This is a genomic window from Nocardia sp. NPDC052254 (genome assembly GCF_040679495.1).
Lineage (GTDB): Bacteria > Actinomycetota > Actinomycetes > Mycobacteriales > Mycobacteriaceae > Nocardia.
Window position 1 is genome coordinate 1 of the sequence record NZ_JBFAUW010000017.1, and the last position, 57671, is coordinate 57671.

At 68.1% G+C, this 57671-nt stretch carries 21 protein-coding genes (1 of these 21 running past the window's edge); 7 read left to right on the plus strand and 14 right to left on the minus strand.

The genetic code is table 11. The annotated features are described in order from the left end of the window. From AB0L57_RS28765 to AB0L57_RS28785, 5 genes are all read right to left on the minus strand, one after another. Positions 1-37232: non-ribosomal peptide synthase/polyketide synthase (locus AB0L57_RS28765; RefSeq protein WP_364968639.1), on the minus strand; the 37232-nt coding region annotated here is incomplete at its 3' end. A gap of 348 nt (positions 37233-37580) precedes the next feature. Beyond that, a complete protein-coding gene (gene cobM / locus AB0L57_RS28770; protein WP_364968642.1) occupies positions 37581-38348 on the minus strand; it encodes a precorrin-4 C(11)-methyltransferase in 768 nt (255 codons plus the stop codon). A gap of 20 nt (positions 38349-38368) precedes the next feature. After that, positions 38369-38794: a PPOX class F420-dependent oxidoreductase gene (locus tag AB0L57_RS28775; protein WP_364968644.1), complete on the minus strand. Its 426-nt coding sequence runs from the start codon at positions 38792-38794 to the stop codon at positions 38369-38371. 154 nt (positions 38795-38948) lie between these two features. After that, complete coding sequence (locus tag AB0L57_RS28780) at positions 38949-39566, minus strand: response regulator transcription factor (protein WP_364968647.1); 618 nt, start codon at positions 39564-39566, stop codon at positions 38949-38951. Beyond that, complete coding sequence (locus AB0L57_RS28785) at positions 39563-40822, minus strand: sensor histidine kinase (RefSeq protein WP_364968650.1); 1260 nt, start codon at positions 40820-40822, stop codon at positions 39563-39565. Before AB0L57_RS28785 ends, AB0L57_RS28780 begins: the two co-directional genes overlap by 4 nt. Positions 40823-40991: 169 nt before the next feature. On the opposite strand from AB0L57_RS28785, the gene AB0L57_RS28790 reads away from it, so the two are divergent. The 5 genes from AB0L57_RS28790 (at position 40992) to AB0L57_RS28810 (ending at position 45336) form a co-directional block, all read left to right on the plus strand. Further along, entirely contained in the window at positions 40992-41834 is an 843-nt protein-coding gene (locus AB0L57_RS28790) for an NAD(P)H-binding protein (RefSeq protein WP_364968652.1), read from the plus strand. 31 nt (positions 41835-41865) lie between these two features. Then, complete coding sequence (locus tag AB0L57_RS28795; protein ID WP_364968655.1) at positions 41866-42450, plus strand: hemerythrin domain-containing protein; 585 nt, start codon at positions 41866-41868, stop codon at positions 42448-42450. Next, positions 42450-43385 (plus strand): alpha/beta hydrolase, encoded by a 936-nt coding sequence (locus tag AB0L57_RS28800; RefSeq protein WP_364968658.1) that lies wholly within the window; start codon positions 42450-42452, stop codon positions 43383-43385. Before AB0L57_RS28795 ends, AB0L57_RS28800 begins: the two co-directional genes overlap by 1 nt. A gap of 131 nt (positions 43386-43516) precedes the next feature. Next, positions 43517-44566: an ABC transporter permease gene (locus tag AB0L57_RS28805; protein ID WP_364968661.1), complete on the plus strand. Its 1050-nt coding sequence runs from the start codon at positions 43517-43519 to the stop codon at positions 44564-44566. Positions 44567-44592: 26 nt separating this feature from the next. Further along, the gene (locus AB0L57_RS28810; RefSeq protein ID WP_364968663.1) at positions 44593-45336 is read left to right on the plus strand and encodes an ABC transporter ATP-binding protein; all 744 of its coding nucleotides are present in this window, start codon (positions 44593-44595) and stop codon (positions 45334-45336) included. A gap of 302 nt (positions 45337-45638) precedes the next feature. Here the strand turns inward: AB0L57_RS28810 and AB0L57_RS28815 are convergent, their stop codons facing one another. From AB0L57_RS28815 to AB0L57_RS28840, 6 genes are all read right to left on the minus strand, one after another. Beyond that, positions 45639-47585, minus strand: a complete 1947-nt coding sequence (locus tag AB0L57_RS28815) for an acetoacetate--CoA ligase (protein ID WP_364968666.1) — start codon at positions 47583-47585, stop codon at positions 45639-45641. 191 nt (positions 47586-47776) lie between these two features. Continuing rightward, complete coding sequence (locus AB0L57_RS28820; protein WP_364968668.1) at positions 47777-48589, minus strand: CoA ester lyase; 813 nt, start codon at positions 48587-48589, stop codon at positions 47777-47779. Further along, complete coding sequence (locus AB0L57_RS28825; RefSeq protein ID WP_364968670.1) at positions 48586-49095, minus strand: MaoC family dehydratase; 510 nt, start codon at positions 49093-49095, stop codon at positions 48586-48588. Before AB0L57_RS28825 ends, AB0L57_RS28820 begins: the two co-directional genes overlap by 4 nt. After that, positions 49092-50252 (minus strand): acyl-CoA dehydrogenase family protein, encoded by a 1161-nt coding sequence (locus AB0L57_RS28830; protein WP_364968672.1) that lies wholly within the window; start codon positions 50250-50252, stop codon positions 49092-49094. Before AB0L57_RS28830 ends, AB0L57_RS28825 begins: the two co-directional genes overlap by 4 nt. Beyond that, positions 50249-52288: an acetyl/propionyl/methylcrotonyl-CoA carboxylase subunit alpha gene (locus tag AB0L57_RS28835; RefSeq protein WP_364968674.1), complete on the minus strand. Its 2040-nt coding sequence runs from the start codon at positions 52286-52288 to the stop codon at positions 50249-50251. The genes AB0L57_RS28830 and AB0L57_RS28835 overlap by 4 nt, the downstream gene beginning before the upstream one ends. A gap of 5 nt (positions 52289-52293) precedes the next feature. Next, a complete protein-coding gene (locus tag AB0L57_RS28840) occupies positions 52294-53871 on the minus strand; it encodes a carboxyl transferase domain-containing protein (RefSeq protein ID WP_364968677.1) in 1578 nt (525 codons plus the stop codon). A 94-nt stretch (positions 53872-53965) separates the two neighbouring features. Here AB0L57_RS28840 and AB0L57_RS28845 point away from each other — a divergent pair, with 94 nt between their 5' ends. Next, positions 53966-54559: a TetR/AcrR family transcriptional regulator gene (locus tag AB0L57_RS28845; RefSeq protein WP_364968679.1), complete on the plus strand. Its 594-nt coding sequence runs from the start codon at positions 53966-53968 to the stop codon at positions 54557-54559. A 10-nt stretch (positions 54560-54569) separates the two neighbouring features. Here AB0L57_RS28845 and AB0L57_RS28850 read toward each other — a convergent pair whose 3' ends face one another. After that, the gene (locus AB0L57_RS28850; RefSeq protein ID WP_364968682.1) at positions 54570-55013 is read right to left on the minus strand and encodes an SRPBCC family protein; all 444 of its coding nucleotides are present in this window, start codon (positions 55011-55013) and stop codon (positions 54570-54572) included. Positions 55014-55490: 477 nt separating this feature from the next. Here AB0L57_RS28850 and AB0L57_RS28855 point away from each other — a divergent pair, with 477 nt between their 5' ends. Next, positions 55491-56744, plus strand: coding sequence for a TetR/AcrR family transcriptional regulator (locus AB0L57_RS28855; protein ID WP_364968686.1), 1254 nt, complete (start codon positions 55491-55493; stop codon positions 56742-56744). Position 56745: 1 nt separating this feature from the next. On the opposite strand, the gene AB0L57_RS28860 is transcribed toward AB0L57_RS28855, so the two are convergent. Together AB0L57_RS28860 and AB0L57_RS28865 are read right to left on the minus strand one after the other, a co-directional pair. Continuing rightward, positions 56746-57405: a hypothetical protein gene (locus AB0L57_RS28860; protein ID WP_364968689.1), complete on the minus strand. Its 660-nt coding sequence runs from the start codon at positions 57403-57405 to the stop codon at positions 56746-56748. Between the two features lie 44 nt (positions 57406-57449). Next, positions 57450-57671, minus strand: the final stretch of a protein-coding gene (locus AB0L57_RS28865) for an NUDIX domain-containing protein (protein ID WP_364968691.1). Its footprint extends 489 nt past the window's final position; 222 of the gene's 711 nt are visible here — the last part of the coding sequence; the start codon falls outside the window, past its right edge; it ends in the stop codon at positions 57450-57452.

The window sequence follows — 57671 nt, forward strand, 5'->3', positions numbered from 1 at the left end:
GTCGCAGCCGTCTTCAGCAACACCGCATCCGACGAATCCAAACCGAATTCCGCCGTCTTCCACTGCAACTGATTCGCAATCGCAGCATGCGACACCGCCACACCCTTCGGGCGACCCGTCGAACCCGACGTGAAGATCACATACGCCGTATTCGAAACCCGCAGCGGCGCAACCCGATCCACATCGGTGACCGGACTGCCGGACAGCGCCGACAGATCCAGTGCGTCCATCCGGACGATCGGCGCGACCGCCGTCTCGAAGTCCGCACCCTCGTTCGTCAGCACGCAGACCGGTGCCGCCGTCTCCAGGATGTAGTTCGTCCGCTCGGCCGGCTGATCCGGATCCAGCGGCACATAGACACCACCCGCCGTCGCGACGGCGTACATCGCCACCACCAGATCCGTGGACCGGCGCAGGGCGAGACCGACCGACGACTCCGGGCCCACGCCCAGTGAGATCAGATGCCGGGCAAGACGATTGACCGCATCGCCGAGTTCGGCGTATGTCATGACGTCGCCGTCGGGGTCGACGATCGCCTCGGCGCGCGCGTGGCCGGCCGCGGTCGACGCCAGCAGCGAAGCCAGCGTCGCGTCCTCGTCGACCGCGTGCCCGGTCGTATTGCGAACGGCCACGAGGGCGTGTCGCTCGGCGGCATCGAGCAGGGCGAAATCACCGACCGTCGCCCGCGGCGCGGCGACGATCTCACCGAGCAAGCGCACGAAACGGTCGACGAAGCCCTCCACCGTGGCCCGCTCGAACAGATCGGTGGCGTAGGTGAAGAAACCGTCGATCCCTTCCGGCGCACCGGAATCGGCGTAGGTGTCCGCGACGATCAGATGCAGATCGAACTGCGACAGCTGGGTGTCGAAATCGACGCCCGAGACCTTGAGGCCGGGTAGCTCCAGACTGGTCTGCGCCAGGTTCTGGAACGACAGACCCACCTGGAACAGCGGATGCCGGGCCGTCGAGCGCACCGGGTTGAGCACCTCGACCAGGCGCTCGAAGGGCACATCCGCATTGGCGAAGGCCTGGATGTCGGTCTCGCGCTGGCGGGCGAGCAGATCGGTGAACGACGCGCCCGCATCGATCTCGGTCCGGAAGACGAGGGTGTTGACGAACATGCCGACCATGTCGTCGAGCGCCGCCTCGCCACGACCCGCGATCGGGGTACCGATCGCGATGTCGTCGGTACCGGACAACCGCGCCAGCAGCATCGCCAGCGCCGTGTGCACCACCATGAACAGCGTCGCGCCCTCGGCACGCGCGAGATCCGCCAGCGCACGGTGGATTTCGGCGTCGATGTGCACCGGAACCTTGGCACCGGCGAAGGTCTGCACGGCCGGACGCGGGTGATCGGCCGGGAGATCCAGCTGATCGGGCAGCTCCGCGAGCCGGTTGCGCCAGTAGACGACCTGCTTGGCCGCCGGCGATTCCGGATCGTCCTCGCTACCGAGCACCTCGCGCTGCCAGATGCTGTAGTCGGCGTACTGGACCGCCAGCGGCGCCCAGTCCGGCGCGGTACCGGTGGAACGAGCCGCGTAGGCCGTCATCAGATCCCGGGTCAGCGGCCCCATCGAGGAGCCGTCACCGGAGATGTGGTGCACCGTCATCGCCAGGACGTAATCGGCACCTGCCGCATCGGTATCCGACGGATGCTCCGCAGGCTCCGCATCGGTATCCGACGGATGCTCCGCAGGCTCCGCATCGGCGATCTCGAACAGGGCCACCGCCACCGGCACCGCGGTGGTGACATCGAAGACCGTGGCGGTCAATTCCACGACGGCACTCTGGATCTCATCGGCGGAGATGGTGCGCACCGTCAGTTCCGGCAGCGCCTGCTGCACCGGCAGAATCACCTGTACCGGACCGGTATCGGTCTGCGGGTACACCGTGCGCAGCACCTCGTGGCGGGCCACCAGATCGGCGATGGATTCGCGCAGCGCGTCCACATCCAGCACACCGGTCAGGCGAACCACGACCGGCACGTTGTAGGCCGCGGACTGGGTGTCGAACCGGTTCAGGAACCACATCCGCTGCTGTGCCAGCGACAGCGGAATCCGTTCCGGCCGTGGTCCGGCCGACAGTTCACGACGACCCGAACCCGCCTGACGTTCGATCCGGCGGGCCAGCAGGCCCACACTGGGCACCTCGAACAGCAACCGGACCGGGATCCGGGTGTCGAGTGCGGCGCCCAGCCGCGCGACGACCTGGGTGGCGATCAGCGAGTTACCACCCAGCTCGAAGAAGTCGTCATCCACGCCGACCCTGGCGTCGGCTCCGGTCAATCCGAGTACATCGGCGAAGGTCGCCGCCACGATCTCCTCGATCGGCGTGGACGGCGCCCGGAATTCCCGGGTCTCGAAGGCCGGCTCGGGCAACGCCCGGCGGTCCAATTTGCCGTTCGGGCTCAGCGGCAGCTCCGCCAGCACCACGAACGCCGAGGGCACCATGTACGACGGCAGCAGCGCGGCCAGATGCTCACGCAGCACATCGATGTCGACCTCGTCGCCACCGGGGACGACGTATCCGACGAGACGATCGCCCGTCGTGGGATCGGTGTGGACGAGTGCGACGGCCGCGTCCACCGAATCGTGCCGGGTGAGCGCGGATTCGATCTCGCCCAGCTCGATCCGCAGACCGCGCAGCTTCACCTGGAAGTCGGTGCGGCCCAGGTACACGATGGCACCGTCGGCATTGCGCCGGACCAGGTCACCGGTGCGGTACATGCGGGAACCGTCGGCCGAGAACAGATTCGCGACGAACCGGTCGGCGGTCAGATCGACCCGGCCGAAGTATCCCCGCGCGAGCTGATCGCCGGCCAGATACAGCTCACCGGCGACACCGGCGGGAACCGGATGCAACCGCGAATCCAGCACATAGGCCTGGGCATTCCACACCGGAAGGCCGATGGGCACCGCTCCGAGAGCGTCCTCGGTGACCGCCGCGTGCGTGGCGTGCACCGTGAATTCGGTCGGGCCGTAGAGGTTGTGCAGCTCGGCCGAACCGATCCGGCGGAACGCGGCAACGGTATCGGAGGTGAACGCCTCACCGGCCACGAGCAGGGCTCGCAGCGAGGTCACCGTCGCGCTGTCGGCACCGGCGGAGAACATCCGCAGCATCGAGGGCACGAACGAGGTGATGGTCACCTGTTCCGCGGTGATCACGTCGGCCAGATACTGCGGATCGCGATGACCGTCGGGACTCGCGACGACCATGCGGCCGCCGGAAGCCAACGGAGCGAACAGCTCCCACACCGACACGTCGAAGGTCGCCGGGGTCTTGAACAGTACGACATCGTCGCTGCCCAGACCGTATTCGCTGACGATCCAGCGAATCTGGTTCAGCACCGCGGCATGCGGCACCGCCACACCCTTAGGCCGGCCGGTCGAACCCGAGGTGAAGATCACGTACGCGGGGTTGGACGGACGCAGCGGGCCACGACGCTCGGCATCGGTCGGCGCGGTGGTGGCGTATCCGGACAGATCCAGTTCGTCGACGCGCACGGTCGCGCGCACACCCGGCGAATGCCGGGAGTCGTCGTCCCGAGTCAGCGTGTCGAGGGCGTCGGCGTCGCGGGAGGTGGTCAGGACACACACCGGGTCGGCCTGCTCGAGGACATAGGCGATGCGGTCGGCGGGCTGATCGAGATCCAGCGGCACATAACCGCCACCGGCCTCGAGGACCGCGTAGATCGGGACGACCAGATCCAGCGAACGCCGGATACCCAGCGCCACCAGGGTTTCCGGACCGACTCCGAGCTCGATCAGGTGCCGTGCGAGGCGGTGCACACGATCGGCGAACTCGGCATAGTCGAGCTCCTCGCCCGCCACGCGGTCGACAACCGCGATCGCGTCGGGCGTGACGCGAGCCCGGGTCTCGAACAGATCGGTCAGCGAGCCCTCCGCGCCGATCTCGACCTCGGTGCTGTTCCAGCCGCGCACCTGCTGCGCGGCTTCGCGCGCGTCCAGGATCGGCAGATCTCCGACGGCGCGATCCGGTGCGGCGGCAACGGCTTTCAGCAGCCGCAGGAAGCGCTGTGCCAGATGGGTGATGGTATCGGCGCAGAACAGATCGGTGGCGTAGACGAACTTCGCGGTGATACCACCGGGTACGGTGCCCTCCCCCTCGGGATCCACGACCCGAGGACGCTCGCTGAGTTCCAGCTGCAGATCGAATTTCGCCGTCTCGATCGGCAATTCGACACCGTTCACGGTCAGCCCCGGAAGTTCCAGGGTGATCTGGTCGGTGTTCTGCAGCGACAGCATCACCTGGAACAGCGGGTGCCGGGCCTGGGACCGCTGCGGATTCAGGATCTCGACGAGCCGCTCGAACGGCAGATCGGCGTGTCCGAAGGCGGCGACGTCCCCGACCCGCACGGCCTGCAGTAGATCGGCGAAGGTCATGTCGGCGTCGATGCGTGTCCGCAACACCAGCGTATTGACGAACATGCCGATGACGTCGTCGAGCTCCCGCTCACCACGGCCGGCGACCGGCGTGCCGATCGCGATGTCCTGTTCGCCGGACATTCTCGACAGCAGGACGGCCAGTGCGGCATGCATCACCATGAAGGTGGTCGCGCCGCGGGTGCGTGCCAGATCGGCCAGCTGAGCCTGGGTCTCCGGATCGATCTCGAAGCCGTGGATCGAACCGCGCCCCGATGCCACCGCCGGGCGTGCCCGGTCGGCCGGCAGGTCCAGTTGCTCGGGCAGCCCGCGCAGCGTCTCGGTCCAGTACGAAACCTGCTGGGCGATGACCGATTCCGGATCCTCCTCGGATCCCAGCACCGCACGCTGCCACAGCGCGAAATCGGCGTATTGCACGGCCAGTGGCTGCCACGCGGGTTCGCCGCCCTCGACCCGGGCGCTGTAGGCGATCATCACATCGCGCGCGAGCGGTCCCATCGAGAAACCGTCGGCGGAGATGTGATGTACGACGATCGCGAGCACATGCTCGGTGGGGCTGACCTCGTACAGTCGTGCCCGGAACGGCACACCGGTGGTGACGTCGAAGCCACGCAGCACCAGCTCGGCGAGCTGTTGCGCCAGTTCGGCATCGGTGACGTTGATCGGGGTCAGATCGGGTATCACCCGGCCGGTGGGAGCGATCTCCTGGTACGCCTCACCGTTGTCGTCCGGATACAGCGTGCGCAACGACTCGTGGCGCGCGAGGACATCGGCCACCGCGATCTGCAGTGCCTGCCGGTCCAGCAGACCGGAAAGACGCACCACCACCGGGATGTTGTCCACCGCGGACGCGGAGTCGAACCGGTTGAGGAACCACATCCGTTGCTGAGCCAGCGACAGCGGCAGCCGTTCGGGCCGGGCCTGCGGCACCAGCGGCTTGCGAATGCTGGTGCCCGAAGCCGACTCCGCGCGGGCAGCGAGAGCGGCGACCGTGGACGCCTCGAAGATCTCACGTACTCCGAGCTGGGTCTCGAGCGCCGTGGACAGCCGGGCGGCGACCCGGGTCGCGATCAGCGAGTTACCACCGAGAGCGAAGAAGTCGTCGTCCAGACCGACCCGGTCGAGTCCGAGTACCTCGGCGAAGGTGCCGGCCACGATCTCCTCCACCGGCGTGGTGGGAGCGCGGAAGACCACCGCCTCGAAGACGGGGGCGGGCAATGCCCGGCGATCGAGTTTGCCGGAGGCGTTGAGCGGCAGCGCGTCCAGCGGCATCACGATCGACGGCAGCATGTAGCTCGGCAACTGCCTGCCCAGCTGCTCGCGAACGATCTCGATGCTCGTCGAGAAGCCCTGTTCGGCAACGACATACGCCACCAGGTGGGCGCCGGTGTGCGGATCGTCGCGAACGACGACCACCGCCTGCGCGATTTCCTCCTGCGCGGTGAGCGCGGCCTCGATCTCACCCAGTTCGAGGCGCTGACCGCGCAACTTCACCTGGAAGTCGGTGCGGCCGAGATAGTGCAGCTCACCCTCGGCGGTCCACATCACGAGGTCGCCGGTCCGGTACATCCGTTCCCCGGTGGCGCCGAAGGGGTTGGCGACGAAGCGATCCGCCGTCAGATCCGTGCGTGCCACGTATCCGCGGGCCAGCTGATCGCCCGCGAGATACAGCTCACCCGCGATACCGACCGGAGCCGGCCGCAGCCGCGCGTCCAGGACGTAGACCCGGGTGTTGTACACCGGGCGGCCGATCGGCACCGAATCGACGTCGGCATCGACGACCTGGTGATAGGTGACATCGACGGCCGCCTCGGTGGGGCCGTAGAGGTTGTTGACCTCGGCTCCGGTCAGCTCGCGCAGACGGTGCACCGGCTTCGGCGCCAGCGCCTCGCCGGAGGAGAACACCATGCGCAGCGAAACACACCGCGCGACAGCCGGTTCCATCACGAACACGGACAGCATCGAGGGCACGAAGTGCGCCACCGTGACACCCTGTGCGGTGATCAGCTCCGTCAGGTATCCCGGATCGCGATGCCCGTCGGGCTTCGCGATCACCAGCCGCGCACCGATCTGCAACGGCCAGAAGAACTCCCACACCGACACATCGAAGGTCGCGGGGGTCTTCTGCAGGACGACATCGCTGCCGGTGAGACCGTACTCCGACTGCATCCAGACCAGACGGTTGACGATCGCCGCGTGCGATACCGCGACGCCCTTCGGGCGGCCGGTGGAACCCGACGTGAAGATCACGTACGCGGTGTTCGCGGGCCGCAGCGGTGCCCGCCGTTCGGCATCGGTGACCGGTTCGGTCGAGTAGCCGGACAGGTCCAGCAGATCGATCCGCACCTGAGCGGTATCGGTCGCGAGATCCTCACCGGAGGTCAGAACGGATACCGGATCCGCCACTTCGAGGATGTACTGCGTGCGCTCGGCCGGATGATCGGGATCGACCGGGACATAGGCGGCACCCGCGACGGACACCGCGTACATGCCGACCACCAGATCGATCGACCGCCGCATACCGAGCGCCACCAGCGTCTCCGGTCCGACGCCACGTTCGATCAGCCAGCGCGCCAGTGCGTGCACCCGGGCGGCGAACTCGGCGTAGGACAGAGTTGTCCCCTCGAACGTCAGCGCGAGCGCCTCGGGGGTGCGCGCGACCTGCGCTTCGAACTGCGCGACCAGCGTCGCATCCGGCGCGCCACCGTCCGCCAGCGCCGCCGCCAGATCGAAGTCGGTGGCATTCCACCGCTCGACGGTGAGCTCACGTTCGGCCGGATCGAGCAGTTCGATGCTGCCGATCGCGACATCCGGATCGGTGGTGATCGTGCTCAGCACCCGCACCAGACGATCTGCGACCCGGCGAACCGTGTCCTCGTCGAACAGATCGCGCAGATAGCCGGCCCGAACCCGCAGCTGGGAGTCGAGCCGGACGATGAGCGTCAGCGGGTAGTGCGTCGCATCGGTGGAATCGACACCGGTCACGGCCATACCGTCGATATCGGCGGCCTGCTGCTGAATCCCCTCGGCATCGACCGGATAGGACTCGAACACCACGAGCGTGTCGAACAGCGCGCCCAGGCCGGACGCGGCCTGAATCTCCGCGAGACCCACGTAGTGGTGCTCGAGCAGACCCGCTTGCTCGCCCTGAATCCGCGTCATCAGCTCGCGCACCGATTCGGATTCGGCGAAGCGCACCCGGACGGGCACCGTATTGATGAACAGGCCGACCATCGATTCGACACCGGTCAGTGCGGGCGGGCGCCCGGACACGGTGGTACCGAACAGCACGTCGTCGCGACCGCTCCAGCGGCCCAGCAGAATTCCCCAGGCCACCTGCAGCACGGTGTTCGCGGTGACGCCCAGTTCACCGGCCAGTGCCACCAGTCGCGCGGTCGCCGCCTCGTCCAGGTCGAATACGTACTCGTCCGACAGCGCGGTGATTTCACGCCCGGCATCCTGGCGCGTGAGCAGCGTCGGCTCCGACACTCCCTCGAGCGCGGTCGACCAGGTGGCCAGCGAGGCCGGGACATCCTGCTGCGCGGACCATTCCAGGAAGTGCCGGTAGGACCGCACCGCCGGGAGCGCGGCGGTGTCGCCGCGGGTGGCATACAGCATCAGCAGGTCCCGCATCAGCAGCGGCATCGACCAGCCGTCGAGCAGGATGTGATGGTTCGACACCGCGAGCTGCCAGCTGTCGTCGGCGACCCGGATCAGGGTGAACCGGATCAACGGCGGCTCCGTGAGGTCGAACCGGTGCATCCGGTCCTCCTCGACGATGTCGCTCGCGTCGCCGGTATCCCGGCGGTCGTACTCGGCCCAGGCCACGGCCACGTCGTCGAGCACCACCTGCACCGGGTTGCCCTCGGCGTCGGTGAGGAATACGGTCCGCAGATTCTCGTAGCGGCCGATGAGAGCCTGTGCGGCCGAACGCAATCGGGCCGTGTCGACCCGCCCGGTGAGCGTGAGCACCGCCTGCGCGGTGTACACGTCGACCGAGGATGCGGCCAGCTGAGCGTGGAACTGCAGACCAGCCTGCAGGGCCGACAGCGGCCACACCTCGCGCAGCGCCGGGAACCGCTGCTCCCATTCGTCGATATCGTGCTGGGTGACCCGGACCAGGGCGAAGTCCGACGGCGTGTGCCCGCCGGCCTCGTTCGACTCCGCGTGGCGCGCCACGGCTTCCACCGCGGTGACCCAGAGCCGGCCGAATTCGCCGACCGCGTCGGCGTCCAGCAGCGTGGTCGGATAGCCGATGTTGGCGCTCAGCTGCTCACCGACGACGATCGCGTTGATATCCAGCGGCGCCATGACCGGCATGTCGGCGTCGTAGCCGCCGCCCACCTCGCCGAGGTCCGAGGACGGAATCCAGCCGAAACCACGCATGCCCTCGGGCACCGCGCCCTCGGCGACCCGGCCCAGGTAGTTGAAACTCACCTGGCCGGGCAACTGCTCGGGCAGCTGTGCCCCGGTCTCGGGATTCAGATAGCGCAGCATGCCGTAGCCGAGTCCCTTGTCCGGGACCGCGAGCAGCTGTTCCTTGATGGCCTTGATGGCCGGGCCCATCGCGGGGCCACCGGTCAACGCGGAGTCGATGTCGATACCGGACAGGTCGAACCGCACCGGGAAGATGGCGGTGAACCAGCCGACGGTGCGTGACAGATCCGCACCCGGCACGACATCCTCTTCGCGGCCGTGGCCTTCCAGGCGGACGAGAACCGAATCCGCCGCGGCGGCAGCGGGATCACCGGCGATCCGGTCCGCCACGGCGGTCCGGTTGGCCCGCCACTTCGCCAGCGCCAGCACCAGTGCGGTCAGCAGACCGTCGTTGACACCGCCGTGGAACAGCGCCGGAACGGTGGTCAGCAGGGATCGGGTGGCCTCCGCCGAAATCTCGACGTGCAGCCGGTCCAGCACACCGGACACGTCGATCGCAGGATCGAGCGGCCGCTCGGTGAGCAGCGGGTCGGGGCCCTCGACCACCGAACGCCACCAACCGATCTCGTCACCGCGCTCGACCGCGAGTCGCTGCAACGCATGCGCCCAGGTGCGCATGCTGGTCCCGGTCGACGGCAGTTCGGGCTCCTGCCCGGCCGACAGCTGTCCCCAGGCCGCCACGAGGTCCGGCACCAGGATTCGCCACGACACACCGTCGACGATCAGGTGGTGGGCCACGACGATCAGGCGCCCGGTCCGGGCATCGGATTCGCGACTCGGCTCCAGCCACACGAACCGGATCACCACACCGGCGGCGGGGTCGAGCTTGTCGAGCGTGGCATCCAGTGCGGCCGAGGCGATCTCGACCAGTTCGGCGTCATCGATGGCCGGGTCGAACTCGACCCGATCGATCAGGGCATCGATATCGACGGTGCCCGGATCCGCGGTCTCCGCGATCCACTCGGCGCCCTCGTCGCGATGCAGGCGGACCCGCAGCATGTCGTGCCGGTCGACGACCGCGCCGACGGTCGCCACGATGCCCGCGCGATCGATACCCGCCGGAAGATCCAGCGCCAGAGTCTGATTGAAGCGCCCGAACGAACCGGGCCGCTCCACCATCAGCCGCGCGACGGGCGTCAGCGGCATGGCGCCCACGCCACCACCGGGCAGCTCCGCCAGTACCGGCTTCGAATCCGATTGCGCGCTACCGGTTTCCGCGACCGCGGCGAGACCGGCGACGGTGCGCCGCTCGAAAACATCACGCGGGGTGAAGATCACGCCGCGCGCCTTCGCGCGGGAGACCAGCTGAATGGAGACGATGCTGTCGCCGCCCAGCGCGAAGAACGAATCGTCGACACCGACCCGCGGTATCCCCAGCACCTCGGCGAAGACCTCGGCGATGGTGTGTTCCAGCTGGTTACGCGCCGCGCGGAACTGCCCTTCGGCCTCGAAGACCGGCTCCGGCAGCGCCTTGCGGTCGAGCTTGCCCGCCGGGGTCAGCGGGACGCTGTCGAGCGCCATGATCGACGACGGCACCATGTAGGCGGGGACCCGCTCCTCGAGATGCGCCTTCAGGGCCGCGGCGTCGATCGCATACCCGGGCGCCGCAACGACATACGACACCAGCACGACCGTGCCCGCGGCATTGCGATGACCGATGGTCGCGACGTAGTCGACGCTCTCGTGCGCCGACAGCGCGGCGTCGATCTCGCCCAGTTCGATGCGGAAACCACGCACCTTGACCTGGAAGTCGGAGCGGCCGACGTACTCGAGCTGGTGACCGGTACCGGGCCGCGAGATCCAGCGGACCACGTCACCGGTGCGGTACATCCGATCACCGGGTACGACCGGGTCGGCGACGAAACGATCCGCGGTCAGCGACGCACGCGCGTGGTAACCGCGCGCCAGCTGCGGACCGGCGACATACAGTTCACCGGTCACGCCGTCGGGCACCGGCTGCAGACGATCGTCGAGGACCAGCGTCCGCATTCCGCGAATCGGCCCGCCGATGGTGACGACGTCGCCCGGCAGGAGCGCGTCGCTGATGGTCGGGGCGACCGTGGACTCGGTGGGGCCGTAGGCGTTGTGGAAGGCGCGTACGGGTCCGTCCGCGCCGAGCGGAACGGCCCATTTTCCGAGCAGATCCGCGGGGACCGCCTCACCACCGGTGATCAGCACCCGCAGCCGGTCCAGGCCGCGCGGATCGAGGGTGGCCAGTGCGGCCGGGGTGACGAAGGCATGGGTGACGCCCTCGGTGCGGATCAGCTCCGTCAGCTCGGCACCGCCGTACACACCCGTCGGCACGATCACCAGCGCGCCGCCCGATCCGGCCGCGAGCAGGAACTCGAGAATCGACGCGTCGAAGCTCGGTGAGGCGAAATGCAGTGCGCGCGAAGCGGAATCGAGTCCGAACCGCTCGACCTGCTCGGTGCTGAAGTTCGCCAGGCCGGCGTGGGTGACCACGACGCCCTTGGGCACACCGGTCGAACCCGAGGTGTAGATGACATAGGCCGGATGCGCCGGAAGCAACGGGCGCACCCGATCGGCGTCGGTCACCGCCGCGGCGGTGTACCGATCCGATTCCAGTTCCTCGAGCACCAGCCAGTCCACCGAGTCCGGCAGCTGGTCGCGTACCGAGGCGACGGTCAGGCCGACTCGGGTACCCGAGTCGGTGACCATGTGCTCGATGCGATCCGCCGGGTAGGTCGGGTCGATCGGCAGGAACGCCGCACCCGACTTCGCGACGGCCCATTCGGCGAAGTACGAATCGCTCGACCGCGGCACCGCGACGGCGACCAGATCCTCGGCGCCGACGCCACGTTCGATCAGCAAGCGCGCCAATCGGTTCGATCGATCGTCGAGCTCGCCGTAGGACAGACTCGTCCCCTGCTCGCCGTCCGTGCGACCGTCCACCACGGCCGTCGCCGACCGATCCCGCGCGGCCTCGGCCAGCAGTTCCGGCAGTGTCCGCGGCGGTACCGCGGGTCCACCGGTGCGTGCCGTGAGCTCGGCGCGCTCGGCCGGGTCCAGGATGTCGATGGCACCGACGGAGATCTCCGGATCGGCCGCGACCGTCTCGAGTACCCGCTGCCAGCGCGTCACGAAGGACGCGGCGGTCGCCTCGTCGAACAGCTCCGTGGCGTAGGTCAGCGCCAGTGCCATACCCGCTGCGCTGTCGGCGTTCTCGGACAGCGTGAACTGCAGGTCGAACCGGGCGTTGTGCTCCTCGAGTTCCAGCGCGGAGACCGTCAGCCCGGGCAGCTCCAGCGTCGAGCGCTCCATGTTCTGCAGTGCCAACGCCACCTGGAACAACGGATTACGGGCCTGGGATCGCTCCGGGGCGAGCAGATCCACCAGCCGCTCGAACGGCACGTCGGCATTGTCGAAGGCCGCCAGATCCGCGTGGCGGACCCGGCCGAGCAGTGCGGTGAACGACTCCCCCGGATCGATACCGGTCCGCAGCACCAAGGTGTTGACGAACATGCCGACCAGATCGTCGAGTTCGGCCTCACCACGCCCGGCGATCGGCGCACCGACGGCGACGTCGTTGCCACCGGACAGCCGTGCCAGCGTTATCGCCAGGGTGCTGTGCAGCACCATGAACAGCGACGAACCACGCCGGCGCGCGATGTCCTGCAGAGCCGCGACCAATTCCGGTGACAGCGAGCGGTGCAGCGTGTCACCACGATGCGACGTCACCGCGGGGCGCGGCCGGTCGGTCGGAAGGGTCAGCTCGTCCGGGATCCCGTCGAGCGCGCGCCGCCAGTAGTCCACCTGACCCGCCAGCAGCGACTGCGGATCGTCCTCGGAACCGAGGACCTCCCGCTGCCACACCGCGAAATCGGAGTACTGCACCGGCAGCGGCTCCCAGCCGGGTGCCGAGTCCTGGATGCGCGCGGTGTAGGCCGTCATCACATCCCGGATCAGCGGGCCCATCGAGAAACCGTCGGAAGCGATGTGGTGGACGACGACCACCAGCACGTGTTCGGTGCCGGCCGAACCGGTCGGCTCGACCTCGAACAGCCGCGCCCGCAGCGGTACCTCTTCGGCCACATCGAAGCCGTCGGACGCGAATTCGGCTGCCGCCGTGACGAGTCGGTCCTCGGCGATCGGATAGGCGTGCAGGTCCAGGGCGACCTGTTCGGCCGACACCGGTACCTGGGTGACGACTCCGTCCCGTTCCGGATAGCGCGTCCGCAGCGACTCGTGCCGGCGCACCACGTCGAAGATCGCGGATTTCAGTGCGGCGATATCCAATTCGCCGGACATCCGGATCGCGATCGGCAAGTTGTAGGCCGCCGAGGACGTGTCGTACTGGTTGAGGAACCACATGCGCTGCTGCGCGTACGACAGCGGAACGGATTCCTCGGCGGAGTGATGCCGGGCACGCAACCGCGGGCGCGCGGTGGCGGTCTGCACCGCCGCCCACGCGGCCAATGCCTCCACCGTCGGGGTGTCGAACAATGCCCGGACGGGCACGGTACCGCCCAGCGCGGCCCCGATTCGGGCCGCGACCTGGGTGGCGATCAGCGAATTGCCGCCGAGTGCGAAGAAGTCGTCATCCAGGCCGACCCGCTCCACACCGAGCATCTCGGCGAAGATCGTCGCGACGACATCCTCGACCCGGGTCACGGGTGCGCGGAATTCGGCGAGGGTGAAGACGGGATCGGGCAGCGCCTTGCGATCCAACTTGCCCGATGTGTTGAGCGGGAAGGCGTCCAGCACCACATAGGCGGTGGGCACCATGTAGCCGGGCAGAGTGCGAGCCAGCTCGCGCCCCACGGCGTCGACGTCCACCGTCCGGCCGCCCGCGGCCACCACATAGGCCACCAGCTGGTCCCCGGTGCGATCGTCGGTGCGGACCACCACGACGGCCTGCGCGACGGCATCGAGCGCGGACACCGCCGCCTCGATCTCACCGAGTTCGAGGCGCTGACCGCGCAACTTCACCTGGAAGTCGGTGCGGCCCAGATATTCCAGCTCACCCAGGGCATTCCAGGCGACCAGGTCACCGGTCCGGTACATCCGGGCACCGCCGGCCGCACCCGAGAACGGGTCCGCGACGAATCGCTCGGTGGTGAGGTCGGCACGGGAGACATAACCGTGCGCCAGTTGCACTCCGGCGAGATACAGCTCGCCGGGCACACCGACCGGGACCGGACGCAATCGCGAATCCAGCACGTACACCCGGGTGTTGAACACCGGCGCGCCGATCGGCACGGTGACGGTGTCGTCATCGGTCACCTCGTGATAGGTGACATCGACCGCGGCCTCGGTCGGGCCGTACAGGTTGTGCAACCGGGCGGCGGTCAGGTCCCGCAGCCGCTGTGCGGTGTTCGCGGGCAACGCCTCACCCGAGGTGAACACATTGCGCAGACTGGCGCACATCGCATGGACACCGCCAATTTCGTCGGCAGCGCTCGACTCGGCGAGCACGCCCACGAATACCGACAGCAGCGAGGGCACGAAGTGCACCGCGCTGATCCGCTCGTCGTCGATCAGCTGTGCCAGGTATCGCGGATCACGGTGGCCGTCCGGCTTCGCCACGACCAGGCGAGCGCCGACCTGCAGGGGCCAGAAGAACTCCCACACCGATACGTCGAAGGTCGCGGGCGTCTTCTGCAACACCACATCGTCGGCGGCCAAACCGTATTCGGCATGCATCCACACCAAGCGGTTCACGATCGAGAGGTGCGAGACCGCGACACCCTTCGGGCGGCCGGTGGAGCCGGAGGTGAAGATGACGTAGGCGGTGTTCTCCGGGCGCAGCGGACGATGCCGGTCGGCATCGGTCAGCGGCGCGTCGGAGAATCCGGACAGGTCGAGCTCGTCGATGCGCACCTGACGGGTCCGGGAGGTGTCCAGATCCGTTCCGGCGGTGAGTACGCAGACCGGATCGGAGGTGTCGAGGATGTAGTCGATGCGTTCGCTCGGATGGTCGGGGTCCAGCGGCACGTACGCACCACCCGCCGCCGTCACCGCGTACATACCGACGAGCAGATCGATCGAGCGGCGCATACCCAGCGCCACATACGATTCCGGCCCCACGCCGGTCTCGATCAGCCAGCGTGCCAATCGGCGGACCCGGCACGCGAACTGCTCATAGGACAGACTCGTCCCCTCGAACGTGATCGCGACCGCGCCCGGTGTCCGCGCGACCTGCGCCTCGAACAGCGAGGCCAGCGTTGCCGGGGAAGCGTCGACCGGTGAGGTCAGCGCGGCGTCCAGCGGGAATTCGGTGGCATTCCAACGCTCCAGGATGCGCAACCGCTCGATCTGCTCGAGCAATTCGATATCGCCCACCGCGATCCGCGAATCCTCGACTGCCGCACGCAGAATCCGTGCGAACCGCACGCCGAAGGCACCGGCGAACTCGGGGTCGAAAAGGTCTGTGACATAGACCAGTTCGGCCTTCATATCCGAGTTCGGGCCACCGGCGTCACTCAGTACCAGCTGCAGATCGAACTTCAGCGTCGGCGGGTCGATCTGCACCTCGGACAGACTCAGCCCGGGCAATTCGAGCGAGCTGACGCCCTGATTCTGGAACGACAGCATCACCTGGAACAGCGGATGCCGTCCCTGCGAGCGGGCGGGGTTCAGCACCTCGACGATGCGCTCGAACGGAGCACCGGCATGCGCGAAGGCTGCCAGGTCGCCCTCGCGAACCTGTGCGAGCAGGTCGGCGAAACTCGCATCGGATTCGACCCGCGAACGCAGGACGACCGTGTTGACGAACATGCCGACCAGGTCGTCGAGCTCGGCCTCACCACGACCGGCGACCGGAACACCCACGGCGATGTCGTCGGTGCCGCTGAGCCGTGCCAGCAACACCGCGAACGCACTGTGCAGCACCATGAACAGCGTGGTGCCGTTGGTGCGCGCGAGCTCGTTCAACGCCTCGACGAGATCGCCCGGAATCTGGAACCGATGGGTGCGGGCCGCGTAGGTGGCGGTCGCCGGCCGCTGCCGGGCGGTGAGCCGCAGTTCCTCCGGCAGTTCCGCGAGCGTGGTACGCCAGTAGTCGAGCTCCCGCGAGATCGGCGACTCCGGATCGTCCTCGGATCCGAGCGTTTCCCGCTGCCACAGGGTGTAGTCCACGTACTGGACGGCCAGCGGCGCCCACTCCGGAACGGCGTCCGCACGCCGGGCCACATACGCGGTCATCAGATCGCGGACCAGCGGGCCCATCGAGAAGCCGTCGGCGGCAATGTGGTGCGCGACCACCACCAGGATGTGCTCGCGCTCGGAGCGGCGGTAGACCCGCAGGCGGAGGGGCAGTTCACCGGTGAGCTCGAAGCCACGATCGATGAACGCGGTGATCTGCGCGGCCGAATCGCGGGCACCGTCGACCACATCGATCGCCGGGATCGCCTCGGCGGTCGTGAGCACCTGCTGGTAACCCACCCCGTCCTCGGACGGGTAGATGGTGCGCAACGATTCGTGTCGCGCGATCACATCCGCGACCGCGGCGCGCAGCGCGGGCATGTCCAGGTCGCCGGTGAGCTGCACCGCGGCCGGGATGTTGTTGGCCGAGGACGCGGCGTCGAAGCGGTTGAGGAACCACAGACGCTGTTGTGCCAGCGACAGCGGCGGCCGTTCCGGGCGTTCGCGGACGGTCAACGCCGGTCGCGTCCCGATACCGGTGGCCGCCCCGATCCGAGCGGCGAGCCCGGCGACGGTCGGTGCGTCGAACAGCATTCGCACACCGATCTCGGCATCGAACGCGTCCCGCAGCCGCGCCGCGACCCGCGTGGCGATCAGCGAGTTGCCACCGAGATCGAAGAAGTCGTCATCGGCACCGACGCGATCGAGCTCGAGCACCTCGGCGAAGACCGCGGCCACCTTCTCTTCCGCCGGCGTCGACGGAGCCTGATAGGTGTGCGCGTACGCGGCGGGTTCGGGCAGGGCGCGACGATCCAGTTTCCCGTTGGCGGTCAACGGAATCCGGTCCAGCACCACCATCGCCGACGGGATCATGTACGACGGCAGCCGTGCGGCCAGATGGACCCGCAGTGCGGTGTCGAGGTCCGCCTCGTCCGCCACATCCGCGACGACATAGGCCACGAGTCGATCACCGACGCGGCTGTCGGTGTGGACGACGGCGACCGCGTCGGTCACCGACGGGTACTCCCGCAACGCGTACTCGATATCGCCGAGCTCGATGCGCAGACCACGCAGCTTCACCTGGAAGTCGGTGCGGCCGCGATAGATCAGTGCCCCGTCGGCCGTCCGGACCACCAGGTCACCGGTGCGATACATCCGGTCGCCGCCGAATTCGAACGGATCGGCCACGAATCGATCGGCCGACAGCGCGGGGCGGCCGAAGTAGCCGCGCGCGAGCTGCTCACCCGCGAGATACAACTCACCGGCGACACCGGTCGGCACCGGGTGCAGCCGTGAATCCAGCACATAGGCACGGGTGTTCCACACCGGCCGGCCGATCGGCACCGACGTCGAGCCGATCTCGGCGACCGGCCATCCGGTACCGGTGACGGTGAATTCGGTGGGCCCGTACAGGTTGTGCACGGTGGCGTCGCTGAATGTCCGGAAGGCGGTGACGACAGCCGGTGGCAACGCCTCGCCACCGGCGAGAACCGCACGCAGCGAACGGCATTCGTCCGCCGACGCGCTGCCGGCGAACACCGAGAGCATCGACGGCACGAACGAGATCACGGTGATCGCGTGCCGGCTGATGATCTGTGACAGATATACCGGATCGCGATGCCCGTCCGGTGCGATGACGACCAGCCGGGCGCCGACCGACAGCGGCCCGAACATCTCCCACACCGACACGTCGAAGGTGACAGGGGTCTTCTGCGGAACGGCGTCCTGCGCACCGAGCTCGAATTCGCCGGTGATCCAGGCGATCTGGTTCAGCAGCGCGGCGTGCGAGATCGCGACGCCCTTCGGACGGCCGGTGGAGCCGGACGTGAACAGCACGTAGGCCAGATGCGTCGGCAACAGCGGTGCGGTCCGGTCGGCATCGGTGATCGGATCGGCGGAGTACTGCTCCAGATCCAGTTCGTCGATCATCAGTACCGGCAGGCCCGCGGGCTCGAAGTCGTCCCGCGAGGTGGTCAGGACACACGCCGGCCCCGAGGTCTCGAGCACGTAGGCGTTGCGCTCGATGGGCTGATCGGGGTCCAGCGGGACATAGGCGCCACCGGCCTGCAGCACCGCGTAGACGGCGACGATCAGGTCGACCGAACGCCGCATCCCCAGCGCGACCCGGACGTCGGGGCCGACGCCGGCCTCGATCAGCCTGCGCGCCAGCCGCTGCACCCGCGCGTCGAACTCCGCGTAGGTCAGCGATACCGGCTCCGCCGCAACGGATTCGGTGTCATCGGTCGCGTCCACGACCGCGACCGCGTCCGGAGTGCTCCGCACCTGCGCGGCGAAGACGTCGAGCACCGTCGAATCCGCGGGAAGCGGTCGCACGGCACCGTTGAAGTCGCGCAGCTGATGCGCCGCCTCGGCGGCATCCAGCAGTGGGATGTCGCCGATCGCCCGCTCGGGCAGGGCCCCGCGCCCCTTCGGCAACGGCCCGCGCCGGCGGGCGGTGACCGCCTTCAGCAGCCGCACGAACCAGCGACCGAACCGCTCGATGGTCTCGGCGTCGAAAAGATCGGTGGCGTAGATGAATCGAGCACCGATACCGTCCGGAACGACGGTGCCGTCCGCGTCCGTGCGCGTCCGCTCGACCAACTCCACCGACAGGTCGAACTTCGACATCTCGACCGGAAGCTCGAATCCGGTGACCGACAACCCCGGCAGCTCGAGCTCGAGCGCACGTGTGTTCTGCAGCGACAGCATCACCTGGAACAGCGGATTACGCGCCTGCGACCGTTGCGGATTCAGGATCTCGACCAGCCGCTCGAACGGCAGATCGGTATGACCGAATGCGGCGATGTCGCCGGTACGGACCGACTGCACGAGTTCGGTGAAGGTGGCGGCGGGATCGACCTCGGTCCGCAGGACCAGGGTGTTGACGAACATGCCGACCAGATCGTCGAGGACCTGCTCGCCACGACCGGCGACCGGCGTACCGATCGCGATGTCGGACTCACCGCTCAACCGCGCCAGCAACGCCGCGAGCGCGGCGTGCACGACCATGAACAGGGTCGCGCCCTGACCGTGCGCCAACTCGTCGAGATTGGCCTGGACATCGGCACCGATATCGAACGCGTACACCGCGCCCCGGCCCGAAGCGACGGCCGGACGCGGCCGATCGGAGGGCAGATCCAACTGCTCGGGCACTCCGCGCAGAGCGTCCGTCCAGAACGAGACCTGCTGGGAGATCAGCGATTTCGGATCGTTCTCGGCACCGAGCACCGCACGCTGCCACAGCGCGTAGTCCGCGTACTGCACCGGCAGCGGCTCCCAGCCCGGGACCACACCGGCGCTGCGCTCGGTGTAGGCGACCACCACATCGCGCACCAGCGGATTCATCGAGAAGCCGTCGCCGGAGATGTGGTGCAGCACCAGCACGACCACATGGTCGTGTTCGTCGAGCCGGAACAGCTGCGCCCGGAACGGCGGCTCATGGGTCACGTCGAAGGACGAACCTGCCAGTTCGAGCACCCGGAGCGGAAGTTCCGCGGCGGTGACCGATTCGGGTGCCAGCTCGAAGACGACCTCCCGCACCGGCAGTACCCGCTGATGACCGACTCCGTCGACCTCGGGATAGACGGTACGCAGCGATTCGTGGCGGGCGAGTACATCGGTCATCGCCGCGTTGAGGGCAGCGAGATCGAGCGCTCCGGTCAACCGGACCGCGAGCGGAATGTTGTCGACCGCGCTGCGGTTGTCGAATCGGTTCAGGAACCACATCCGCTGCTGAGCCAGCGACAGCGGCACCAGCTCACCGCGTTCCTGCGGCACCAGCGGCGCCCGGCCACCCTGTCCCGCAACAGATTCCACCCGGGCCGCCAGACCCGAGACCGTTCCGGCCTCGAACAACGCACGCACACCGACCTGGGTGTCCAACGCGGCGCCGAGCCGGGCCGCGACCTGCGTGGCGATCAGCGAGTTGCCACCGAGCGCGAAGAAATCGTCGTCGGCACCCACGCGGTCGAGGCCGAGCACCTCGGCGAAGATGTTCGCGACCAGTTCCTCGACCGGGTTGGACGGCGCGCGGAATTCGCGCGCGGCCAGCTCCGGAGCGGGCAGCGCCCGGCGATCCAGCTTGCCACCGGGGGTCAGCGGAATCTCGTCGAGCACCGTGATCGCGGTCGGCACCATGTAGGCCGGAAGCCGGTCGGCCAGCCGGGCCGACACCGCGTCCACGTCGAGGGTCCGGCCGGCCACCGGCCGCACATAGGACACCAGCACCGACGAACCGACCTCGAGCCGGTGCCCGATGGTGACGGCGAAGTCGATATCCGGCTGCGCGGTCAGGGCGGCGTCGATTTCACCCAGTTCGATGCGGAATCCGCGAATCTTGACCTGGAAGTCGTTGCGGCCCACATATTCCACCGCGGGCGCACCCGAGGCGTCGCGCTGCCAGCGCACCACGTCACCGGTGCGGTAGAGCCGCTCGCCCGTCCCACCGTACGGATCGGCGACGAATCGTGCCGCGGTCAGCGCCGGTCGCGCGAGATATCCACGCGCCAGCTGGATTCCGCCGACATAGAGCTCGCCGACGACGCCCTCGGGCACCGGCCGCAACCGGTCGTCGAGCACCAGTGCGCGCATGCCGTGAATCGGGCCACCGATGGTGATCCGTTCTCCGGCGGCCAGCGGACCGCTGATGTTGGTCGCGATCGTCGCCTCGGTCGGACCGTAGGCGTTGTGGAATCGGCGTACCGCCGAAACATTCTCGGCCACGGACCATTTGGCGACCAGATCCGCCGAGACCGCTTCACCACCGGCGATGATGACCCGCATACCGGCCAGGTCGGCCGGATCCAGCGAGGCCAGTACCGACGGCGTGATCAGGCCGACGGTGACCCGTTCACGGGCGATCAGCTCGCCGAGCTCCGCACCACCGTAGTTCCCCGGCGGCACCACGACCAGGGCGCCCGCCGAACCGATGGCCAGCAGCAGCTCCAGGACCGACGCGTCGAACGACGGGGAGGCGAACGCCAGCGCCCGGGTATCGATACCCAGGCCGTACCGGCGCACCTGCTCGGCGCTGAAGTTGGCCAGACCGGCATGGGTCACCAGCACGCCCTTGGGCAGACCGGTGGAACCCGAGGTGTAGATGACATAGGCGGCATGCTCGGGGCGCAGCGCGGCCCGGCGGTCGGCATCATCGAGGGTCGTGCCGTCCTGCGCGTCGACCTCGGCGGCGAACGCCGGATCATCCAGCACCAGCCAATCGCCGTCCGGCAGCGCCGGGAGCGCATCGGCCTCGGCCGCGAGCGTGATACCCAGCCGGGCACCGGAATCGGTGACCATGTGCGCGATCCGGTCGGCCGGATAGGCCGGATCGACCGGCAGGAAGGCCGCTCCCGCCTGCGTGACGGCCCATACGGCCAGCACCGACTCGATCGAGCGCGGCACCGCGACGGCCACGACAGTCTCGGGGCCGACGCCGCGTTCCACGAGCGATCGCGCCAATCGTGCTGCGGCAGAGTTCAATTCGGCGTAGGTGAGCGCACGGCCATCGGCGACGACCGCCTGGCCGTCCGGGTTGGCCGCGACGGCGATCCGCATCAGTTCCGGCAACGTCCGCGGCGGGACCACGGGACCGCCGGTGCGCCCGAGCAGTTCGGCGCGCTCCGCCTCGTCGATCAGGATGTCGATCGCACCGACGCGCTGATCCGGCGTGTCGACTATCGCGTCGAGTACTCGTAGCAGCCGGGCGGACAGGGCCGTGATCTGATCGGCGTCGAACAGGCCGGTCTGGTATCGCAGCGACAGCTCGATGGTGTCCTCGGCCATCACCACCAGGGTCAGCGGGTAGTGCGTGTTGTCGTTGATCGTCGCACCGGCCACCGACATGCCGTCGATCGAGCTGGTCGCGGCGAGCGCTTCCTTGTCGACCGGATAGGACTCGAAGACCAGCAGGGTGTCGAATTCCGCAGCCGGTCCGGCGGCACGCTGGATATCGGTCAATCCCAGATAGTGATGTTCGAGCAGGCCCGCCTGCGCGTTCTGCAACGCGCTCAGCATCGCGCCGCCGGTGGACCGGTCGTCGATGTGAACGCGCACCGGCACGGTGTTGATGAAAAGGCCGACCATCGACTCGACGCCGGGCAGATCCGCCGGGCGCCCGGAGACCGTGGTACCGAAGACGACGTCGTCGCGTCCGACGAGCCTGCCCAGCAGGATGCCCCATGCCGCCTGGAGCAGGGTGTTCATCGTGACGCCCAGTTCGGCGGCCCGGGTGGTGATCCGGCGGGTCTGCTCGGCGTCCAACTCGGTGGTGACCCGCGCGATTTCGGAGCCCTGCCGCCCACGCGTGGCGGGTGCCAGCTGGGTCGGCTCCTCGATGTCGCCCAGCGCATCGGCCCACGCGCGCAGTGAGGCTTCGCGGTCCTGCTGGTGCAACCACTCGAGCACGTTGCGGTACGACACCGGCCGCGGCAGCGCGGACTGCTCGCTCCGGGCGGCGTAGAGCACCAGGAGATCACGCAGCAGCAGTGGCGTGGACCAGCCATCCACCAGGATGTGATGAGTGGTGATCGCCAGATGCCACTCGACATCACCGGTACGAACCAGGGTGAAGCGGGCCAGCGGCGGCGTCGCCAGATCGAAACGGGTGGCCTGATCCTCGGCCAGTCGCCGCCGCAGCGCGGCGCGACTGTCGGATTCCTGGCGCAGATCCAGCTCACGCCACGGCACCTCGACATGGTCGAGCGCGATCTGTACGGGCTGTCCCGCGGAATCGGTGACGAAGGCGGTCCGCAGATTGGGATACCGGCCGATCATCGCGATCGCGGCATCGTGCAGGCGCGCACGATCCAGATCACCGGACAGTTCCAGCACGGCCTGAATCGTGTACACGTCCACGTCGTCCTGGACGAACTGCGCGTGGAAGAACAGACCCGCCTGCAGCGGGGAGAGCGGCCAGACCTCCGTCAGCGCCGGGTACCGGCGCTCCCACATCTCGATATCGGATTGCCCGACCCGGACCAGCGCCATATCCGAGGGGGTGAAACCGCCGCTGCCCGGGCGCCGGACGTAATCGGCGAGGGCCGTCAGCGCGTCGACCCACAGATCGGCGAGCTTCTGGACCTGCGCGCGGGTGAACAGTCCGGACGGGAATCCGAAGACGGTGTTCAACTGCGGGCCACCGGCACCGTCGGTGACGATCGCGTTGATGTCGAGCGCCGCGTTGGCCGGCATCTGCGCGTTCATGTCGGCGTCGACGCGGCCGAGGTCCTCGCACGGCACCCAGCCGATGTCGGCGAGTTCATCCGGAACGTCACCGACCGACAACCGGCCCAGATAGTTGAAGCTGATCTGGCCCGGCACCGCCGCCGGCAGCTCCGCGCCGGTCTCGGCGTTCAGATAGCGAAGCAGGCCGTAGCCCAGTCCCTTGTCGGGTACCGCGAGCAGCTGCTCCTTCACCGACTTGACGACGGCGCCGAGAATCGGACCACCGGCGAACGCCTCCGACAGGTCTGCGCCGCCGAGATCCAGCAGCACCGGATACACCGCCGTGAACCAGCCGATGGTCCGCGCCAGATCCGCGCCCGGAACCACGTTCTCCTCGCGACCGTGTCCTTCGAGCTTGATCAAGGTCTGCGCAGCGGTGTCGTCGCCACGCCAGGACGAGACGGCCAGCGCCAGCGCCGAGAGCAGACCGTCGTTGGGTCCACCGCGGAACCGCGCGGGCAGGGTGGCCAGCACCGCGTCGGTGACCTCGGCGGAGACGACGACCTCGACGCGGTCGACGGTGCTCTGGGTGTCCTGCGCCGGATCGAAGACCCGGGTACTCAGCAACGGATCCGGCGCCGCCGAAATCCGTTGCCAGTACGGCAATTCCGCGACCCGCTCGGGCGCCGCGGCGGCATCGGCCAGACCGTGGGCCCAGCGCCGCATCGACGTGCCGACCGCCGCCAACGCGACCTCTTGGCCCGCGGCCAGCTGAGACCAGGCAATGGCCAGATCCGGGATGATGATGCGCCAGGACACGCCGTCGATGACGAAGTGATGCGCGGCGATGAGCAGGACATCCGGGCGGCCCGACGCCCCGAAGCTGAACCACACGAACTGCGCCATCACCGCGCGCTCGGGATCGAGGCGGTCCAATGCCGCGTCCGCCTCCGCGAGGGCGATACGGGACAGCTCCGCATCGTCGATATCGGCGGCGACCTCCACTCGACGCACCAGCGCGCCGACGTCGACCGCACCGGGAGCCAGGGTCTCGAATACGGGAGCGCCGGCCTCGTCGTGACGCAGTGCGGCCCGGAGCACATCATGGTGGTCGTAGACGGCCGCGATCGTCGCAACCAGTGTCGCCCTGTCGATCCCGGCCGGCAGCCGCAATGTCAGCGACTGCGAGAACCGTCCGTAGGACGCCTTCGACACACCTGAGGCCAGGAACTGTGCCAGCACCGGCGTGAGCGGGACGGAACCGACACCGCCGCCCGGCAGTTCCGTCAATGTCGGCTGGTCGCCGGCGGATCCGACCGAGGCGACCTCGGCGAGCGCACCGACGGTCCGCCGCTCGAAGACATCCCGGGGGGTGAATGTCACACCGCGGGCCTTGGCCCGGGAAACCAGCTGAATGGACAGGATGCTGTCGCCGCCGAGGGCGAAGAAGTCGTCGTCGACACCGATCCGGTCCATACCGAGCACATCGGCGAAGACCTCGGCGATGGTCGATTCCTGCACACCGACCGGCGCCCGGAATTCCCGCGGCGCCAGGTCCGGCTCCGGCAGGGCCTTACGGTCGAGCTTGCCCGACGGAGACAGCGGGACCTGGTCCAGCACGACGATGGCGGTGGGCACCATGTAGTCGGGCAGCTGTCGCGCCAGTTCATCGGTCAGCGCGGCGGCATCGGGCGCCGCACCGGCGGCCGGAACCACATAGGACACCAGAACCGTTGCGCCGGAATCGGCTTCGCGACCGATGGTGACCGCGAACTCGATTCCCGGCTGTGCCGTGAGCGCGGCGTCGATCTCACCGAGCTCGATGCGAAGACCACGCACCTTCACCTGGAAGTCGTTGCGGCCCACGTATTCCAGCCGCATACCCCGCCACCGCACCACGTCACCGGTGCGGTACAGCCGCTCCCCCGCGGGCCCGTACGGATCGGCCACGAACCGGGCGGCGGTCAGGTCGTTGCGGGCGTGATAACCGCGCGCCAGCTGAATTCCACCGATGTACAACTCGCCGGCCACGCCTTCGGGCACCGGGCGGAGCCGATCGTCCAGGACGAGGGCCCGCACCCCGTGCACCGGACCACCGATGGTCACCGGATCGTCGGCGGCCAGCGGATCGCCGATATTCGTCACGATCGTCGTCTCGGTCGGGCCGTAGACATCGAAGAACATCCGGCCCGCGCCGGCCCATCGAGCGACCAGCTCCGCCGGAACGGCCTCACCGCCGACGATCACCGCCCGCAGCAGCGGCAACGTATCCGGATTCAACGAGGCCACGACCAGCGGTGTCAGGAAGGCATGGGTGACCCCCTGCGATCGCATCAGCTCGGCCAGCTCGTCGCCGCCGAAAGTGAGCGGGGGCACCAGGACCTGAGTACCACCACGACCGATGGCCAGCAGCAGTTCGAGCATCGAAGCGTCGAAGGACGGCGACGCGAATGCCAGTGCGCGCGTTGAGGTGTCGAGCCCGTACCGGGCCACCTGCGCTTCGCTGAAATTCCGCAGACCCCGATGGCTCACCACCACGCCCTTGGGCAGACCGGTCGAACCGGAGGTGTAGATCATGTACGCGGCATTCGCCGCGCGCAGCGGCGCCGACCGATGAGCATCGGTGACGGCGGCGGCCGACAGCGTCGCGAGTTCGTCCGCGAACTCCGCCGTGTCCAACGCGAACCACTCGCCACCGGACAGCACCGGAAGCTGTGCGAGCTCGGCGTCGAGGGTCAGACCGAATGCCGCACCGGAGTCCGTGATCAGGTGCGCGATGCGGTCCGAGGGGTAATTGGGATCGATCGGCACCAGCACCGCACCGGTCTTCGCCACTGCCCACAGTGCCAGCACCGAATTCCACGAGCGCCGCAGTGCCACCGCGACCGGTACCTCGGTACGCGCACCCCGGGCGATCAGCGCACGTGCCAGCCGGTTGGACGCCTCGTCGAGTTCGGCATAGGTGTAGGCGCGACCGTCCGCGACGAGCGCGACACCATCGGTGTTGGCGGCCACCGCACCCGCCAGCAACTCCGGCAGGGTGCCCTCGGGTTCGGCGGAACCACCACTGCGAGTGGTGAGATCGGCGTATTCGAGGTCGTCGAGCAGCGGCAGATCGCCGATACCGCGGTCGGCTTCCGCTACCACCGCCGTCAGCAGCCGCACGAAGCGACGGCCGAACTCCGCGACGGTCTCCTCGTCGAAAAGGTCACGCGCATAGGTGAATTCACCGGCGATACCGGTGGAAACGCCGTCCGCGTCGGACAATTCGCGCAGGTTCAGCTGGAGATCGAACTTGGCGACATCGGCTTCGGGATCGAGGGAGGTGAACGTCAGGCCGGGCATCTCGAAGCTGGAGTCGGCCAGATTCTCGAATGACAGCGCGATCTGGAACAGCGGATGCCGGCTCGCGGACCGCTCCGGATTCAGCACCTCGACCAGCCGCTCGAACGGGATGTCCGCGTTGGCGAAGGCACGCAGGTCGGTATCCCGGTTCGCGGCGAGCAATTCGGTGAACGTCGATTCGGGGCGTACTCGGGTCCGCAGCACGAGGGTGTTGACGAACATGCCGATGAGATCATCGAGTTCGGCCTCGCCGCGCCCAGCGATCGGAGTGCCGATCGCGATGTCGTCGGCCCCGGACATCCGTGCCAGGAAGACCGCCAGCGCGGTGTGCGCCACCATGAACAGGGTCGCGTTGTGCGAGCGCGCCAGTTCGGCCAGGGCGGCCTGGGTCTGCGCGTCGATGACGAAACCGGTCTTGCCGCCCTCGAACGACTGCATGGTCGGACGCGGCCGGTCGGCCGGAAGATTCAGTTCACCGGGCAGATCGGCGAGTTCATAGGTCCAGTAGGTCAGCTGCTTGCCGGCCACCGAGGATCGGTCGTCCTCGTCACCGAGCATCTCTCGCTGCCACATCGCGTAGTCGGCGTACTGCACCGGCAGCGGTGTCCAGCCCGGGTCCATTCCGGCGGCACGCGAAACGTAGGCCACCGTCACGTCGCGCGTCAGCGGTCCCATCGACCAGCCGTCGGCACCGATGTGGTGCGCGACGAACACCAGGACGTATTCGCCCTCGGCGAGCTGGAACAGCCTGGCGCGCACCGGAACTTCGGCGCTGACATCGAAGCCGACGGCTGCCAGACCGGCGATGCGCTGCCGCATCTCGGTGTGCGGAATCGGGATCGGGGTGAGGTCCGGCACCACCTGTTCGACGGGCAGGATCACCTGGTGCGCGCGCCCGTCGCGTTCCGGGTAGACCGTCCGCAGTGTTTCGTGCCGGCCGATGAGGTCCGCGACCGCCTGCTGCAGTGCCGCGATGTCGAGCGCACCGGTCATCCGGACGGCGACCGGGATGTTGTAGGCCGCCGAGGCGGTGTCGAACTGATTGAGGAACCACATCCGTTGCTGTGCCAGCGACAGTGGCACCAGCTCCGGGCGCGACCGCGTCACCAGCGGCTGGCGGCCGCCGGTTCCGGCCTGCCGTTCCATCCGGACGGCCAGCCCGGCGACCGTCGAGGCCTCGAACAGCAGCCGCACCGGCACCCGCGCGTCCAGCGCGGCGCCGATGCGCGCGGTGACCTGAGTGGCCAGCAGCGAGTTACCACCCAGCGCGAAGAAGTCGTCGTCGACGCCCACGCGCTCGACGCCGAGCACCTCGGCGAAGACGCCGGCCACGATCTCCTCGATCGGCGTGCGCGGCGCGCGATAGACCTGTGCCTCGAATTCCGGGTCCGGCAAGGCTTTCCGGTCGAGTTTGCCGTTGACGTTCAGCGGCAACGCGTCCAGGACGACGTAGGACGACGGCACCATATACGACGGGAGCGCGTCACCGAGATCGGCTTGTACCCGGCTGGTGTCGATCTCACCGTCGGCGCTCACCAGATAGCCGACGAGGCGTTCACCGATGCTCGCATCGGATTTGACCGCCACCGCGGCCTGCGCGATATCGGGCAGTGTCTGCAGCGCGGCTTCGATCTCACCGAGTTCGATGCGGAAACCACGGATCTTGACCTGGAAGTCGCTGCGGCCCCGGTAATCGAGTACCGGGCGGGTCCCGCCCCGGACGTCCCGGACCGCCCGCCAGGTGACCAGGTCGCCGGTGCGGTACATGCGCGCACCGGGCGTGAAGGGGTCGGCGACGAAGCGTTCGGCGGTCAGATCCGATCGTCCGAAATAGCCCCGCGCCAGCTGAGCGCCCGCGAGATGGAGCTCACCCACGACACCGTCGGGAACCGGCCGCAACCGCGAGTCCAGGACGTACACCTGGGAATTCCATTGCGGCACACCGATGGGGACCGCACCCTGATCGACGGCCTCCACGCGGTGGGTGGTGACCGAGACCGCGGCCTCGGTCGGGCCGTAGAGGTTGAACAGTTCCGTGCGCGGGCAGGTGCTCAGCAGCCGCTGCGCGACCGCACCCGGCAGCGCCTCACCGATCGCCAGTACCTGGCGTAGTGAGCCCGGCAGGCCATCCGACAGCAGCGCGTCGAGCATGGACGGGACCACGTGCAGCGTGGTCACACTCTCCCGGCGGATCAGATCGTTCAGATACGACGGATCACGGTGCCCGTCGGGTTCGGCGATCACCAGGCGCGCGCCCGATACCGCCGCGGACCAGAATTCCCACACCGACAGGTCGAATGTCGCGGCGGTCTTCAGCAGGACCGCGTCCGCGGAGTTCAGGCCGAATTCCGCGGTCTGGTACTGCAATTGGTTGGCGATGGCACCGTGTGAGACGGCGACCCCCTTGGGCCGGCCGGTGGAGCCCGAGGTGAAGATGACGTACGCGGTGTGCTCCGGACGCAGCGCGGCGATGCGGTCCGCATCGGTCACCGGCCCGGCGTCGAGGTCGTCGAGGGCCAGTTCGTCCAGCGACAGCACCGCTGCGGTGTCGGTGGTGAAATCGGCATCGGCGGTGGTCAGCACGCACATCGGCGCCGCGGCCGACAGGATGTAACCGGTGCGCTCGGCGGGCTGGTCGGGATCCAGCGGCACATACACACCGCCGGCCCGGGTCACCGCGTACATCGCGACGATCAGATCCACCGAACGGCGCATCGCCAGCGCGACGCGTTTCTCCGGCCCGGCCCCCAGGGCGATCAGATGCCGTGCCAACCGGTTCACCCGGCTGTCCAACTCGGCGTAGGTGATTCGGGTGCCGTCCGCGGCGACGAGGGCGACCGCGTCCGGGTGCGCGGCCGCGGCGGCGTCGAGCAGCGAGGCCAGGGTCGCGGTCGTGTCCACGGAACGGGCCGTGGCGTTGCGCCCGGAGATCAATTGCGAACGTTCGGCGGCGGCGAGGATGCCGACATCGCCGACCGGCGTGCTCGGATCGGCGATCAGTTCGCCGAGCAATCGCACGAATCGATCGATGAAGTCCTGCACCGTGGGGGCGTCGAACAGATCGGTCGCGTAGGTGATGTAACCGGAGATCCCCTCGGGCTCGCCGGCGTCGTCGTAGCGATCGGTGACGATCAGGTGCAGGTCGAACTGCGACAATTCGGTGTCGAAGTCGACGCGCGACACCGAGAGGCCGGGCAGTTCCAGATTCGACTCGGCCAGGTTCTGGAACGACAGGCCCACCTGGAACAGCGGATGCCGGGCGGTGGACCGCACCGGGTTCAGTACCTCGACCAACCGCTCGAACGGGACATCGGCGTTGGCGAACGCCTGGATGTCGGTCTCGCGCTGGCGGGCCAGCAAACTGCTGAAGGGCTCGTCGCGATCGATCTCGGTCCGGAATACCAAGGTGTTCACGAACATTCCGACCAGATCGTCGAGTACGTTCTCACCACGGCCCGCGACCGGCGTACCGACCGCGATGTCGTCGGCGCCCGACAAGCGCGACAGCAACACCGCGTACGCGGTGTGCACGACCATGAACAGGGTCGCGTTGCGCTCACGCGCCAGATCCATCAACGCGCGATGCGTCTGCGCGTCGATGTCCAGCAGAACCTTGCCACCGACGAACGACTGCACCACCGGACGCGGCCGATCGGCCGGCAGATCCAGCTGATCGGGCAGCCCGGCCAGCGCCTTCTGCCAATAGGCGACCTGCCGGTGCGCCAGTGACTCCCGGTCCGCCTCGTCACCCAGCAATTCGCGCTGCCACAACGCGAAATCCGCGTACTGCACGGGTAGCGGCGCCCACACCGGCACCTCCCACAGCGTGCGGGCGGCGTAGGCGACCATCACGTCCCGGGCCAGCGGCCCCATCGACCACCCGTCGGCGGAGATGTGGTGCACGACCATGCACAGGACGAACTCGGTCTCGCTCAGCTCGAAGAGCTGGGCGTGCAACGGGACCTCGCTGGTCACGTCGAAGGACACCGATGCGAGGTTGACGAGCTCGGAGATCAGCGTGCCCTCGGTGACCGGAACCGGGGTCAGATCGGGCACGATGCGCGCGGCGTCGAGGACCACCTGCACCGGGCCGCGGCTGGTCTCCGGGAAGACCGTGCGCAGCGATTCGTGCCGGTCGATCACATCGATCATGGCGACCTGGAGCGCCGGGATGTCGAGCTCGCCCGACAGCCGCACCGCGACCGGCACGTTGTAGGCGGCCGACTCCGCGTCGAACCGGTTCAGGAACCACATGCGCTGCTGGGCCGGCGAGAGCGGAATCTCGTTCGGCCGCTCCCGGGCGGTCAGGGCTTTGCGCCCACCGTCGCCGACATGTGATTCGACCCGGGCGGCCAACCCGGTGACGGTGCTGGCCTCGAACAACATCCGCACCGGTACGCGGGTGTCGAGCGCATCGCCGACTCGGGCGGCGACCTGCGTGGCGATCAGCGAGTTACCGCCGAGATCGAAGAAGTCGTCGTCGGCTCCGACCCTCGGCAGCCCGAGCACCTCGCCGAAGATCTGGGCGATGATCTCCTCGATCGGCGTGGCCGGCGCCCGGAACTTCCGTACCTCGAAAACCGGGGCGGGCAACGCCTTGCGGTCGAGTTTGCCGGAGGCGTTGACCGGGAGCTCGTCGAGCATCACGAAGGCCGACGGCACCATGTACGCGGGCAGTGCCTCGGCCAGCTCGGCCCGCACCACCTCGAGATCGAACCGATCGGCAGTCACGACCAGATACCCGACGAGCTGGTCGCCGAGCCGCGAATCGGAGCGCACCACGACCACCGCTTGGCGCACGGAATCCATTGCGTTCAGTACGGATTCGATCTCGCCGAGCTCGATCCGCAGACCGCGCAGCTTGACCTGGAAGTCGGTGCGGCCGATGTAGACGAGCTCGCCCGCCGCGGTCCACTTCACCAGGTCGCCGGTCCGGTACAGACGCTCCCCGGTACCGAATGGGTCGGCGACGAACCGCTCGGCGGTCAGATCCGGCCGGGCCACATAGTTGCGCGCCAGCTGGACGCCCGCCAGATACAGCTCACCCGCGACACCCACCGGAACCGGCCGCAGCCGGGCATCCAGCACGTACACCCGGGTGTTGAACACCGGTGCACCGATCGGCACGGACACCGAATCGGCCTCGGTGACCGCGTGATAGGTCACATCGACGGCCGCCTCGGTCGGGCCGTAGAGGTTGTGCAACTCGGCACGCGTCAGCGCGATGAGATTCTGCGCGGTGACGGCGGGCAACGCCTCACCCGAGGCGAACACCCGGCGCAGTGACGGGAGTGCCGGCTCGTCGTAGGCACTCGGCGCCGCGCCCAGCTCCGCCACGAACACCGACAGCATGGACGGCACGAAGTGGGCGGTGGTGACCTTTTCGTCGCCGATGACATCGACGAGATAGGCGGGATCGCGATGCCCCTCCGGCCGTGCCACGAACAGTCGCGCGCCGGTCTGCAACGGCCAGAAGAACTCCCACACCGACACGTCGAAGGTCGCCGGCGTCTTCTGCAGAACCACATCGGTTTCGTCGAGGCCGTATTCGGCCTGCATCCACACCAGGCGGTTCACCACGGATTTGTGGCTGACCGCGACCCCCTTCGGGCGGCCCGTCGAGCCCGAGGTGAAGATCACGTACGCGATATGCGAACTGCGCAGCGGCGCAACGCGATCCGAGTCGGTGACCGGTTCATCCGAATAGGCCGACAGGTCGATCTCGTCGATCCGGACGATATCGCCCGCCGCCGTCGCCGAGGACAACTCCTCGACGAAGCCGGCCTCCGCCGCGGTGGTGAGCACACACACCGGTGTCGCCGTATCGAGGACGTATCGGCTGCGTTCGATCGGATGGTCGGGATCGAGCGGCACATACGATCCGCCCGCCACGGTGACCGCGTAGATGCCGACGACCAGATCGATCGAGCGTCGCATCCCGAGGACGACCGCCGTATCCGGCCCGACACCCCGCTCGATCAGATGACGTGCGAGGCGATGGACCCGAGCGGCGAACTCCGCGTAGGACAGAGCTGTCCCCTCGAAGCCGACCGCGGGCGCGTCCGGCGTGCGGACCACCTGGGCTTCGAACATCGATGCCAGCGTGGCGTCCTCGTCGACGCGATGCGTCGTCGCATTCCAGGTATCGAGTGCGCGCGTGCGTTCGTCGGCGTCCAGCAGTTCGATGCCGCCCACCGCGACCCGCGGATCGGCGACCACCGACTCGAGCACGCGAAGATAGCGCTGCCCGAACTCGGCGACGGTGTCGTGGTCGAACAGATCGGTGGCGAAGGAGATCACCGCGGACACACCCGCGTACTCGCCGCCGACGCCGTGCCGCTCGGTCAGCGTCCACTGCAGATCGAACTTGGCGATGTCGACATCGAGTTCCGATGCCGACACGGTCAGGCCGGGCATCTCCATCCCGACGTGTGCCAGTTCCTGGAACGACAGCATCACCTGGAACAGCGGATGCCGGGCCTGCGACCGGGCCGGGCTCAGCGCATCGACCAGCCGCTCGAACGGAACGTCGGCGTGGGCGAAGGCCGACAGATCGGTTTCCCGGGTGCGCGCGAGCAGGTCGGTGAACGACTCGCCTCCGTCGACCTCCGAGCGCAGCACCAGGGTGTTGACGAACATGCCGATGAGATCGTCGAGCGCCTGCTCACCACGCCCGGCGATCGGCGCGCCGATGGCGATGTCGGTGGTGCCCGACAACCGCGCCAGCAACACCGCCAGCGCACCGTGCATCACCATGAACAGTGAAACGCCCTGGACACGAGCCAAGTGCACGAGCCGCGCATGCAGTTCGGCGTCGATGTCGAACGCGACCCGGCTACCGCGGAAGGTCTGCACCGGCGGGCGCGGGCGATCGGTGGGCAGATCCAGCTGATCGGGCAGACCCGCGAGAGCCTGTCGCCAGTAGGCGATCTGGCGGGCGGCCATCGAATCGGGATCCGATTCCGAGCCGAGCAATTCGCGCTGCCAGACGCTGAAGTCGGTGTACTGCACCGGCAACGGCGTCCAGGCCGGCTTCTGACCCGCCGCGCGCGCCAGGTACGCCGCGACCACGTCGCGGGCCAGGGGACCGAACGAGAAACCGTCCGCGGCGATGTGATGCACCACGAAGGCGATGGCGAAATCGTCGTCGGCGAGCTGGTACACCCGGAGCCGGATCGGCAGCTCCGAGGTCACATCGAACCCGGTCGCGGCGAACTCGGCCAGCACCGAGTTCATCTCGTCTTCCTCGATCCGCACCACCGCGGCCACCAGGCCGAGGTCGGCAGCGGGTACCACCTGCTGATAACCGCCCTCCCCGGATTCGGGGAAGATGGTGCGCAGCGACTCCTGCCGCACGATCACGTCTTTGAGCGCCGGCCACAGCGCCGACGCCTCCACCGCACCACGCAACCGCACCACGAACGGCAGGTTGTAGGTCGGCGCGCTGGGGTCGAACTGGTTGATGAACCACATCCGCTGCTGCGCGAGCGACAGCGGTACCCGGTCCGGCAACTGCTGGGCGACCAGCGGCGGACGCGACGTCTCCTCCGCGCGTCCTTCGGCGGCCGCCGATTCCGCACGGGCGGCCAGACCCGCCACCGTCGGCGCCTCGAACAGCGAGCGCACACCCAGCTGGATGCCGAACGCCGCCGTGATCCGGGAGACCAGCTGGGTCGCTACGAGCGAATTGCCGCCCAGCTCGAAGAAGTTGTCGTGGATGCCGATTCGATCCTGGCCGAGGACATCGGCGAAGATTCCGGCGACGATCTCCTCGGACTGGGTCCGCGGCGCGGTGAAGCCCGCGGCATCCGTACCGAAGACCGGTTCCGGCAGAGCTTTTCGATCCAGCTTGCCGGAAGTGTTGAGCGGAAGGGCATCCAGCGGCACGATCGCGGCCGGCACCATGTAGCTGGGCAACTTCTCGGCGACGAAGGCGGTCAGATCCGCGGGGTTCACCGAATGTCCGGGTACGGGAACGACATACGCCACCAGCTGCTGGCCGGTGGCGGTGTCGGCCACCAGTGCCACGGCCTGGCTCACCGCCGGGTGCGCCAGCAGATCCGCCTCGATCTCGCCGAGTTCGATTCGCTGCCCGCGGAATTTGACCTGGAAGTCGCTGCGGCCGATGTACTCGAGCACACCCGTTCCGTCGGGGCGGCGGCCCCAGCGCACCAGGTCGCCGGTGCGATACATCCGTTCCCCGGGAGTGCTCGCGGCGAACGGATTCGCCACGAAGCGGTCGGCGGTCAGATCGGCGCGGCCGCGATAACCGCGAGCCAGCTGCCGACCGGCGAGATACAGCTCACCCGGTGCACCGACGGCGACCGGCCGCAACCGCGAATCCAGTACATAGACATCGACATTCCACTCGGGAACACCGATCGGCACGATCGTGGTGTCGGCGGCGGTGGCCTCCCAGTGGGTGACCGATACCGCCGCCTCGGTGGGGCCGTACAGATTGTGCAGCCCGGCCCGCGGGTTGATCGCGCGGAACATCGCGGCGGTCTCCGGCGGCAACGCCTCGCCGATCACGAAAACCGCTCGCAGCGAATCACATCGCCCGGCGGCGGCGTGCGAGGCGAAGACCGTCAGCATCGACGGGACGAAGTCGGTGACGGTGACCGCGTGCCGCTCGATCATGTCCGCGACGTACACCGGATCGCGATGACCGTCCGGATCGGCCACGACGAGCTTCGCACCCACCATCAGCGGCAGGAAGTAGCCCCACAGCGACACGTCGAAGGTGGTCGCCGTCTTCTGCAGATACACATCGGATTCGGTCAGGCCGTACTCGTTCAGCATCCACAGCTGCTGGTTGACGATCGCGCGATGGGTGACCGTCACGCCCTTGGGCCGACCGGTCGACCCGGAGGTGTAGATCACGTAGGCCGTATTGGCCGGTACCAGCCGCCCCTTCCGCTCGGCGGCGGTGAGGGGCGCCTCCGAGTAGCCGGAGGTGTCGAGGGTGTCGATCTGCAGCCGCCGCACCGATTCCGGCAGTTCCACCTCGTCCGCAGCGGTGGTGAGCACACAGACGGGCCGGGCACTGTCGAGGATGTAGAAGGTGCGCTCGGCCGGATGATCCGGGTCGATCGGCACGTAGGCGCCACCGGCCTTCAACACCGCGTGCATACCGACGACCAGATCCAGCGAACGCCGCATCCCCAGCGCGACAAGCGATTCCGGCCCGACACCGTCGTCGACCAGATAACGCGCCAGGCGGTTCACCCGGGCGCCGAATTCGGCGTAGGTCAGCGCCTCGCCGTCGAATTCCACCGCGGTCCGGTCGGGGGTCCGCCGGATCGCCGCGTCCAGCAGTGCCGGCAGCGTCGTGTCCGTGACCTCGTGCGCGGCGGAGTTCCAGCCGACGACCGAAGTGTTCAGTTCCTCGGCGGTGGTGATCGGCATCGTCCAGGGCCGATCCTGCGCACCGGCCCGCAGGAACGATTCGAAGAATTCGAAGAAACGCGAATGATGTTGCTGTGCTTCGTCTTCGGAGTACAGGTTGGGGTTGGTCTCGAAGTCGATCCGGGACCGCGCTCCGCCCTCGGACCGGTAGAAGTTGACGCCCAGATCCTCGATCGAACCGGTCGAGAGCACATGCACCCGTCCGGGTACCTGCCCGAGCACCAGCTCGTCCTGGAACAACATGATGTTGACCCAGGGCCCGAAGAATTCGGTGGTCACGACACCGTCACCGGTGCCGGCCGCCATACTCGCCGCGGCACTGTCGCGGCGGATGTCCTCGTGCCGGTAGCGCTGATGCCGCAGCGCACCCGACACCTCGAGCTGCACGGCCTTCACCAGTTCGGCCACCGTGGTCTCGTAGCCGACGTGCAGGCGCAGCGGCACGATGTTGGAGGTGACGCCGCCGGAGCGGCGCATGACGGCGGTGGTGCGCGCGGTCACGGGCAGACTGAGGATCACGTCCTCGGTTCCCGTCCACTGCGCCAGATACGCGGCGAAACCCGCGATCAGCAACGCCGCCGGAGACGAGTCGTGCCGATCGACCGCCTCGGTCAGCAGATCGTTGTGGTCGTCGGACAGCTCCGCACCGACCACACCGTTCAGTGGCGCCGGAGGGGCCTGGCGGCCGGCGAGGCTGGAGCCCTCCTCCAGACCCGCCACCCGTTCGGCCCAGTACTGCTTGTCGGTGGCGAAGCGGGTGCTGTCGCGGTAGGCGAGTTCGAGTTCGACCAGCGCCCGCAGATCCGAAGCCTTGTTCGGCGACGGCTCCACACCGGCGCGGTAGGCGGTGTAGAGCTCCGCGATCCGGGTCTGGGTGTTCATCGCGCCGAAGCCGTCGAGCGCGATGTGGTGGGCTCGCGAATACCAGAACCAGTGGTCGTCGGCGAGCTGCAACGCGACCGAGCGAACCAGCCGGTCGGTGAGCATGTTCAGGGTGGCGCTGTAGTCGGCGCGCATCCACGCGTGGGCGGCGGCCTCCGGATCCTCGGCGTCGCGCAGGTCGACATGTTCGATACCGCCCAGGGCGTGATCGACGTACTGCCATGGCTCGCCGTCGACCTCGGCCATCCGCATGAAGCCCGAGCCCAGCTCGTGCGATGCGTCCAGGCTGGCCCGGATCAGGGTTTCGACATCGACTTCACCGGGCAGATCGACGTACTGGGCGATCGTGATCGGCACCTGCGGATCCAGATGCTGGGCATACCAGATTCCGAGTTGCGCGGGCGACAGCGGGAACAGCCCGTCCCCCGAGCTTGCCGCGGGCGTCGCCTCGCCGCCAGCTTCGCCGTTGCCGCCGAAATCCAGCCGGTCCAACCCGTAACCTCACTTCCGGAACGCCACGCAGCGCTCCCCGATGGCACACACACCGATAGCGACGCTCACCTCATCCGAGCGTGGCGCCGCGTTCGGGGCTCACTTCGATTGCAATCAGACAAAAATGTTCACAGGACCTATCCGTCCATCGGCCCGATCTTGTTACATGGGCCCGACCACATCCGCCGACCACGGATCGGCCTCGTCTCGCGATTCGCTGATGAACACCGAACCAATCTACCGCCCGCTACCGACAATGACCCAAGAAGCCTCATAGCTTCAAGGCATTACGACCGGTGGGGGTTACCGCGACCACAGCCGGACCGATCGAGCGAGCGTTTCCCAGTGTCAGGAGCCCGATCCGGACACCGGATTCCGGTCCCGGTTCGGGTCGTAGAGATGTGACTGCGCACAGTCGAGCGCCGGTGTGAGCGCCCGGCCCACCAGGACCACCGCTGCCTGGCGCAACCCCGCCGCCTCGACTCGATCGGCGATATCGGCCAGTGTCGCGCGCAGCACCTGCTGGCGCGGCTGGCTCGCGCGATAGACCACCACCGCCGGGCAGTCTGCCCCGTACTCGGCCGACAGTTCGGCCGCGAGCTCCCGGATCCTCGTGATCGCCAGGTGCAGCACCAGACTCGCCCGGGTGCGCGCGAAATTCTCCAGCGCCTCCGATTCGGGCATCGCGGTCGATCGCGCCCGGGTCCGGGTCAGCACCACCGACTGCGCCACCTCCGGCACGGTCAGCTCACTGCCGAGTACCGCGGCCGCCGCCGCGTAGGCCGGCACTCCCGGCGTCACATCCCACGCGATTCCGCGCTCGTCGAGCCGCCGCGTCTGCTCGGTCAGCGCCGAATAGATCGACGGATCACCCGAGCACAATCGCGCCACATCTCTGCCCTCGGCATCAGCGCGGGCACAGTGCGCCACGATCTCGTCGAGATCCAGTCCCTGGGTATCGATCAACTCCGCGTCCGGCGCGCAGTTGCCCAGCACCTCGGGATCCAGATAGGTCCCCGCGTACAGGCACACCGGCGATTCCCGCAGCAGCCGCACGGCTCGCAGGGTCAGCAGATCCGCAGCCCCGGGGCCCGCTCCGATGAAATGCACGGTCATGGGGCGAGTGTAGGGAGCGCCTACCCCGTCATGTTCAGTCCGCCCAGGATCTTGACGGGACGGACGCGAACCACCAGCTCCCCCGGCACCGCATTGCGGCGGCCGAACTCCTCGGCGCGTTCCGGTCCCATATAACGTGCCGCGATGGCGGTGGCGGTGCGCAGCAGTTCGGCCGGATCCTCGGAAATCGTCGCGATGCCCTGAACCTGGAAGTAGGCATAGGGCTGCTGCTGCAGATCCACGCAGATCGATACCCGCGGATCGCGTGCGATCGCCTTGCCCTTGGCGGTGGTCCTGCCCGTATTGAAGACCAGTTCGTCACCGTCGACGATGAACCACACCGGATTCACGACCGGCCGCCCATCGGAGGCGACGATGGCGAGTTTGCCGGTACGGGTGCCGGCCGAGAGGAATTCACGCACTTCGGGATCGGTGATGGAAGGCATGCGCCCAGCCTAGAAGCCCGGACACCCGAATCACGGCTACGACTTGACCCGACACCCGGTGGAAGGTGCAGGTTGATCGTCATGGCACACATCGAGCGGTTCACGATCGGAGCGCCGGCCCGGCGAACCGGGCTGCCCGCACCCACCGCTGAGCTCAGATGGCGCCGCGTTCGCGGGCCCGCGCCACCGCGGAGGTCCGGGACTTCACGCCCAGTTTCGAATAGATGTGCACCAGATGCGATTTCACCGTCGTCTCGCTGAGGAACAGCTGCCTGCCGATCTCGCGGTTGGAATGACCGTCGGCGACCAGGCGCAGCACCTCGATCTCCCGGGCACTCAGTGTGGTGTCCGGTTTGCGGACGCGGGTCATCAGGCGCGATGCCACCGACGGTGACAGGACGCTGTCACCCGCGGCGGCACCGCGCACCGCCGCCAGCAGTTCCGCGGGCGGGGTGTCCTTGAGGATGTATCCACAGGCCCCGGCCTCGATGGCGCCGAGGATGTCGGCGTCGGTGTCGTAGTTGGTCACCACCAGGACGTTCGGCGGATCGGGCAGTGCGCGCAGGGCCAGCGTCGCGTCCACTCCGGACCTGCCGGGACCGAACCGCAGATCCATCAGCACCAGATCGACGGGCGTGGTGCTGCAGAAGGCCACCGCTTCCTCCGCGGTCGCCGCCTCACCGGCCACCGTGATGTCCGCACCGGAATCCAGCAGCGCCCGCAGACCGGCGCGCACGATGGCGTGATCATCGGCGAGCAGTAACCGGATCACGAACGCTCCTCACGCGACAGCTGCTCGACGGCAATGATTTCCGGGTCCCGGGAGGCCGGCCCCTCGGGCCGGGGCTCGTCCGACACGAGCCCCTCCGCACTCGTCTCGTGCAGCGGGAACGACACCGCGACCGCCGTATGTCCCGGCTCGGATTCGACATCCATCGTGCCGCCCTGCTGTTCCACCCGGCTGCGCATGGCATTGAGCCCGAAGGTGCCGCGCCCGAACACCGCCGGATCTATCCCCACCCCGTCGTCGACCACGTCCAGGTGCACGGCGTCGTCGCCGTAGGTGAGCGTGATCCGCATCCGATCCGCACGCGCGTGCCGGACCACATTCGACACCGCACCCTGCGCCACCCGGACCAGGGCGGCCTCCACCGGCATCGGCAACCGCATCGGGGTGCCCTCGACCACGGTGCGGGCGCTCAGGCCCGGCCCCTCGGCACGCAGCGCGATCCGCTCGAGCGCATCGCTGAGCGACTGCCCCTCCAGCACCGCGGGCGTGAGGTCCCCGATGAGCTGCCGGGTCTCGACGAGATTGTCGGCGGCGGTGTCGCGGGCGAGCCGAATCTGCTGCAGCGCGGGATGATCGGGAGCCGCGCGCTCGGCGGCGTGCAGCAGCAACTGGATACTGGACAGCCCCTGCGCCACGGTGTCGTGGATCTCCTGTGCCAATCGCTCCCGTTCGGCGAGCTTGCCGGCGGTCCGCTCCTGCTCGGCGAGCGTGGCTCGGGTGGAGAGCAATTCGTCGATCAGCCGCTGCCGGTCGGCCGCCTCCCGATACAGCGCCTGATATCCGAGACCGATCGCGACCGCGACCATCGCGCCCAGCATCGGCCCGGCGACGATCGCCACCGACCAGCCCTGATGCAGTCCGAAACCCAGCACCGACACCACCGTTGCCGCGACCACCGCCGCCAGTCCCCACCAACGTGGCAACAGATGCAGGTACAGGATGAACAGCCCGAATACGAGATACCCCGCATCCGGCACCAGCACGACCAGAGCCAGCCACAGCGCCGTGAGTCCCGCCAGCCACACTCGCGCCGCCACCGGCCGCCCGCGTAACAGCCCGCCCGCGAAGTAGACGATCAGGAACGACACCACCAGCACGACCACCGGCACCGGATGGCTCGGCCCCTCGTCGGAAGGGACCAGGGCCCGCACCACCACGACCATCGCCAGCACCGTCATCAGCACATGCAGGCCCACCTGCAGTGCGGCGAAGACGGGTGTGAGTGGAGAACGGTGCACGTCGCCAGCTTATGTGTGGATCCCGACGCGGCATCCATCGAAAGGCGGAACCGGACTCGGACGATCGCTGCCCGGGTAGCCGGTCCGGCGGCAAAGTTATATGCTTTCCATATCTTATGAATTAAGTATCTAATGGAATCATCCACCGGAACGATTCGAAGGAGTCGCGATGATCGTTGTCATCGGTGCGACCGGGACCATCGGCCGCGAGGTCATCGGCCTGCTGACCGCAGCGGGCGCCGAAGTCACCGCTCTCACCCGCACACCCGCCACGGCCGGCCTGCCCACCGACGCGCGCGTGATCGAGGCCGACCCCAGCGCGGCCCCGATCCCCGAGACCGCCTGGCACGGAGTCGATTCGGTGCTGCTGAGTTCGCGGGCGATCATGGCGTCGGCGGGCGATCTGCTCGCGGCCGCCGATCGGCACGGCGCTCGCCGGGTCGTCGTGATCTCGGCGTCCTCGGTCGAATATCCGGTCGGAGAACCACGATTCGCGGAGGGTTTCCGGCGGCTGGAGTCCGCGGCCATCGGGTCGGGTCTGGCGTGGACGCTGCTGCGCTGCGCCGATTTCGACGCGAATGCCCTGAGCTGGGCGCCACAGATCCGGGCGGGAAATATCGTGCGCGGCGCGTACGGCGATGCCGCCGCCTCCCCGATTCATCAGCGTGACGTAGCCGAGGTGGCGGTACGCGCGTTGACCGCGGACGGCCACAGCGGCCACAGCTATCTGCTCACCGGCCCTCGCTCGCTCACCCAGCGCGCCCGGGTCCACCTCATCGGTGCCGCGATCGGCCGCGAACTGTCATTTCTCGAACTGCCCCCGGACCAGATACGGGCGGCGATGGCGGCACAGGGGTTGTCCGAGGAGATCGTGGCCCGCTCACTCGGATCGCTGGCCGGCTACGCCGCCGCGCCAGGCCCGACCACCGACACCGTCGAACAACTCCTGGGTCGTCCGGCACTCGATTTCGGCGCCTGGGCAGCAGCCGACGCGCCGGCGTTCGAACACTGAAAGGTATTTCATGACAATAGATTTCGCTGTCATGTACGCAACTCACGATGCGTTCCGTCGCGATTTGGATCGGCTCGCCACCGCCGTCGGCGACGGTGCTGCCGACCGGCCGGGAGTGCGGGCGGGCTGGGCGAACTTCGTCCGCCAACTGGATGTGCACCACACCGTGGAGGATGCCGTGCTGTGGCCGCGGGTTTCGGCGGCGCTGGGCGACCGGCCGGCCGATCGCGCCCTGATGGCGGAGATGGCGGCCGAGCACGCGGCACTGCATCCGGCCCTGACAGCCGTCGAGGAGGGCTTTCGTGCCCCGGACAACGATCTCGACGACCGGATCACCACCCTGGCCCGCATTCTCGGCGACCATATGGAACATGAGGAGAACAGCGCACTCCCCCTCATCCAGGAAGTCCTGACCTCGAAGGATTGGGATGCGTTCCGTGGTGCGATGGCACGCCGACAGGGCCCGTCCGGCGCGGCGGTCTACGTCCCCTGGGTCCTCGACGACACCACGGCGCGGCAACGCAAGACCTTTCTCGCGGCGATGCCCGGACCGGTGGCGATCGTCAATTCGGTGCTCTGGGAGCGTCGCTACCGCAACCACGGGTGGTGGCGCTGATGTCCATCGAACGAAAAAAGATCCACTTCACCAGCGGTGACACCGAATGCGTCGCCTGGCACCATCCGGGCCGCAACGGCGGCTGCGTGATCATGGCGGGTGCGATCGCGGTGACCAAGGAGCCCGGCACCGACCGCTTCGCCGCACGCTTCCACGACGCCGGATACACGGTGCTCGCCTTCGACTACCGCCACCTCGGCGAGAGTGGCGGGCAGCCCCGGCAGGTCGTGCGGATCGGGGAACAACTGGCGGACTGGCGAGCCGCGATCGAGGTCGCGGCCGGCCTGCCGGAGGTCGATCCCGCGCGACTCGTGCTCTGGGGACATTCGCTGTCCGGCGGCCATGTTCTCCAGCTGGCCGCCCAGCACACCGACCTCGCCGCGGTCATCGCCCAATCCCCGCATGCCGACGGTCAGGCCATCTCGCGCAACGCATCTCGCCATCAGCGACCCCGCACCCTGCTGCGGTTCACCGGCCGAGCCGTGCTCGACGCGGTGGGCGCGGTATTCGGCCGCGCACCCCGGCTGGTGCCATTGGCGGGCCGCCCCGGAACGGTCGCCGCCCTCACCACTCCCGATGCCGCGGACATGGCACGCGCCCTCGATCCCGGCAACCGGTATCCGGATTGGCAGCAGGCGGTGGCCGCGCGTTCGGCCGCACGCACGGGTTTCTATCGGCCCGGACGGTTCGCGGAAAGGATCCGCTGTCCACTGCTGGTCATCGCCTGCGACCAGGACCGCTCGGCACTGGCCGCACCGGCCCTGCGGGTGGCCGAGCTGGCGCCGGACGCGGAAGTGGTCCGCCTGCCGGGCGGGCACTACGCGACCTATCTGGACGAGTTCGAACCGGCCGTCGCCGCCGAGTTGTCGTTCCTCCGCCGGCGCGTTCTCGAGGCTCCGCAGCAGGTTCGCGAATCAGGGAGCGCGGCAACATGATCGACACGCGGGCACTGCCTGGCATGTGACCACGTATCCATCGAAAGGAGTAAGCATCACCCCACCGTCGGTGGCGGCGAGGTGTCCGCGATGGCGATGCCGGCCCGGGCCCGCCGCGCGACTGTGGAGTCATGTTCGTCGCACTGCGAGATCTGCGGGCCGCCCGCGGCCGATTTCTGCTCATCACGCTGGTGGTCGCCATGGTGGCACTGCTGGTGAGTTTTCTGAGCGGCCTCACGGCCGGGCTCGCGCATCAGAATATTTCCGCGGTGCAGAAGCTGTCCGGCGCGACGGTGGTGTTCGCCGATACCGGGGCCGACCCGTCGTTCGACTCCTCGGTGCTGACCGCCGAACAGGTGCGGACCTGGCAGCGGGCCGGTGGCAGGGCCGATCCGATCGGCATCAGCCGCGGTCAGGCCGGTCGCGACGGTGTGGCGCCGGTTCAGGTCGCGATATTCGGTGTCGACGGGACCGTGTTCGGCGATCGCGTCGCCACCGAATCCGGCACCGTCGTGCTGAGCAGGGCCGCCGCCGACCGGCTCTCGGCGGCGCCGGGTGCGCGAGTCACGATCGGCGCGCAGACCTTCACCGTCGCCGAAATCGGTGACGACGACTGGTACGCGCACACTCCGGTCGTGTGGACGACGCTGGCGGATTGGCAGCAGCTCACCCCTCGCGGCGGCGCGGCCACCATCCTGGCCGCCTCCGGCACCCACGATATCGACGCGCTGAACGGGGCCGCCCACACCCGCACCACCAGTGCCGACGGTTCCTTGCGGGCCATCGGCTCGTATCAGGCCGAGAACGGTTCCCTGACCTTGATGACGGTGCTGCTGTTCGTCATCTCCGCCTTGGTCATCGGCGCCTTCTTCACCGTGTGGACCATCCAGCGCGCACCGGATGTCGCGACGCTGAAAGCCTTGGGCGCCACCACCGGATCGCTGATTCGTGATGCGCTGGGACAGGCGCTGATCGTGCTGCTCATCGGTGTCGGCATCGGCGTGGGTGTGACGGCGGTGGCCGGCGCGTTCATCGGCGGCAATGTCCCGTTCGTCCTCGGCATCGCCACGACGGTGCTGCCCGCCCTGGCCCTGATCGGGCTCGGCCTGCTCGGCGCGGTCTTCGCCCTGCGCTTCCTCGTCACGGCCGACCCGCTCACCGCGCTCGACCAATCCCGCTGATTCCGGTTACCGCACAGGAGTTCTCGATGTCCGCGACCCCCGCACCCACCACCCTGACCGTCACCGGCCTCACCCTCACCTACCCCGACGGCGACGACCGCGTCACCGCCCTCGACCGGGTGGATCTGACCGTGCGCGGCGGCGAGATCGCCGCCATCACCGGACCTTCCGGGTCGGGAAAGTCGAGCCTGCTGGCCACGGTGTCGACATTGGTGCGCCCCGACTCCGGTCGCATAATGCTCGAAACCGGCGGCAGCAGTGTCGATCTCGCCAGGACGAGCCGACGCGAGGCCACCTCCCTGCGCCGGGAGCGAATCGGCATCGTCTTCCAGCAACCGAACCTGATCCCCGCGCTCACCGCAGTCGAACAACTCGAGGTCATGCGGCGTCTGGGCGGCCACACGATCCTCGCCCCGCGTTTGCGCCGCCGAATCCGCTCGCAGGCAATGGATCTGCTCGAGTCCGTCGGCTTGAGCGGTCACGAGAACAAACGCCCCGCCCAGCTCTCCGGCGGCCAGCGCCAGCGGGTGAACATCGCCCGCGCCCTGATGCACGAACCCGACCTGCTGGTGGTCGACGAACCCACCAGCGCCCTCGATCAGGAACGCGGCGCCGCCATCATCGACCTCATCCTCGGCGTGGTCCACGAACACCACGCCGCCACCCTCCTGGTCACCCACGACCGCGCACACCTGCACCGGATGAACGCGGTCCATCACATGGTCGACGGCCGCCTAACGGTCGGCGCATCCACAGAAATAGCCGCTTGAACAGGTAATTCGATGTCGCTTAGCGCCGCTGGTGTGGACCCATGCCCACGGCCCTGCACGAGGCGCTCATCGACTTGTTCCGCCAGCGGCCCATCCTCGCCGCCGACTCATCGTCCCCGAGGCGCTTCTCGATCACGTCCAGATGCATCGGATCGAGTTGCTGATCGTCCCGGATCTTCGGCACCTTCGTGGCCGGATACCACCGGAACTCACCGACATCCACGATCTGGCGACCGGGCAGAACTACGAGCGGTGCGGCGGGTACGTACCGGACGAGGGACGCGCCTCGACCCCGAACAGCGCTACTTGCCCGTTGCCGGAACCTGCACCACCGCATACCAACTCAGCAGATCCGGATTGTCGACCGCGCTGCGTTCCACCACCCGGTCCACATCCGCGCCCTGGAACAATTTCTTGATCGGGACCTCGAGTTTCTTCCCGGTGCGGGTGTGGGGAATGCCCGGGGCGGCGATGATCTCGTCGGGGACATGGCGGGGTGAGACTTCGCTGCGGATGGTGTCTTTGATCCGCTTGCGCACCTCGTCGGTGAGGTCGTAACCCGGGGCCAGGGTGACGAACAGTGGCATCCAGTAGCCGCCGTCGGGTTGTTCGGCGCCGATGACCAGGGCCTCGGCGATCTCCGGAAGTTGTTCCACCGCTTGGTAGATGTCGGCGGAGCCCATGCGGATACCCTGGCGGTTCAGGGTGGAATCGGAACGGCCGTGGACGACGATGCTGCCGTGACCGGTGATGGTGATCCAGTCACCGTGCCGCCAGGTGCCGGGGAACATCTCGAAATAGGCTGCGCGATAACGTGCTCCGTCGGGATCGTTCCAGAACGAGACCGGCATGGACGGCATCGGGGCGGTGATCACCAGCTCGCCCACCTCGTCGCGGACGGGTCGGCCGGACTCGTCCCAGGCATCCACAGCCGACCCCAGGAAGGGTGCGGACAACTCACCCGGCCAGACCGGGACGGTGCGCACCCCACCGATGAAGGCCGACACCACGTCGGTGCCGCCACTGATCGAGTTGACCTGGACTCGCTCACCGACATTGTCGCGCAACCACAGTGCCGAGGACGGCGGCAGCGAGGAGCCGGTGATGCCGACCGCGCGCAGCGCCGACAGATCGTGGTCGCGGCGCGGTACCGCACCGGCCTTGATGCACGCCAGGACGTATCCGGGGCTCGTGCCCAGCACCGTCGTGCGGGTGCGGGCGGCGAGGTCGAACAGCGAATCCGGTCGCGGATGGGTGGGGCTGCCGTCGTAGCAGACGATGGTGGCGCCCACCAGCAGTCCGGCGACCTGGAAATTCCACATCATCCAGCTGGGGCTGGTGTACCAGAAGAACACGTCGTCGCGGCCGATATCGGATTGCAGCGCCGCGGCTTTGAGATGTTCCAGGAGCACACCGCCGTGCCCGTGCACGATCCCCTTCGGCAGTCCGGTGGTTCCCGACGAGAACAGGATCCAGAGCGGATGTGCGAAATCGACCTGCTCGGTGTGCAATTCGGCGCCGGTCGGCGCCGCGGCGGAGTCCCAGTTCAACGTATCCGGCACGGCGACGCCCAGTTGCGACACCACCACCGTCGCGCGGACCGTCGGCAAACCGGCCCGCAGTGCCGCGATATCGCCGGTCTTGTCATGCGACTTGCCGCCGAAGCGGTATCCGTCCGCGGTCACCAGGACGACCGGTTCGAGCTGCCCCAGCCGATCCAGTGCCGCCTTGGCCGAATAGTCCTGTCCGCAGGCGCTCCACACCGCGCCGAGCGCGGCGGTGCCGAGGAAGGCGATCACGGTCTCGGCGATATTCGGCAGGTAGCCGATCACCCGGTCACCGGGCCGCACACCCAGTTCGCGCAGGGTCGCCGCGAACGAGGCGGTCCGCCCGAGCAGTTCCGACCAGGTGATCTCGGTCAGCTCGCCGTCCTCGTCGGCGTACACGATGGCCGGGCGATCGGTGCGCGCCTGCCGGGCGACCTGGTCGACGTAGTTCAGTGTGCTGCCAGGAAACCACCGCGCACCGGGCATATCCGTGCCCGACAGCACCGTCTCGGGTGCCGCACCGAGTTCGAAATACTCCCAGACCGCACCCCAGAAGCCGGTCAGGTCCTGCACCGACCACTGCCACAGCTGCTGGTACCCAGCGAATTCCCGGCCCGTCCGAGCCCCGGCGAAGCGCGCGAAGTCGGTGATCCGCGCCGCGGCCACATCCTGCGCACTGGGCTCCCACTGCGGTTGCACCATCACTCTCCTACCACCGTTCGAGAAGTTCTCCGGCCGGTCTCGACTCCGGACGAGCCGGACGAACGGATGCGCCGCGGCCCGGCAGTCCGCAGGTCCACGCTAGTCAGCCGACGCCCGGCGCGGAATCGAATGCGACGAGTCGCCGAAGGACGCGTGCCGCACTGCGGAGCTGCCGGTGCCCACCACATTTCCTACCGGGCCTCGGCTCGCTGCAGAATCCGCTCGGCATGGCGCAGCACCGGCCCGTCCACCATGCGTCCTTCGAAGGTGAACACACCGCGATTGTTCGGCACCTCGGCCAATACCCTGCGCGCCCAGTCGATTTCGTCGACCGACGGCGCGTAGGCGGCGCGAATCTCGACGAGCTGCTTCGGGTGGATCGCCACTTTCACGTCATATCCCACCGCGACGGCCTCATCGGATTCCGCCCGCAGCCCGGCCAGATCGGCGATATCCAGATACACCGAGTCGAGTGCGAGCTTCCCGTACGCCTTGGCCGCCAGCAACGCCGTCGAGCGCAGATGCCGCGCCACATCGCGATAGGCCCCGTCGGCGCGACGGCTGGAATTGCCACCCAGCCCGGCCACGAGATCCTCCGCCCCCGCCATGGACGCGATCACATTGCGCTGCGCCATGACCTCTTCGGTGCGCAGCGCACCGAGCGGAGATTCGAACAGCGCGATGACCTCGTACTCCGACAGCAGCGAGACCTGTTGCGCGGACTCACATTTCGGCAGCATGATGCGGCGATAGGCGGTGGCGGCCAGCGCTGTCAGATCGGCGTCGAAATCATCGGTCCCGGCGGCGTTCACCCGGACCACCGTGCGGGCGGGGTCGAGCGGCGTGAGCATCAGCGCCTCGCGCGCCGCCTCCTTGTCACCCGCGCCGACACCGTCCTCCAGATCCAGGATCACCACATCGGCAGCGGCGGCGGCCTTTTCGTAGCGCTCGGCACGGTCGGCCGGGCAGAACAGCCATGCCGGCCCCGGAAGTTCCCAGCTCATGCCTGCTCCTCACCGTCCGGTCGCAGCCGGACCAGGGTCTTGCGCACCGCGGTCGCCACCACATCGCCGTGTTGATTGCGGCCGGTGTGCGCGAAGGTCGCAATACCCTCGCCCGGACGGCTTTTCGATGCGCGCTTGCCGGTCACCAGCGTCTCGGCGTACAGGGTGTCGCCGTGGAACACCGGCTTCGGGAAGGCGATCTCGGAGAATCCGAGATTGCCCACGATGGTGCCCTGCGTCAGCTGTGCCACCGAAAGTCCCACCAGGGTGGACAGGGTGAACATCGAATTGACCAGCCGCTGGTTGAACGGCGGCAGCGCGTCGGAGAAGGCCGCATCCAGATGCAGTGCCTGGGTGTTCATCGTCAGCGTGGTGAACAGGACGTTGTCCGCCTCGGTAATGGTCCGTCCGGGCCGGTGTTCGTACAGCACACCGACTTCCAGTTCCTCGAACCACAGTCCGCGCTGCACCACCCGGCGCAGGGGCGCGCCGTTCGATTCGCTCACAGCCCCAGCTCCCGTCCGATCAGCATCAGCTGAACCTCCGTGGTGCCCTCGCCGATTTCCAGAATCTTCGAATCCCGGTAGTGACGGGCGACGGCGTATTCGTTCATGAAGCCGTATCCACCGAAGATCTGGGTGGCGTCCCGGGAATTGTCCATGGCCGCTTCGCTGGCGACGAGTTTGGCGATGGCGGCCTGTTTCTTGAACGGCTTGCCCGCCAGCATCAGTGCCGCCGCGTCGTAGTAGGCGGTGCGGGCGGCATGTGCCCGCGCCTCCATCCGGGCGATCTTGAACGCGACGGCCTGATTGCGGCCGATGGTGCGCCCGAAGGCCTCCCGCTCACCGGCGTACCGCACGCTCTCGTCGACGCAGCCCTGTGCCGCGCCCACCGACAGCGCCGCGATGGCGATCCGCCCCTCGTCCAGAATCCGCAGGAAGTTGGCGTATCCGCGACCACGCTCACCGAGCAGATTCGCCTGTGGCACGCGAACATCGGTGAGGCTGAGCGGATGGGTGTCCGAGGCGTGCCAGCCGACCTTGTTGTAGGCGGGTTCGGCGACGAAACCAGGAGTGTCGGTGGGCACCAGGATCGTGGAGATCTCCTTGCGACCCTCGGTCTCACCGGTCACCGCCGTCACCGTCACCAGTCGGGTGATATCGGTGCCGGAGTTGGTGATGAACTGCTTGCTGCCGTTGATGATCCACTCGTCACCGTCGAGGACGGCCGTGGTGCGGGTGCCGCCGGCATCGCTGCCCGCACCCGGTTCGGTGAGTCCGAATCCGGCCAGCGCACGGCCGGAGGTCAACTGCGGCAGCCAGTGCTGCTTCTGTGCCTCGTTGCCGAAGCGGTAGACCGGCATGGCACCCAGCGACACTCCGGCCTCGAGGGTGATGGCCACACTCTGGTCGATCTTGCCGAGCTCCTCGAGTGCCAGGCAGAGTGCGAAGTAGTCACCGCCCATGCCGCCGTACTCCTCCGGGAACGGGAGCCCGAACAGGCCCATGTCCGCCATCCCGGACACGACTTCGTACGGGAACGTATGGGCGGCATCGTGTTTCGCGGCGACCGGCGCGACCACCTGGTTGGCGAAGTCACGGACGGTCAGCGCCAGATCCCGGTACTCCTCCGGCAGGGTGCCGGTGGACAGGAAATCGGTCACGGGGTTACCTCTTTCTGCTCTGATCCGGCCGCATCGTCCACGATGGGTTCGGCGATGATCCGCGCCAGGACCTGTTCGACCTGCACCTGATCACCGGCCGCAACCAGCAGTTCAACCTTCCCGGCGACCGGCGCGGTCAGGGTGTGTTCCATCTTCATCGCCTCGACCACCACGACCGGGGTGCCCGCGGCCACCTCGGCGCCCGGCGCCACGTGCACCGCGATCACCGAACCCGGCATGGGACTGAGTATTCCGGCGTCGGCGACCTGTTCGTCGGCACCGCGCAGACTGGGTTCGGCGACCTCACGCACGGCCGCCAGGCCATCGGCACCGGCAACCCAGATCGGACCACTGTTCTCGGCGACCCGGTAGCGGATGCGGATACCGTCCAGCGTCATGGTCAGCACGGTCTCGTCCAGGTGGGCGATCAGCGAACGCGGATCACCCTCGTCGACCGAGACGAGCGCCTCGCTCGGCATGCCCGTGATCGCCACGTGCACAACGCGATCGCCGCCTTCGAGCCGATGCACCGTGGGCGCCGGGGTCCCGATCCGCCAGCCGTCCGGGACCTCCCAGGGACCGCGCGGCGCGGCCGGCCACGATCGCACCCACCGCGATACCGCCGCCGCCACGAATTGGTCGTCGGTGACCGGTGCGGGCCGGAAATCCCCGGCTCGCCGGTCCAGCAGCCCGGTGTCGAGTTGCCCGGCGATCACGTCCGGATCGGCCAGCAGGAAGCGCAGGAAGTCGGTATTGGTCCGCACCCCGAGTACCTGGGTGCCGGCCAGGGCCTGATCGAGACGGGACAGCGCGACCGCCCGGTCGGGGCCGTAGGCGATCACCTTCGACAGCATGGGGTCGTAGTCGCTGCCGATCACACTGCCCGTGTGCAGGCCCGAATCCACCCGCACGCCCGCACCTTCGGGCTCCGAGAGCGCCAGCACCGTGCCGCCGGTGGGCAGGAAATCGCGCCCCGGATCCTCGGCGTAGACGCGGGCCTCGATCGCATGTCCGGTGAGCCGGATGTCGTCCTGTTCGGCGGAGATCTTCTGCCCGGCCGCCACCCGGACCTGGCATTCCACCAGATCCACGCCGGTGACCATCTCGGTCACCGGATGTTCCACCTGCAGCCGGGTGTTCATCTCCATGAAGAAGAACTCGTCCGGCCGGTCGGCGGAGACGATGAATTCGACCGTGCCCGCACCCACATAGTCGACACTGCGCGCGGTATCGCACGCGGCCGCACCGATCCGGGCCCGCGTCTGCGGATCCAGCAGCGGCGAGGGCGCCTCCTCGATGACCTTCTGATGACGGCGCTGCAGACTGCACTCCCGTTCGCCCAGATGCAGCACATTGCCGAACCGGTCGGCGAGAATCTGCACCTCGATGTGCCGCGGTGTCGCGACGAACCGTTCCAGGAACAAGGTGTCGTCACCGAATGCGGACGCGGCCTCCCGCCGCGCGCTGACCAGCGCGGCGGGCAGTTCCGCGGGATCGTCCACCCGGCGCATACCCTTACCGCCGCCACCGGCGGACGGCTTCACCAGGACCGGATATCCGATATCGCCGGCGGCATCGACCAATTCGGCGTCGGTGAGTCCGGGCCGGGCGATTCCGGGAACGACCGGCACCCCGAAATCGGCGACCGCGGTCTTGGCGGCGATCTTGTCCCCCATCACCTCGATGGCGCGCACCGGCGGGCCGAGGAAGACGATTCCCGCCGTCTCCAGGGCGGCCGCGAAGGCCGAATTCTCCGACAGGAAGCCGTAACCCGGATGTACCGCCTGCGCACCGGAGCGCACCGCGGCGTCCACCACCGCCTCGATGTCCAGATAGCTCTGCCGGGCCGGCGCCGGCCCGAGCCGCACCGCGATATCGGCCTCGGCCACGTGCCGGGCACCGGTATCGGCATCGCTGTAGACCGCCACCGAGCGAATGCCCATGGCGCGCAGGGTCCGGATGACCCGCACCGCGATCTCGCCGCGATTGGCGACGAGCACGGTACCGAAGGGAACCGGGTGGGATTTGTTCAGCATGTCCATCACATCCGGAATACGCCGTAGGAGACGGGTTCGACGGGGGCCTGCGCACACACCGACAGCGCGAGGCCCAGCACGGTTCTGGTATCGGCGGGGTCGATCACACCGTCGTCCCACAGCCGGGCGGTGGAGTAGTAGGGATTGCCCTGATGCTCGTACTGGTCGCGGATCGGCGCCTTGAACTCTTCTTCCTTCTCGGCAGTCCACTCGTCGCCGAGCTGATCACCGCGCACGGTCGCGAGCACCGAGGCGGCCTGCTCACCACCCATGACCGAGATCCGGGCATTGGGCCACATCCACAGGAAGCGTGGCGAATACGCGCGCCCGCACATCGAGTAGTTGCCCGCACCATACGATCCGCCGATCACGACGGTGAGCTTCGGTACCCGCGCGCAGGCCACCGCGGTGACCATCTTCGCGCCGTGTTTGGCGATACCGCTCGCCTCGTAATCGCGGCCCACCATGAATCCGGTGATGTTCTGCAGGAACACCAGCGGAATCACCCGCTTGTCGCACAGTTCGATGAAATGCGCTCCCTTCTGGGCGGATTCACCGAACAGCACACCGTTGTTGGCGACGATCCCCACCGGATGACCGTGGATCCGCGCGAATCCGGTGACCAGCGTGCGGCCGTATTCGGCCTTGAACTCCTGGAACTCACCACCGTCCACGACGCGCTCGATCACCTCGTGCACGTCGTAGGGTGTGCGCAGGTCCACCGGGACCACGTCGTAGAGCTCCGATTGCGGCGCCACGGCCGCGACGGGCGCGGCGATCTCCCACGGGCTCGGGGTCTTCGGCGCGAAGGTGCCGACGATGCGGCGCACGATACGCAGTGCGTCCTCATCGCTGTCGGCCAGATGATCGGTGACACCGGATGTGCGCGAATGCAATTCGCCGCCACCGAGCTCCTCCGCGGTGACCACCTCACCGGTCGCCGCCTTCACCAGCGGCGGGCCGCCCAAGAAGATCGTGCCCTGATTGCGCACGATCACCGCCTCGTCACTCATCGCGGGAACGTAGGCACCACCGGCCGTGCAGGAACCGAGCACGGCCGCGATCTGCGGAATTCCCCGCGCGCTCATGGTGGCCTGGTTGTAGAAGATGCGCCCGAAATGCTCGCGGTCGGGGAAGACGTCGTCCTGGTGCGGTAGGTGCGCACCACCGGAATCCACCAGATAGACGCACGGCAGATGGTTCTGCAGCGCGACTTCCTGGGCGCGCAGATGCTTCTTGACCGTCATCGGATAGTAGGTGCCGCCCTTGACGGTCGCGTCGTTGGCGACGATCACGCATTCCCGTCCGGACACCCGCCCGATCCCGCCGATCACCCCGGCACCCGGGCAGTCGCCGCCGTACATCCCGTCGGCCGCCAGCGGGGACAGCTCCAGGAACGGACTGCCAGGATCCAGTAGCCGATCCACCCGCTGCCGGGGCAGCAGTTTGCCGCGCGCCACATGCCGCTCGCGGGCGCGCTCCGGCCCGCCCAGCGCACTCGCCGCCAGCTTCGCGCGCAGCTCGTCGAGCAGCGCCAGATGTGCGGACCGGTTACCGGCCGACACGTCCTGTGTCAGGGTCATCACGCCATCCTGCCCATTCGGTTAGTGGCTAATAACTGGAATCCAAGATAATCTTGACTAACTGAAATGTCCAGACCTGCCGATAGGAGGGGTGATGGAGCAGAGCGAGGCGCTCGCCCCCACACGCCGTGAACAGCTCAAGGCGCTGCGTCGGCAACAGTTGCTCGATGCCGGCGCCCGGCTCATCGCCGATCGCGGATTTCCGGGTGTGCGGCTCGACGATCTGGGCGCCGCCGCCGGAATCAGCGGCCCCGCGGTCTACCGCCACTTCCCCAACAAGGAAGCCGTACTGGTGGAGTTGCTGGTCGGTATCAGCACCCGCCTGTTCGAGGGCGGCCGCGATGTCGCGCAGCGGGCCGGCTCACCACGCGAGGCACTGTCCGGGCTGATCGAATTCCACCTCGACTTCGCGCTGGGCGAGCCGGAGCTGATCCGGATTCAGGACCGTGATCTGGAGAGCCTGCCCGAGGCAGCCCGCCGCCAGGTGCGCCGGTTGCAGCGCCAATATGTGGAGATCTGGGTCGAGATCCTGCGCGAACTACGTACCGACCTGCCCGAACCCACCGCCCGGGTGATGGCGCACGCCACCTTCGGCCTGATCAACTCCACCCCGCACAGCGCGTCGCCCACCCTCGCCGGGCGCGCCCGCCCGATCCTGCGCGAGATGGCATGGGCGGCGCTGAGCTGAGCCGGTCGTATCAGTCGCGCCGCAGCTCCCGGTCGGCGGTGGCCAGCACGTAGTGCAGGCCGAGATACACCGCGGGCAGCAATGCGAATGTCCACGCCTTGGCGAACAGCGGTGCGGTGACCTCGAATTGGGACTGCCAGCACACCTTGGTGCCGCCGGGATGCTCGTCGAAGGTGACCGTCCCGTCCTGATGATGCAGGGGCGGCAGCGACTTCAGCACGCGATAGCGGAACAGTGCGGGCGGGTCGTAGTCGACGATCTCCTCGGTGATTCGCAGCAACGGAGTGACCAGCAGCCGCACCGCGCCGACACCGTGCTCGGAGACATTGCCCGGCCGTACCGGCGTGACTCTGCGAATCGAGGGAACGCGCTGGTAGTTGGTTGCGTCGGTGAGCCAGTCGAAGACATCTGCGCGGGGTGCCCGGATGATCCGTTCCAGGTCCAGCGTGCGCATCGATAGTCCCTTTCGCTGACGCGTTCAGCCCGGCCGGCCAGGTGCCGATCGGTGGCGAGTCGCAGCGCAGCCTACGGTGCCGCGGGCTGCCCGAACCAGCTACACGAGCCGAAACGATGCTGTTTCGATACACGTCGGCAACCTGGACATTCGCCCAGGCCAGCGGGCCCGAAAGCCACCCCCCGGAGTGCGGGGATAATCCTTTGTTGCATAGGATTTTTCAGCGTTCGCCCGGCAACATCGGCGGCCGTTCCTCGCACACCGGAAAACTCCTCCGGTGCGCCGGTCCGGTCATCCGAGTCGCCGAGCGGAGTGATCCGGTCACCCGCGGTGCTCAGCCCGGCGGACGGACGGCGCCACCGCCGCACCGACTCCCCGGAACCGGCGGTAACACTGGACAGCCGCAATTCATCCGGTGACTACCATGGCATTCATGAGTGCCGAGGAGTGCCGCCGCACCACAGACAGGCCGGAACCGTGAGCGTAGAGCGTGGCACCGCACGCCCCGCAGAACAGCCGACAACAAAACCGCAGGAGCGGGTGATCCGACGCCGCCCGAAGAATCGGCGCGCCCAGATCGCCGCGACCTCGGCGGCAGCCTTCGGCTCCCTGGGCTACCACGGAGTGAGCATGGAGGACATCGCCTCCAAGCTCGGCATCTCCTCGGCCGCCCTCTATCGGCACTACCCGAGCAAATACGCCCTGTTCCGCGAGGAATTACTGCGGCTGGGCACCCTGACCGTGGCCTCGACGACGGTCGCTGCCGCCGATGCCGAACTCCCGGCGCAGCAGCGCCTGGCGAAGGTGCTCGACGCCATGATCGCGGCGACCATCGCCAACCGCCCGACGGTCACCCTGGCGCGCTGGGAGGGCCGCTATCTCGACGAGACCGACAACGCGACGCTGAACCAGCAGTTCACCACCTCCATCCGCGCGCTGACGACTCTGATCGGCGAACTTCGACCGGAACTCGCCCGCCCGGATCGGCAGGTGCGCGCGGTGTCGCTGCTCAGCATCGTCAGCAGCATCGGCGACCACCACGCCACCCTGCCGGTGAAAGCCCTTACCGCAGTACTGAATTCGGCGGCCTGGGCCGTCATCCGCGCCGACCTTCCCCAGATCGCGGCAACGACCCGTGACTCGCGCACGGTGGAGATCCCGCAGTCGTTCAAACACGAACTGCTGCTCAAGAAATCGGTGGAACTGTTCCACGAACGCGGCTATCCGAATGTGAGCGTGGAGGACATCGCCACGGCCGCGGACCTCTCGGCCGCCTCCGCGGTCTACCGGTACTACCGCAGCAAGAGCGATCTGCTGGCGGCGGCGTTCCGGCGGGCGGCCGATCGCGTGTCCGGCGCCATCGGCCCCGCCACCACCGCGTCGAACAACCCTGCCGAGGCGCTGTCGAAGCTGATCGACCTGTATGTGGCCGGTTCCTTCGCCGAACGGGAACTGACCTTCGTGTACTACGCGGAGTTCAGTCACGTACCCGCCGAGGAGCGCACGGTACTGCGCAACATCCAGCGGCTGATCGTGGCCGAATGGGTGACCCTACTGGTCGCGGTCCGGCCGGACCTCAGCGAAGCGCAGGCGCGCATCCTGGTGCAGGCGAGTTTCGGGCTGGTGGTCGATCTGGGTCGCGTCTTCGCTGACGACACGGGACTGTGCCCGCCCGACCGGGTGGTGGCACTGATGGAGGTCGTCCTGTTCGGGCAGCCGCGCGGGGAGTAGCTCAGCCGTCCATCCGGGGCCAGGGGTAGAGGGCCAGGTGGATCAGCAGGATGGCCAGCAGTCCGAGGACCGCCGCTGCGACGAATCCGGCGCGGCGCTCGAGGTAGCCGACGGTGCGAAACAGCGTGGGAAACGGCACTTCCCGCGCGAAGAACATCGACAGCACGCTGGGCAGGATCACCCACATCACCGCGATGGTTCCGTAGAGCACGTAGGCGCCCGTGTAGCTGCCCGGATCGACCGCGCGAGCACCGGCGGCGAAGGCGATCGCGGCGGCCAGGGCGGCGCCGGCCAGCACGAGGTAGCCGCCGATCCCCTCGGTGCGCACGGCATCGGGATCGACGGTCATCCGGCCGTTGGCGGTGGTGGTCCGGCCCGGAAGTGCGCCCGGGCGCTGCGGCGGCATGGCCAGCTGCGGAAGCGAGTAGTAGGCCAGCACGACGATCACGAATACGACCAGCAGCCGCACCCAGGAATGCTGCGACTCCAGGTGCCCCACGGTGTTCGAGATGGTCGGCCAGTCGGCCAGGCCGAAGACGGCGATCAGTTCGGGGACGGCGATGACGACACCCGCCAGCCCCCACATCAGATAGCCCCAGAACTCCGCCGACCGGCCGGCGACCACCGGCGCCGACACCGCCCCGGCCGAAACCTCTGCCATACTCCCGGTTTTACCACTTCCCGGGCGGTTTCGCCGCAGTCCGATCAGGCCGGTCGCATCAGCGGCGGATGCAGGACCTTGGCGGGACCGGCCCGATAGAGTTTGGCGGGCCGGCCGCCGTCGCGAGTACTCGTGGTGCCGGTGGCGACCACGAAACCCGGTGTGGTGGTGACCTTGCGATGAAAATTGCGCGGATCGATCGCGGTACCCCAGACGACCTCGTAGACCCGCCGTAATTCGGCGACCGTGAAATTCGATCCGCAGAA

Bases quoted from the DNA above. Each gene is read 5' to 3' on its own strand.
- AB0L57_RS28850 (WP_364968682.1), bottom strand. From the start codon at position 55,013: ATGCGCACGCTGGACCTGGAACGGATCATCCGGGCACCCCGCGCAGAT.
- AB0L57_RS28845 (WP_364968679.1), top strand. From the start codon at position 53,966: ATGGAGCAGAGCGAGGCGCTCGCCCCCACACGCCGTGAACAGCTCAAG.
- AB0L57_RS28840 (WP_364968677.1), bottom strand. From the start codon at position 53,871: ATGACCCTGACACAGGACGTGTCGGCCGGTAACCGGTCCGCACATCTG.
- AB0L57_RS28775 (WP_364968644.1), bottom strand. From the start codon at position 38,794: ATGCCTTCCATCACCGATCCCGAAGTGCGTGAATTCCTCTCGGCCGGC.
- AB0L57_RS28805 (WP_364968661.1), top strand. From the start codon at position 43,517: ATGTTCGTCGCACTGCGAGATCTGCGGGCCGCCCGCGGCCGATTTCTG.
- AB0L57_RS28820 (WP_364968668.1), bottom strand. From the start codon at position 48,589: ATGAGCTGGGAACTTCCGGGGCCGGCATGGCTGTTCTGCCCGGCCGAC.
- cobM (WP_364968642.1), bottom strand. From the start codon at position 38,348: ATGACCGTGCATTTCATCGGAGCGGGCCCCGGGGCTGCGGATCTGCTG.
- AB0L57_RS28795 (WP_364968655.1), top strand. From the start codon at position 41,866: ATGTACGCAACTCACGATGCGTTCCGTCGCGATTTGGATCGGCTCGCC.
- AB0L57_RS28835 (WP_364968674.1), bottom strand. From the start codon at position 52,288: ATGCTGAACAAATCCCACCCGGTTCCCTTCGGTACCGTGCTCGTCGCC.
- AB0L57_RS28810 (WP_364968663.1), top strand. From the start codon at position 44,593: ATGTCCGCGACCCCCGCACCCACCACCCTGACCGTCACCGGCCTCACC.
- AB0L57_RS28790 (WP_364968652.1), top strand. From the start codon at position 40,992: ATGATCGTTGTCATCGGTGCGACCGGGACCATCGGCCGCGAGGTCATC.
- AB0L57_RS28860 (WP_364968689.1), bottom strand. From the start codon at position 57,405: ATGGCAGAGGTTTCGGCCGGGGCGGTGTCGGCGCCGGTGGTCGCCGGC.
- AB0L57_RS28815 (WP_364968666.1), bottom strand. From the start codon at position 47,585: ATGGTGCAACCGCAGTGGGAGCCCAGTGCGCAGGATGTGGCCGCGGCG.
- AB0L57_RS28800 (WP_364968658.1), top strand. From the start codon at position 42,450: ATGTCCATCGAACGAAAAAAGATCCACTTCACCAGCGGTGACACCGAA.